Genomic DNA, 51,745 nt, shown 5'->3' on the forward strand with positions numbered 1-51,745 from the left:
CGGGCGGTGTTGCCATTTCATCAGATCCGGCGCGATTTGCAAAATCGGCCCTTACCGATGCCATCACCGCACGGCTGACACGGCGAAGCCGCGTCGGCTGCTGAGTGGTGGTTTCCCCATCGGGCCGGCCGCCTTCCGGCGTCCCGCTCCCCTGTGGGGCGAAGTGAACAGTATGCCCACCGACCGACGACGTCAAACCGGCTCGCGGCAACCGGCGGGGACGGTTCGGACGTCTCAGGCGCGGGCGCCCCCGACCCCACCCCTCTGACCTTGAGGTTTGTCATGGAACGCCCGCGCCGAAAGGGGCATTCCAGTCGTTCCGTCCGGCAGAAAAATTCTTTGCCGACGCCCCGCGAGAAGGCCCGGCCGGGCCACGGTGTGCCGTCGGCCCGGCCGGCTCCGTCCGCTGGCGACGGTCACCTGAGCAGGCCACGACGCGTCCGCGTGCACGTCCGCGTGCACATCCGTGCGAGCGGGAGTTGCGTGTGGACGCCGGTCAGGTCAGGTGATGTCCTTCGACTCGTGCAGGTTCAGGTCCATGACGATCGCCGTCATCACCGCCATCGTGCGCAGCGGCTCCCGGACCGGGTCGAAGATCTCGACGTCGTACTTGTCCGCCGTGGTCAGCAGGTGCGTGGCGAGGCCCGCCCACTTCTTACGGACGTGCGCCACCTTCCCGCCGTCGGTGTCCATCACCTCGAAGTTGTTGCGCGGCAGGTCCACCGAGATCGTGCCGAGCCTGCCGCCCTCCGCGTCCCGCAGGACGTACCGGCGGCCGACGCGCTCGGTGATGAACGAGCCGACGAGTTCTCCCTCGGAGCCGTGGACCTCCGTCAGCTCGCGCCCCCGCCGCTTGTCCACCACGAAGAGCGGCTCGCCGCTCGGGGTGGTCAGCAGCACCACGTGGGCGTCGAGGTCGGACTTGCCGGGGAAGAGCGTCCGCAGCGTCTCCGCGCGCCCCTTCTCGCCCGTCTCGCCGGCGACGGCCAGGACCGTGCCGTCGCCGTCGAGGACCCGGTATCGCGATTTGGCGAACGGGCCCCTGCGCGGCTGTTCCACCTTGAGCACCGGGGAGCTGAACACTTCGCTCACGCGTTCTCCTGCCTCATCGGCCGCTCGCGCGGGCCGTCCGCCGAGTCCGTCGGGCGGCGCATGCGGGACGCGCCGTCCAAGCGGCGATACTGCCAACACCGGCCCCTCAGGGGAAGCCGTCCGGGACGGTCCGCACGGGCGGGCGCCGGGACGAGGCCGCTCACCTGCACACCCGCCCTCCGTCCGGTTCCGCGCGGAAAGCATCTCCTGTCGGCCGGGAGACCGCACCCGCTGTTGGAACGGCCGGCGGCGGCCCCCGCGTTCCCGACGTTCCCGAACCGGCCGCGTCCTTGAGACCGCCTTCGAAGTCCATGAGGTCGCGTTCGAAGACGCCGAAAGGGGCGGTTCCCGAAGGAACCGCCCCTTGGGTCACCACACGATCGTGAGGCCGCCGGTACGGTCAGCCGGTCCCGATCGTCCGGGTCATGGGCTCGATCAGAAGTCCATGCCGCCGGCGTCGGGCATGCCGCCCGCCGGGGCCGGGTTCTTCTCGGGCTTCTCGGCGATGACGGCCTCGGTGGTCAGGAACAGCGCGGCGATCGACGAGGCGTTCTGCAGCGCGGACCGGGTCACCTTGGCCGGGTCGAGGATCCCGGAGTCGAACATGTTGACGTACTCGCCGGACGCGGCGTTCAGGCCCTCACCCGGGGTCAGGTTGCGGACCTTCTCCACCACGACGCCGCCCTCGAGGCCGGCGTTCACGGCGATCTGCTTCAGCGGCTCCTCCAGAGCGCGCTTGACGATGTTGGCACCGGTGGCCTCGTCGCCCGCGAGCTCCAGCTTGTCGAACGCCTTGGTGCCGGCCTGCAGCAGCGCGACGCCACCGCCGGGGACGATGCCCTCCTCGACCGCGGCCTTCGCGTTGCGGACGGCGTCCTCGATGCGGTGCTTGCGCTCCTTGAGCTCGACCTCCGTCGCGGCGCCGGCCTTGATGACCGCGACACCGCCCGCGAGCTTGGCCAGGCGCTCCTGGAGCTTCTCGCGGTCGTAGTCGGAGTCGGTGTTGTCGATCTCGGTGCGGATCTGGTTGACCCGGCCCGCGATCTCGTTGGCGTCACCGGCGCCGTCCACGATGGTGGTCTCGTCCTTGGTGATGACGACCTTGCGGGCGCGGCCCAGCATGTCGGTCGTGGTGTTCTCCAGCTTGAGACCCACGTCCTCGCTGATGACCTGGCCGCCGGTCAGCGTGGCGATGTCGCCGAGCATGGCCTTGCGGCGGTCGCCGAAGCCCGGGGCCTTCACGGCCACGGACTTGAAGATGCCGCGGATCTTGTTGACGACCAGGGTCGCCAGGGCCTCGCCCTCGACGTCCTCCGCGATGATCAGCAGCGGCTTGCCGGACTGCATGACGCCCTCGAGGACGGGCAGCAGGTCCTTGTTGGCCGACGCCTTGCCCTGAACGATCAGGATGTACGGGTCCTCGAGGACCGCCTCCATCCGCTCGGGGTCGGTCACGAAGTAGTGCGAGATGTAGCCCTTGTCGAAGCGCATGCCCTCGGTCAGCTCGAGCTCCAGACCGAAGGTCTGGCTCTCCTCGACCGTGATGACGCCTTCCTTGCCGACCTTGTCCATCGCCTCGGCGATCATCTCGCCGATCTGCGGGTCGCCCGCGGAGATGGACGCCGTGGAGGCGATCTGCTCCTTGGTCTCCACGTCCTTGGCCAGCTTGGACAGCTCCTCGCTGACCCGCTCGACCGCGGCCTCGATGCCGCGCTTCAGCGACATCGGGTTGGCGCCGGCGGCCACGTTGCGCAGGCCCTCGCGGACCAGCGCCTGGGCCAGCACGGTCGCCGTCGTCGTGCCGTCACCGGCTACGTCGTCGGTCTTCTTCGCCACTTCCTTGACGAGCTCGGCGCCGATCTTCTCCCAGGCGTCCTCGAGCTCGATCTCCTTGGCGATCGACACACCGTCGTTGGTGATCGTGGGGGCGCCCCACTTCTTCTCCAGCACGACGTTGCGGCCCTTGGGACCGAGGGTCACCTTCACGGCGTCGGCGAGCTGGTTCATGCCGCGCTCGAGGCCGCGCCGGGCCTCCTCGTCGAACGCGATCATCTTTGCAGCCATAGGCTCCTAGTCCTCCCGGAACAAGGTGGCTTAAAGGATCGAGCCGACGCCCGCGACGGACGGCCCCGTGCCCGGCGGCTGCCATTCCGCCACCGGACTGGGGCCTCGTCGCCCCGACCCAGACTGTGAAGCTGTCACTCTCCACAGTAGAGTGCCAACCGTTTTTTAGCACTCTACCCTGCCGAGTGCAAGCGCCGCACAGCCTCGCCGCACTCGTCTTCGCCGGGCCGCCCGGAAGGGCTCTGACCTGCGCCGCGGTACTCCAGCGATTCGCCGGACATGTCATGTTGCGCCCTGCTGTGCCGGTCCGTGCCCCACTGTTCACGAAAAGCTCGGCCTTGGGTGGAGGGGGCAAGGCCGTCATGTTGTGGGCGGGAGGGCGGGTCACTTCCGTCGCAGGTAGAGCAGACCGTTGAGGACGGCGAAGGCCAGCAGGGCGAAGACGAGCATGGTCCAGGAGTAGTCCGGCAGCAGGATCGGCTTCAGGAGCACGATGCAGAGGAGCCCGGCCGAGAGGAGGACTCCGCGCAAGGCGAGCCGGCGTCTCGCCGAGCCGGCCGGGGCGACGCGCCGGCGAGCGGCGCGGATCTCCTGGAAGGCGTTGCGCGGTGCGGGCGAGACCGGGAAGCCCGCGGCCTGCAGCGCGGGAAGGACGGCGGAGGCCTCGGAGGTCCAGAAGACCAGTACCCGGCCGTCGCGGGTTTCGATGCCGATCCCTTTGCTGAGCGGCGAGCTCGAGCAGGGAAAGGCCGCCACCACGTCGGCCGCGGTCAGGTGAAACCGCTTGCGAACGGCGGTCAGGACGATTCCGGAATGGCTCAGCCTCAGCGAGGCCAATGGCCAGGTGGCGTTCAACCGCCCGAACGTCATGGACGGGACGTTGGCCCCGCCGCGCCAGGTCGTGGACGGAACATCGGGTCCGCCCTGCCACGCCATCGACCGTTCCATGAGCCTCACCCCTGCGTCATGGATCACTGGGGCGGGACAGCGGTCCGGGTACCGAAAGCCGACCTTGATCGTATCCCCATGTCTCCGGCACGAACAGGCCGGGCGGGTCAGTGGGGGCGGACGGCGTCGGCTTGAGGGCCGCGGTCGCTCTGGGTGATCTCGAACTCGACGCGCCGGCCCTGTTCGAGGGTGCGGTAGCCGTCCATCCGGATCGCCGAATGGTGGACGAAGACGTCGCGGCCTCCGCGGCGCCGCGCCGCGGGTGGGGTCGACCCCGGCATGATCGGAGTCGACCCCGCCCGGCGGCCGCGACGGCGCTCGGGGACGGCGGCCGGATGGCCGGTGGCGGTCAGCCGCCCGCGACCGCGGGGATGATCGAGATCTGGCTGCCCGCGGGGGTCGCGGTGTCGAGGCCGTCGGCGAACCGGACGTCCTCGTCGCCGACGTAGACGTTGACGAACCGGCGGATCTTGCCGGCGTCGTCCAGGATGCGGGCCGCGATCCCGGTGTAGCTGGCCTCCAGGTCGGCGACCACGGCGCGCAGGGTCGCGCCCTCCGCCTTCACTTCCGCCTCGCCGCCGGTGTAGGTCCGCAGGATCGTCGGGATGCGGACGGACACGCTGCTCATGTGCTGGCTCCTTCTCGTTCTCAGGCGAGGCCGGCGGCGCGGAACGCCTCCAGCGTCGGGGCGATGTTGGCGCTGGGCTTGGCGACGGGCGCGACGGCGTCCAGCGTCTTCAGCCCGTCCCCGGAGTTGATGATCACGGTCTCGGCGGCCGGGTCGAGGGTGCCGGCGTCGACGAGCTTGCGCAGGCAGCCGACGGTGACGCCGCCGGCGGTCTCGCCGAAGATGCCCTCGGTGCGGGCGAGCAGCCGGATGCCCTCGACGACCTGCTCGTCGGTGACGTCCTCGACGGCGCCGCCGGTGCGGCGCGCCACGTCCAGCACGTAGGGACCGTCGGCCGGGTTGCCGATGGCCAGCGACTTGGCGATGGTGTCGGGCTTGACCGGGCGGACGACGTCGTGGCCCGCCTTGAACGCGGCGGACACCGGGTCGCAGCCGGCGGCCTGGGCGCCGAACACGCGGTACGGCTTGTCCTCGACCAGGCCCAGCTTGATCAGCTCCTGGAACGCCTTGTCGATCTTGGTGAGCTGGGAGCCGGACGCGACCGGCACCACGATCTGGTCGGGCAGCCGCCAGCCGAGCTGCTCGGCGATCTCGTAGCCGAGCGTCTTGGAGCCCTCGGCGTAGTACGGGCGGACGTTGACGTTGACGAACGCCCAGTCGTCCTGCTCACCGGCGATCTCGGACGCGAGCCGGTTCACGTCGTCGTAGTTGCCGTCGACGGTGACGAACGTCCCGCCGTACACGGCCGTCGTGATGATCTTCTGGGACTCGAGGTTCGACGGGACGAACACGGCGCTGCGGATCCCGGCGCGGGCCGCGGCGGCGGCGACCGCGTTGGCGAGGTTGCCGGTGGACGGGCACGCCAGCACCTTGAAGCCGAGCTCGCGGGCGGCGGCGAGCGCCACCGCGACGACGCGGTCCTTGAAGGAGTGGGTCGGGTTGCCGCTGTCGTCCTTCACCCACAGGCGCTGCAGGCCGATGCTCTCGGCGAGGTTGTCGGCGCGGACGAGCCGGGTCAGGCCGGGCTCGGTGTTCGGGGTGTCGGCGACGGTCGACGGGACGGGCAGCAGCCCGCGGTAGCGCCAGATGTTGCGCGGACCGGACTCGATGTCGGCCCGGGTGATCCCGCCGAAGTCGTAGGCGATCTCCAGCGGGCCGAAACACTCCTCGCACGCGTAGAAGGGGCCGAGATCGCGCTTCGAGCCGCATTCGCGGCAGACGAGGGCGGTAGCGGGTCCGAGGTCAGTGGCAGGCGTAAGTGCCATGAGGGCGAGGCCTTTCTCCCCATCTTCCCTGCGCCACCTTGGTCGCAGGCCGGAGTTGGCACCATCTCCCGGCCGGCCTCGCAGGATCGCGAGTGCGCCTCAGCCGGGTGGTTGCCGGGGCTTCACAGGGCCGGTCCCTCCACCCCTCTGGATGAGCGGTATTCAGTTGTCAGGGGGGCTGAGCTGGAAGACCGGCCCGTCGGCCACTGCGCTTCCTGCACCCCTCTGGATGAGCGGTATTCAGTTATCGAAGTCAAGCGCTAGTAGAGAACGAGCGCTTTGAGCTCGTATGCGAACTTTACATGACGTGACCGGAGGGCGGACAGGTGGGTCCGCCCAGTGAGACGTTACCCCGGGGGTGGTCTTGATCACGCGGGCTCGTCGGCGACGGGCCGGGCGGGCGCGCGCTGGGTGGGGTCGAGGAAGACGTGCCGGACGATCGGGACGCGCTCCTTCAGCCGGCGGTCGATCTCGCCGGCGACGTCCTCGGCCTGGTCGGCGCTGATGGCGTCGGAGAAGTTGACCCGGGCGGCGACGAGCAGCTCGTCCGGGCCGAAGTGCATGGTGAGCAGCTCGTCGACGCCGGTGACGCCGGGCGCCGCGGCGATCTCGGCGCGGATCTCGCGCTGCGCGGCCGGGTCGGCGGCCTGGCCGATGATCAGGCCCATGCTGTCGCGGCCGAGCACGAACGCGACGGCGACGAGCAGCAGGCCGATCAGGACGGACGCGAGGCCGTCCCAGAACTCCGAGCCGGTGAGCTGCCGCAGGACGAGCCCGGCGGCGGCGAACGCGAGGCCGATCATGGCGGCGGTGTCCTCGAACAGCGCGGCCTTGAAGGTGACGTCGGGCGACCGGCGGACGTGGTCGACGATGTCGCGGCCGTTCTCGCGGGTCTCGCGGCGCGCCTGCGTGAACGCGCGGACCCAGGACGTCCCCTCCAGCACCGCGCCGAGGGCGAGGACGCCGTAGGCGAGCCACACGTCGCCTTCGGAGCCGCCGTGGCCGCTCATCGTGAGGACGCCCTCGAAGATGGAGAAGCCGCCGCCGGCGACGAAGATGCCGAACGCGGCGAGCAGCGACCAGAAGTAGCGCTCGTTGCCGTAGCCGAACGGGTGGCGGCGGTCGGGCGGGCGGGCGCTGCGCCTCAGCGAGGTGAACAGGAACCCCTGGTTGAGGGTGTCGGCTACGGAGTGCGCGCCTTCGGCGAGCATCGCGCTCGATCCGGCGAGCATCCCGGCGATCAGCTTGGCGATGGCGAGGATGAGGTTCGCCGCCCCTGCGACGAGGACGGTCTTGGTCGTCTCGGCCCGACTCATTCCGTCCGGGTACCCGGGGCAAATCCCCCTAACCGCAGTGCTTTCGGTACAGATGCCTGCCTGTCGAACGGCCCCGAAGTGTTCCCCCCGGGCCACTTTGAAGCACCCCCGTCACAACTGAGACCCTTCCCGTATGAGCCAAGTGGTGGTGGCGTCGAACCGCGGGCCCGTTTCGTTCTCGCTGTCCGACGACGGCGCGCTGGAGATGCGGCGGGGAGGCGGCGGGCTCGTGTCCGGCCTCGCCGGCGTCGCGTCCGGGCAGGACGTGCTGTGGGTGTGCGCGAGCCTCGGTGAGGCGGACCGGACGGCGGCGCGGCGCGCTCCGGACGGGCGGATCGACCTCGCGGGGCACGACACGGGCGGCGCGGCCGTCCGGATGCTCGACATCCCGGCGGCGACGTTCCACCGGGCGTACAACGCGGTCGCGAACTCGACGCTGTGGTTCGTCCACCACCTGCTGTACGACACCCCGCGCAGTCCGCACTTCGATGCGCGCGCGCGGCGCGACTGGCAGTCCTACGAGGCGTACAACGCGGCGTTCGCCGACGCGCTGGCGCGGGACGCGGCGCCGGGCGCGAAGGCGGCGATCCAGGACTACCACCTGTCGCTGGCGCCGCGGATGCTGCGAGACCGGCGTCCCGACCTGAGGATCGTGCACTTCTCGCACACGCCGTGGGCTCCGCCGGAGTACTTCCGGCTGCTTTCGGACGACATCGGCGCGCAGGTCCTCCAGGGCATCCTCGGCGCGGACCACGCCGGGTTCCTCACCGAGCGCTGGGCCTCGGCGTTCCTCGACTGCTGCGAGGTGGTGCTCGGCGCGCGCGTCGACCGCGCCGCCCGCACCGTCACATGCGCGGGGCACACGACGCGCGTGGGCGTCCACGGTCTCGGCGTGGACGGAGCGGCGCTGCGGGAGCGGGCGGCCCAGCAGGACGTGGCGGAGCGGGCGCGCGCGCTGCGCGAACAGGTGGGCGACCGGCAGCTCATCGTCCGGGTCGACCGGACCGAGCTGTCGAAGAACATCGTGCGGGGGCTGGCCGCGTACCGGGAGATGCTCACCAACCATCCGGAGTGGCGCGGACGCGTGGTGCACCTCGCGTTCGCCTACCCGTCGCGTTACGACCTGCCCGAGTACCGGGAGTACACGGCGGCCGTGCAGCGGATGGCGAAGCAGATCACCGAGGAGTTCGGCACCGCGACGTGGGAGCCGCTGATCCTTCAGGTCAACGACGACTACCCGAGGTCGCTCGCCGCGTACGGGCTCGCGGACGTGCTGCTGGTGAACCCGATCCGGGACGGGATGAACCTCGTCGCGAAGGAGGGGCCCGTCCTGTCCGAGCGGGGCTGCGCGCTGGTGCTGTCGCGCGAGGCGGGCGCCGCGGCGGAGCTGTCGGAGGACGCGCTCGTGGTGAACCCGTTCGATGTGTCCCAGACCGCGGAGGCGCTGCACCAGGGCTTGCTGATGCCCCGCGACCAGCGGGCCGAGCGCTGCGCCCGGCTCGTGTCCGCGGCGACCGCGCTCCCGCCCCAGCGCTGGTTCGCCGACCAGCTCTCGGCCCTCGACTGACCCGTTCGCGGCCCTCGACCGACCGTCGCGGCCTTCGACTGACCGTTCGTGGCCTTGGGCTGACCGGCGTCCGCGGCGGAACGCGCGTCCGTGCCCGGCGGAGAACTTGAGGGCCGCCCTTCGAGGACGCTAGTTCGGGAGCTTCTCCTGCGGTGCCTCCACCGGGAGCTCGACGGGGGCCAGGCGACAGTCGACGGGGCTCGGTTCGTGGCGGCGCTGCCAGCGTTCGCGGAGTTCGGCCTTGCTGTGCGCCATGCGGCGGTGGGCCGCCGTGCGCGCGAAGCGGGCGAGCCGGGCGGCGGGCGGCTTGGGCAGGCCGCTGGGCTCGTAGCCGTACTCGGCGAGCCGCTCGCCGAACGCGGCCTCGGCGAGGCTGATCTCCCAGGCGTCCAGCCGCTGCGCCCACGACCCGACGCGGGTGCAGGTGACCGCGTCGCGGGTGAGGTCGTGCCACGTCTTCTGCGGCGGGACGATGCGCTGCGCGAGGGACTGCGGAGCCGTCATCGCCGGGTGGTAGTCCTCGCCGAGGAACTCGCACAGCCGGGGCAGTTCGTCGGCGGGGTCGGCGACGAGCCGCTCGTACTGCAGCTCGTAGAAGGCGTCCGGGCCGAGGCGTGCGGCGAGCCGCCGGCCGGTGTCGATCGCCTCCCGCCAGACGGAGACGGCGTGGTTGAGGTCCTGGTCGTACCAGGGCATCTCCTTGAGGGACGCGACGCAGTCCCGGCCGTCGCGGACCAGGTGGACGAACTGGGCGTCCGGGAACATCCGCAGCAGCGCGCCGGCGTGCCGGATGTAGCTCGGGCGCTTGTCGCCCCAGCGGACCTTGCCGTGCAGCCGCGCGTAGGCGCGGAAGACGACGGCGAGGGCGGACCCGAGGGTCGGCGGCGCCGCGACGATCTCCTCGGTGATCGCGCGGGGGTCCAGGCCGAGATCGCGGAACCGGGTGGCCGGCCGGGTGGTCAGCCAGTCGGCGAGCGCGCGCCTGTTCCTGCTGTCCGCGAGGTCACCGAACTGTGCCCGCGCCGCGTAGGCGGGGAGCACGAACCGCGTCTCGATCGGGAGCGCGATGCGGGGATGCGAGTGCAGCATGAGCCGCAGCAGCGTCGTCCCGGAACGCGGGCAGCCGATCACGAAGATCGGGCGTTCGGACGGGGTCGCGAGGCCGGATGACATGCACCGCATGGTGGCGGAGCACGGCCCGCGGGACCCGGCGACTGAACGCACGGTTGCCGCCCGATTACCGATGCTTGACGGCCCCGACCTGCGGAAGCGGAAGCGACCGGGCGGTCAGGTGTAGGACTCGCCGAGCGTCTGCCGGACCTGCTTGCGGGCCTCGTGGATGCGCGACTTCACCGTGCCGAGCGGCAGCTTCAGCTGCTCGGCGATCTCCGCGTACTCCAGCTGCGACACGTCGCGGAGCACGAGCGCCTGGATGAGGTCCGGCTTGCGGGCCTCCAGGTCCTCCATGGCGTCGAGGATGTCGACGCGGGAGCCGGCGATGACGCTGGTGCGGCGCGGGTCGGGGCGCTGTTGCGGCAGCTCGCCGGCCTGCTCGACCGACCGGCGCTTCAGCGAGCGGTAGGTGGAGCGGGCCGAGTTCGCGACCACGACGTGCAGCCAGGTGCTGAACCTGGACCGCCCCTCGAACCGGTGGATGTTCCGCGCGACCTGCAGCAACGCGTCCTGGCACGCCTCCTCGGCGTCCTGCCGGCAGGGCAGGAACCGGGCGGCGTGCCGCAGCACGTCCGGTTCTATCTTGCGCAGCAGCTCGTTGAGGGCAGCCTGGTCACCCTGGGCGGCCTTCACTGCCAGCTCTTCGGTCCGCTCATCGAATGCCATGCCGTGCCTCAATGCTCGTTCGCACACTCACCCCGTTTGTTGGGCATGATACGGGAGTGTCCTTCCCACCTACTGTCGGCCGTTACCGAATCGATCGCGTCCTGGGATCCGGGGCGTTCGCCTCTGTGTGGCTGGGGCATGACGACGCGCTGGCTTCACAAGTCGCCATAAAAGTCCTGTCCGGGAGCCTCCTGGACGACCTCGACGTGCGCAATCGCTTCCTCGAGGAGGCGCGCATCCTGCGCCGCGCCGACTCCGAGCGGCTCGTGCGGGTGCACGACATCGGAGAGCTGCCGGACGGGCGGCCGTACTTCGTGATGTCGTACGCCGACCGCGGAACGCTCGCCGACCGGATGCGCGAACGGCCACTTCCGGTCAGCGACGCGGTCGCGATGGCCGAGGAGATCGCCTACGGCGTCGAGGTGATCAACACGCTGGGCGTGATCCACCGCGACCTGAAGCCGTCGAACGTGCTCTTCCAGTCGACGCCGGACGGCGGCGAGAAGCTGCTGATCGCCGACCTCGGGCTGGCGAAGGCGCTGGCGCACGCGTCGGGCGCGTTCACGCTGCCGGTCGGCACCCCCGGGTACATGTCGCCGGAGCAGGCGCGGTTCGGCGGCGGCCTGGACGTGCGGGCCGACGTGTACGGGCTCGGCGCGCTGACCTACCACATGCTGACCGGGAGGGCCCCGGGCCCTGCGCCGGTGAAGTCGCCGCCGAGCGAGCTGCGCGAGGGGCTGTCGCCGGCGTTCGACCAGGTCGTGCTGCGGGCGCTGGAGGTGGAGCGGGAGAAGCGGTGGCCGACGGCGGAGGCGTTCGCCGAGGCGCTGTCGACGCTGCGGCCGACGACCGCGCCGAGCACCGGCGCTCCCGGTTCGTCCGCCGCCGGCGGTCCGGCGGGCGGTCCGCTGGCGTCGTACGCGCCGCCCGCGCCGCGCATCGAGCCGGACGCGACGATCCAGGACTTCTACCACGACGGGGCGCGGCAGGCGCGCACGCCGGAGCCGGTCCAGCAGCCCGGGCCCGGCCAGACCGTGGCCGCGGGCCAGGAGCCGTCGCCGCAGAACCCGCCGCAGGAGCTGCGCACGCGGCTCGACCAGCCGCAGGACGACGACGACCGCACGTCGGAGATGCACCTGCCGGCGGGCGCGGGGCCGGTGCAGGGCGCCGGCGACCAGACGATCATGGACGAGCCGGCCGGGCGCGGCGGCCCCCATGGCGGTCCCGAGCCGGTGACCGCTCCCGACGACGACCGGACGAGGTCGTTCGGGCCGGCCCCCTCCCCCTACCCGTCGGCGCAGCCGCCGGGTCCGGCGGGGCCGCAGGGCGGCGATGACAAGACGGCCGTCTTCCCGACGCAGGGACCGCCCCAGGGCTCCCCGCAGGGGCCGCCCCAAGGACCGTCTCAGGGCGCGCCGATGGGTCCGCCGCCGGGGCCGGGCGGACCTGGCGGTCCTGGCGGGCAGTTCGGCCCGCCGCCCACCGGCTTCCAGCCGCCTCCCGGCCCGGGCGGGCAGGGGCAGAAGCAGAGCAAGGCCGGCGGCCTGCTCGGCAAGCTCAAGGGCGCCGGCGGTGGCGCGGGCCGTCCGGGCGGCCCGGGCGGCACCGGAGGAGGCGGTGGCGCGCCCCGCAAGTTCGTCACGCCGCTGATCATCACCGCGGCGGTGCTGGCGCTCGCGCTGGTCGTCGGGCTGACCCTCGGCGTGCTCTCCGGCGGCGGAGGCGGCGGGAAGAAGGACGGGGACAAGACGCCGAAGGTCCCGAAGGACTTCGCCGCGGTCGCGGACGCGTCCGGCAAGATCAAGACGGCGGTGCCGAAGACCTGGCCGCGGCAGCAGGAGCAGACGTGGGTGCCGTCGACCGTGCACCTGACCGACGCCGGGCCGCGCCCGGTGCTGCGCGCGACGCCGAACCTGCAGCAGTTCCTCGGGAACGGCGCGGGGCCGGGCGTCTTCATCGGCCTGACCACCGACGTGCGGGCGGGCCAGCTGCCGCCGCCGACCGCGTCCGTGCACCCGCAGTGCACCAAGGGCGCGCCGGAGAACTACACCAGCCCGGACGGGGCGCTGACCGGGACCATCACGCGGTTCACCGCCTGCAAGAGCGGGACGCCGTCGGTGACCGAGGTCGGCCTCAAGGACAAGGCGGGCAAGTTCGGGCTGTGGATCCGGGTCAAGGAGACCGACAACCGCAACGCGACGAAGGACATCCTCGACAACCTGAAGGTCACCGGCCCCTGACCCCGGCGGTCGCATCAGCGCCGGGCGGGTCGGTGACGGGCGGACGGGCGGCGGCGCGCTTCGCCAGGAGCGCGGCGGTCGCCTCGTCCACCGGCAGGAACGCCTCCAGCCGCAGCTCGGCGACGGTGACGTCGGTGGCGGTCGCGAACGTCGTCATCGTCGTCATGAGCCGCATCTCGCCGTCCGCGGTCCGCAGCTGCAGCGGGACGGCGAAGCCGAGCACGCCGGGCGGGTCGGTGCGCGGGCCGACGTAGCCGCTCAGTTCGGCGTGGAGGGCGGCGAGGCGCTCGTCGGGGTCGCGGTCGAGGGAGTTGCGCAGGCCGTCCAGAACGTGCCGCGCCCAGTCCGCGAAGTTGGCGACGCGCGGGGCGAGGCCGTCCGGGTGCAGGGCGATCCGGTACGCGTTGACCGGCGGTTCGAGCAGCTCGGGCGCCATGCCCTCGGTGAGGACGCCGAACGCGTCGTTCGCCGTGACCAGGTCGCCGTGCCGGTCGACCACGAGCGCCGGGTACGGCATGTGCGCGGCGAGGACGTGCTCGATCGCGGTGCGGACGGCGGCGAGCGCGGGGTCGTCGAGGGACGTCCGCGGGTAGACGGGCGCGTAGCCGGCGGACGTGAGCAGGTCGTTGCGCTCGCGCAGCGGGAGTTCGAGCGATTCCGCGAGCCGGACGACCATGGCCCGTCCCGGTTCGGAGCGGCCGCTCTCCAGGAAGCTGACGTGCCGCTGCGTCGTCCCGGCGCGGATGGCGAGTTCGAGCTGGCTGAGACGGCGGTGGCGGCGGCGCTCGCGTAGCGCCTGAGGGAAGCTCACAGGAGCAGTTGTAGCCGCAGCATCGCCGTCTCTGCCATTCCCTGCGGGGAATTGCCGCTGCTCGCAGGGCTTCGCAGGATGCGACCCATGAACAACGACGACATCCGTATCGGCGTCCTCATCCCCATAGGCAAGGCCCAGTGGGACGGGGCGGATCCGCGCGACCTCATCGGTTTCGCCGCGCGCGCGGAACGCCTCGGGTTCGACTCCCTATGGGTCAACGACGGCATCACCGAGTCGCGTATAGAGGCACTGACGATGCTGGCCGCCGCCGCGTCCGTGACCGAGCGCGTCACGCTCGGGACTGCGGCGCTGATGCCCGTCCTCCGCCGCCCCGTGCAGGCGGCCCAGACGCTCGCGTCGATCGACCTGCTTTCACAAGGCCGCCTTACGCTGACGGTCGGTGCCGGTTTCCCGGGCCGGTTCGGCAAGCCGATGTACGCCGCGTCCGAGGTCCCCTGGGAGAAGCGCTTCGCACGGTTGGACGAGACCGTCGCGCTATGGCGACAGCTATGGCACAAGCCGGAGAACAAGGCGTTCCACGGCGAGCTGCTCCACTTCGAGGATCTGCCCACCATGACGGCGCCGTTCCGCAAGGACGGTCCGCCGATCTGGTTGGCCGGCATAACGCCGACGGCTCTGTCCCGTACCGGGCGCATGTACGACGGGTGGCTCCCCTATCCGCCCGACCCAGCCGACTACAAGGCGGCTCTAGCGGACCTCCAGCGCGCCGCAGAGGCGCATGGGCGCGCGCACGATGCCGTGACGCCGGCTCTCTTCGCGTCCGTCCTGATCGAGGACGACCCCGCCGCGAGGCGCCGGACGCTGGAGCGATTCGCGGTCTCGAACTACGGGCTGCCGCTGGACGAGGTCCGGAAGATCCAGGCCGTGGCCGCGGGCGGCGCCGACGAGGTCGTGGCACGGCTGGCGGAGTACACGGCAGGGGGCGCCCGGCATCTCGTGCTGCGGCTCGGCACGACGGGTCTCAAGGAGATCAACGAGCAGCTCGACAGGGTCGCCGACCTCCTGCCCCGCCTGCGCTGAGGGCCGCCTCCGAGGTCGGGTGTTGCATCGCGAGCGGTTCCGATATATCGTTAATGTATCGCAACCGGTCACGACCGAGTGATCGGACGACACGAAGGAGTACCGCGATGCATGGACACACGATGAGAAGGCGCGGCCCCGGCGGACCCGGACCCGAAGGGCGCGCGCGGCGCGGCGATCCGTTCGGCCCGTGGGGTCCCGGCGGCCCGGGATTCGGTCCGGGCGGACCCGGCTTCGGCCCCGGCCACCACGGACGCGGCCGCGGCCGGCGCACCCGCCGCGGGAACGTGCGGGCCGCGCTGCTCGCCCTGCTCGACGAGCGGGCGATGCACGGCTACGAGATGATCCAGGAACTCGACGAGCGCACCGGCGGCGTCTGGCGGCCGAGCCCCGGCTCGGTCTACCCGACCCTGCAGATGCTGGAGGACGAGGGCCTGGTCACCAGCCGGGAGGAGGGCGGCAAGCGGCTGTTCTCCCTCACCGACACCGGCCGCGAGCAGGCGGCGGCGCAGACCACCGCCCCGTGGGACGAGGTCACCGAGGCCGCGGGCGCGAACGCCGTGCGCGAGCGCGAGGCGTTCGGCCAGCTCCTCGGCGCCATGAAACAGGTCATGGCAGTCGGCAGCGATGCCCAGAAGGCGCGCGCGCTGGACGTCATCAACGACGCCCGCCGCCGCATCTACGGGATCCTCGCCGATGACCCCGAGGCCGAGTAACCACCCGCGCGGGTCCGCGCCCGAGGTTGCTCTGAGCAGCCCGCGGCCGCGCGCCCCCAGGCAGGCCATCGGCCGACGACGCCGTGGCCGTCCGGATAGCCCGGACGGTCACGGCGTACGCGTGTCCGCCCGCACTGCCGTCCGCGGCCCCCTCGTCGCGCCCGCCTACTTGCCGCCGCTGGGGAACGGCACCTGCTTGGCGAGCTGGTCGGCCATGTACAGCTGCTTCCACACGTACAGGCCCATGTCCGACCGCGTCAGCCGCCGCGCGACCGGCACGTCCACCATCGCGCGGACCAGGTAGGAAGCGCCCGGCGACATGTACTTGTCGCCGCCGTCCCCGGGAATGAGGTCGCCGCCCGCGAGCCGCCGCACGACCTGGCTCTGCGTCGGCGGCGTGCACATGTCCTCCGGGACGCCGGCCTGCGGCATGCACCGCCCCTGCGCCGCCTTCGTGACGAGGGCGCGCTTGAGGAAGACGTCGCCCGGGAAGTCCAGCAGGACCTTGTGGCCGGTCGGGTTCGTCAGCACGTACTCGATGTAGGCGAACGACGTCCCGGACGGCGGCGACGACTGGAAGGTGGTCACCACGCCGTCGTCGCTGACACCGCCGCCGACCGCCGCGAGCCGGTACTTCGACCCGTCGGCCGTGCCGACCTCGATGGGCGTCCCGGTGTGCGGCATCCGCGCCTTGCCGCCGGTCGGCCGCTGCTCGGCCGTGGCGGGCGCCGGTCCCTCACCGCCGCCGTCCTTGTCGTCGCCGGAGCGCGGCATCAGCACGAGCCCCGCCGCGACCAGCCCCGCCAGCACGAGCACGCCGCCCGCGATGAGGCCGCCGCGGCGTCCGCCGCGCCTGCGGTTCCGCTCCTGCCGGTCGAGGGCCCGCGACCCGAGCCGCACCTGGACGCCGCTGGTCTCCCGGGTGCCCATCGGGCCGGCGCCGGACGCGTCCTCGGCCGGCTCGCCGCGCCTCGGGACGTCGCGCGCCGCGAAGTCGTCCTGCGCCGCCGGAACACCGGACCAGGCCATGTCGCCCTGCGCGACGGTCTGCCGCACGGGCCGCTGCGGCCCGGTCTGCGAGCCGGGCACGGCGGCCTGGGGACCGGTCTGCGCGCGAGGCACGGCCGCCTGCGGACCCGTCTGGGAGCGAGGGACGGCGGCCTGCGGGCCTGTGTGCGCGCGAGGCACCGACGCTTGGGGACCGGTCTGCGCGCTGGGCGCCGCGGGCTGCGGGCCGGTCTGGCGGCGGGGCACCGCGGACTGCGGACCCGTCTGCGAGCCGGAGACCGCGGCTTGGGGGCCGGTCTGGGTGCGAGGCACGGCGGCCTGCGGACCCGTCTGCGCACGAGGCACAGCGGCTTGAGGTCCGGTCTGCGTGCGAGGCGCAATGGGCTGCGGGCCCGTCTGCGCGCCAGACACGGCGGCTTGCGGCGTTCCGCCACCCGGCGCATGGGTGGCGGACGCGTGACCGCCCGGCGCCCGGCCGGAGCCTGCGTAGGGCTGCCCGGGGGGCGGGGCGTGCACGATCGGCCGCACCGGAGCACCGGGTGGGACGGGCGCGCCGCCGCCCCCGGCCGGAGCCGCCGCCGGAGCGGCCGCCGGATGGACCGGCGTGCCCTGGACAGGGGTCGCCGACGGTGAGGGGAAACCGCGCGGGGGCGTGTGCCGGATGTCGCCCGGACGGCGCGGGATTCCCGGATCCGTGTCCACCGTCCCAACCTCCCGTGTCACTCGCGTGGCCGCCCGATGACCACACATACCGCAATCCACCATATTTTGGCGCAATTGGACGTCTGGTCTACGGGTGCCACAAGAGTCACGCGAGATGCGACAAATCTGGTTACCGCACTTGTCACTCCGACGTGGAATCAGCGGTCGAGCAGCGTCCCGAGCAGCTCGACGATCCCCGCGGGACCGTCGACGACCAGGTCGGCGCGCTCGGCGAGCTCGGTGACCTCGTTGGAACCGCTGCACACCGTCACGCCCGGCACGCCCTCGGCGCGCAGCGCGTCCACCGCGTCGAACGCCGCCAGATCGCCGAGATCGTCACCGGCGAACAGCACCGCGGACGGAGGGGCGCCCCGCTTCTCCGCGAACGCGTCGGCCAGCGAGCGCAGCGCTCGGCCCTTGTCCACACCCGGTGGACGCAGCTCCAGCACGTACCGGCCGGGCTCGACGGCGAGCCCGGTGCGCTCGGCGAGCGCCGCGATGATGCTGCGCAGCCGGTCGAGCGCGACCTGCGGCTCGGCGCAGCGCCGCGTGTGCACGACGAGCGCGTGCGCCTTGTCCTCGACGAACGTCCCGGGCGGGGCGCCCGCCGCCTCCAGCACGCCGGGCAGCTTCGCGCGCGCCTCGGCGATCCCGGGCGGCGGGTCCGGCTCGGTGAGCACGCCGGACTCCCAGCGTTCCAGCCCGTACTGGCCGAGCACCACCAGGCCGTCGACGCCCTCGAAGCCGCCGTACTCCACGGCCACGCGCGCGGGCCGGCCGGTGATGATCGCGAGCGCGCCCACCCGCGGGGCGAGCCGGGCCAGCGCCGGCGCGGCCCCGGGGTGGGCCCGGGCCGCGGCGGGGTCGTCCACGATCGGCGCGAGGGTGCCGTCGAAGTCGAAGCCGAGCACGGCCCGGGAAGGGTCGGTACGGATCGCGTCCAGGCCGTCGGCGCCGACGGCCGTCACAGAGCGGGGAGAGTTCACGCCGACCTATGGTGGTCGACTCAGGGCCGGATGCCGAGCCGCCGCGCGGCGCGCTGCCGCTGCCGCTGCGACCGCAGCCGGCGCAGCCGCTTGACCAGCATCGGGTCGCACTCCAGCGCCTCGGGCCGGTCGATGAGGATGTTCAGGAGCTGGTAGTACCGCGTCGCCGACATGTCGAAGTGCTCGCGGATGGCCTGCTCCTTGGCTCCGGCGTGCTTCCACCACTGCCGCTCGAAGGACAGGATCCGGCGGTCGCGCTCGGAGAGGAGGTCGGCCGGGAAGGCGGCGGCGTCCTCGACGCCGTCCTCGCCGGGGAGGGATGGGTCGGTGGATGGGTCGTCGGTCACGCGTTTCAGGGCTGAGCCGTCGTCCGTGCCGCCGTCCTGGGGAGGGACGTCGCCGGGGACGTCGCCGGGGGCGTTCGCCGCTCGCATCAGGTCCCCTCTGTGGTTACTGATCCCGGGTCGTCCGGGTTCGGCCGGTGCCATGCTACGCGTCCGGGCCGACATCGTCCGGCGGTTCCGGCGGAACGCGGGCCGGTCGTTCAGTGCACCACATCCCCGTTCACCTGCGGCTCTCCATTGTCCCGTGTCCCATCGCCAACGGCGGGCACATCGGCCGCCGCAGTCCCGGAATCGACCCGAACGAGCCGGATAAAGAACGCATAAAGAACATATGCACCGTACAGCCGTTAGAGTTGGAGACGCACCGCCGGCTGTCCCGCGGTGGCCGGAATCTGAACGGGAGACCCTTGCATGGCGACGGACACGCCCCGCCACGAGACCGCAGGCTGGACCACGGTCCGAGGCGCCCGGTGAGCGGCGACCGGGGCGACCGGCCCGACCCCGTCCTCGCCGCCATCGGCGCCGCGCTGTTCCACCTGCGCCGGGTCTGGATCAAGCCCGACATGATGAAGCGGATCCGCGCCCGGACCGCCGGCGGCCCCGGCGGACGGCCGCTGCAGATCTCCAACCTGATGGTGGTGAACGCCGTCGCCGCGCTCACCGACGAGCCGCCCGCCGACACCGGTGCCGCCGCCGGCGCGGCCGGCGAGGCCGGCGAGGCCGGCGAGGCCGGCGAGGCGGAGGTGAGCTGCGAGATCACCGTCGGCGCCGTCGCGGACCGGCTGGAGATCGACCCGTCCACCGCGAGCCGGCTGGTCGGGCACGCCATCGACGCGGGCCTGGTGTCCCGGCGCCCCTCCCCCGTCGACGCGCGCCGCGCCAACCTCGGGCTGACCGACGCCGGCCGCCGCGTCAAGCAGGTCGCCGACCGGTACCGCCGCGCCTACTTCGACGGGCTGATGAACGACTGGACGGACGCCGAGCGCGCCGAGTTCGCCCGGCTGCTCACCCGGTTCGCCGACGCCGCCGCCCGGGACCCGATGGACCCGGACGGCATCGACAAGATCTTCGAAGAGGCGGGCCTGGACTGACGGTCAGCCGCCGTTGCGGAGCGCCGACCGGCGCATCAGGTACTCGTCCTCGTCGATCTCGCCGCGGGCGAACCGTTCGGCGAGCAGCTCCTGCGCCTTCGCCATCGGGTCGGGCGCGGCCACGGTGGCCGCGGCGGGCCCCGTCATCCGGCGCCGGACCAGGTAGAAGCCGGTGCCGAGCACGGCCAGCCAGAACAGCCCGAACATGATCGGGAAAACGGGCCAGTAGCCGGGGGCGCCGCCGCCGTCGTGCCACGGGCCGGGGTGCGCCGCGAGCGTCGTCAACATGGTCATCGACCTTCCTGTGAGCGGATGGTTCGATGCTGCGCGACGGGTTCGGGGGCGCGAATCGGACGGCGGGAGGCTCCTGCGCTACGCCCGCCGGAGTACAGCCCTGGCGGAGGCGGCTCCAGCGCCCACAACCATGCGGGCGGTGCTCACCACCAGGGCGGACGGTAGTCGTCGTCCTCGTTGGAGGAGTAGGGGCGGCGGGCCTGCCGGTTGCGGGTGTCGTCGTCCGCCGGGCCGGTGGGCGGGACCGGTGGCGGGGCGGGGAGGCCCCCGGCGTCGTCCACAGGAGGTACGCCGGACGGCGGCGTGGGGGACGGCGGCGGCGCGACCGGAGGCTGCGCGGCGGGCGGCGGGGCAACGGGAGGCTGCGCGGCAGGGGGCGGCTGAGCGGCGGGCGGGGCGGGCGGCGGGTCCTGCGGCGCGGCGGGGAACTCGGGTTCGGGCATGCCGCCCCCTCCGAGGGCGCTGCGCCTGAACCGCTCCCAGTCCTCGTCGTCCAGCGCGGGGGCGTCGTCATCGGGTGCGCCGCTCGACGCGGTGCCACCCGCGCCGTTCGCTCCGCCCGCGCCGTTCGCACCGCCCGCGCCGTTCGCACCGTTCGCACCGCCCGCGCCGTTCACCGCCGGACCGCCGCCGGCGCCGTTCATCGCGTCCCGGCCGTTCGTGAAGTCGTGCCCGTTGCGCGGGTCATACCCGTTGTGGCCGTTGGCGAGGTGGCGTCCGCCGGCGTGGTCGTGGCCGTTGGCGGGACGGTCGTCGCGGAGGTGCCGCCCGTTCGGGGAGAACCCCTCCACCGGGCCGGGGAGCGTCCCGTTCATCCCGCCGACGGGGAACTCCCCGACCGGGAAGTCGCCCGGGTCGAACGGGCGCAGCTCGCTCGCCATGACGGGAGGCCGTCCCGGCGGGCCGGGCGGCGTGCCGTGCTCCGGCGGCGCGCCGTCGTCCCAGGACGGCTCGTCCCACTGGTCGTGCGGCAGCGCGTGCTCGGGGACGTACCCTTCGGCCTCGGCGACCGGTTCCGGGAGCGGCGGCGTGCCCTGGTCGGGCCATCCCGCCGGAGCGTCCGGGTATCCGGCCGGAGGCGGCATGCCAGGGCCGGTGTAGGGATGCGAGCTCTGGAACGGCGCGGTGTTGACCGGCGCGATGGGCGGCGCGGACGAGGCCGCCGGAGGGACTCCGCCAGGCGACCGCATCGCGGCGGGCTCCGGCGGGGCGCCGGGCAGGTGGTAGCCGGGCGTCGGGTCGTCGTCCGGCCCGTCGTCGCCGAAGGGCTCCTCGCCGGTCGGCAGGGCGCCGTCCTCGTCGCCGGGGCGGCGACGCTGCCGCCAGCCGAGGACCAGCCCGACGATCACCAGCACGCCGCCGCCGCCGAGCACCAGCGGGAGCAGGACGCCCGAGTCCCCGGCCGACGAGTCGGCGGCCGGCGCCGGCGTGGCGGACGGGGTCGGCGCCGCCGCGACCGGCCCCTTCGACGTCTTGTTCAGCGTGTTCGCGGCGACGAGGGCGCGGACGGCGTCGACCGATCCCGCGCAGGTCGCCGAGCCGGTCGGGTGGCCGCGGCGCGCGGGCGAGCCCTTGATCAGCGCCTGCCGGACCTCGTCGGGGCTGAGCTTGGGGTAGCGGGAGCGGATCAGCGCGGCGACCCCGGCGACCATCGCGGACGAGGCGCTGGTGCCCGTCCCGACGACGTAGCCGTTGCTGGCGTCGGCGCTGACGATGTCGACGCCGGGCGCGCACACGCCGGCGTGCGAGTTGCGGTTGCTGTCCTTCCACAGGTGCAGCTTGCGGTCGAGCGCGCCGACGGCGATCACGCCGGGGTAGGCGGCGGGGAAGTTCTTGCGGTCGGCGCCGGAGCCGTCGTTGCCCGCCGACGCGATCAGCACGACGCCCTTGCTCAGCGCGTACTTGATCGCGCTCTCCTGGGCGGGGTTGCCGTTGTAGGACTGGCGGCCGCCGCCGAGGGACATGTTGATGATGCCGGCGCCGTGGTCGACCGCGTACCGGATGCCCTGCGCGACGGCGTCGCGGGCGCCGGTGGTGGCCGAGGTGTCGGTCTTGCGCAGCGGGTCGTTGTTCTCCAGCGTCACCCGGACGGACAGGATCCTGCTCGCCGGCGCGATCCCGAGCATGCCCTGCGCGAGGCCGGGACCGTGGCCGTGACCGGCGATGATGCTGGCCATGGACGTCCCGTGCAGGCCCCAGTAGCGGCTGCCGGGACGGCGCGCGCCGCTCGTCAGGTCGGGGCCGGTGACGACCCGGCCGGTGAGGTCGGGGTGGTTCTTGTCGACGCCGGTGTCGAGGACGGCGACCGTCACGCCGGAGCCCTTGGAGTAGTGCCAGGCCTTCTGCGCGCGGAGGACGGTCAGGTGCCACTCGCGGGCGCGGATCTGGTCGGTCGCGGTCCGCATCGCCGCGCCGGCCGCCGCGCCGCGGACGGAGCGGGGCACGGTGCCGGCCTCGTCGGGGACGAGCGCCGCGGGCACCGCCACCGCGGCGGCCAGGGTGAGCACGGTGAGCGTCGCGGTGGTGCGGGCGCCGAACCGCGCCGCCGGACGCGCGCGCGGGGCACGGCGCCGACCGGCATGGGACACGCCGCCGCACCTCCCCTCGGCCGTCCGCCGTGGTCCACGGCGCGATCTGACATTCTGCCACGCGATGGGCCGGGCGCCCGGGCGCCCGGCACATTCGGAGACGGTCCCGGAGGGCGCGTCACCGCGCGTCCCGGAGCCGCCACCGGCCGTCCCTTACCGGCGGGTAACCGGGGGTCCGGAACGGAATGGTAGCCGGGTCCCGGGCGGCCCGTCGCTCAGTGCGGGCCGGCGGTCCCCGGCTCAGTGCGAGCCGGCGCCCGTCAGCGCCCGCACCGACATGTCGTCGTACAGGGCCCGGTCGGCCTTCTCCCGTCCGAGGAACGTCCCCGCGATCGCGCACAGGAACCCGATCGGGATCGAGACGATGCCGGGGTTCTCCAGCGGGAACAGGTGGAAGTCGACGCTCTTGGGGAACAGCGCCAGGTTCTCGCCGGTGACCGGGTCGACCTTCCCGGACACGACCGGCGAGAAGAACACCAGCACCAGCGAGCTGATCAGCCCGCCGTAGATGCCGGCGGTCACCCCGGCCGAGTTGAACCGCCGCCAGAACAGCGTCAGCACGATCGCCGGGAGGTTCGACGCCGCCGCGATCGCGAACGCCAGCGCCACCAGGAACGCCACATTCAGGTTCCGCGCGACGACGGCCAGCACGATGGCCAGCGAGCCGACCAGGAACGAGGCGAACCGCGCGACCGCGACCTCCTGCGACTCGCGCGGCCGGCCGAGCATCAGCACCTGCCCGAAGTAGTCGTGCGCCAGCGACGTCGACGAGGCCAGCACCAGCCCCGCCACCACCGCGAGGATCGTCGCGAACGCGACCGCGCCGATGAACGCGAGCAGGATGTCGCCGCCGACCTGCCCGCCGAGGTGCCGGCCGAGCTCCTGCGCGAGCTGCGGCGCGGCGGTGTTGCCGGACGGGTCCTGCGCGACGATCGCCTTCCGCCCGACGAGCGCCGCCGCGCCGAACCCGAGCGCCAGCGTCATCAGGTAGAACAGGCCGACGAGGCCGATCGCCCAGGACACCGACGTGCGCGCGGCCCGCGCGTCCGGGACCGTGAAGAAGCGGGTGACGATGTGCGGCAGGCCCGCCGTGCCGAGCAGCAGCGCGACCGCCAGGCTGATGAAGTCGAGCTTGTTGAGGATCGTCCGGTACGCGTCGCCGGGCACGTCCTCGCCGTACCGCAGGCCGGGACGCAGGAACGCCTCGCCCTTCCCGCTGGCGTGCGCGGCGGACCCGAGCATCGCGCCGAGGTCGAAGCCGAACCGGGCGAGCACCAGCCCGGTCAGCACCAGCGCCCCGGCGGTCAGCAGCACCGCCTTGATGATCTGCACCCAGGTGGTGGCCTTCATCCCGCCGAACATCACGTAGCAGATCATCAGCGCGCCGACCACGACGATCGTGGCGGTCCGGGCGGTGCCGGCGGACATGCCGAGGAACTCCCGGCCGCGGTGGATGCCGAGCAGCAGCGAGACCAGAGCGCCCGCGCCGACCATCTGCGCGAGCAGGTAGAACACCGAGACGGTCACGGTCGACACGACCGCCGCGCGGCGCACCGGCGGCTGCCGGCGCACCCGGTGCGCGAGCACGTCCGCCATGGTGAACCGCCCGGCGTTGCGCATCAGCTCGACCAGCAGCAGCGTCAGCAGCCACGCCACCAGGAACCCGATGGAGTACAGGAACCCGTCGTATCCGGACAGGGCGATGAGGCCGGCGATGCCGAGGAAGGACGCCGCCGACATGTAGTCGCCGGCGAGCGCGATGCCGTTCTGCGCGCCGTTGAACGTCCGCCCGCCGGCGTAGAAGTCGTCGGCGCCGTTGGTGTTGGCGCGCGCCCACACCGTGATGCCGAGCGTGATGAGCACGAACACCACGAACAGCGTGCAGGTCAGCGCCCGCCCGTCGAGCGCCGGCATCAGCGGGTCACCTCGTCGCCGGGCGCGGACAGGCGCCGGGAGCGCAGGTCCTCGGCGAGCGGGTCCAGGCGCCGCCGCGCGTAGGCGACGTAGGCCCAGGCCAGCAGGAACGTCGACGCGAACTGCAGCAGCCCGAGCAGCAGCGCCACGTTGACGTGCCCGGCGACCCGCCGCGCCATGAACCCGCGCGCGAACGCCGACAGCGCGACGTACACCGCGTACCACCCGAAGAAGGCGGCCGTGAGGCTCGCGGCCGCCACCAGGAACCTCTTCCTGAGCAGCAGGAATCCGGGGTCGTGGGCGAGCGGCGCGTAGCGGCCGGGAGGGACGGTTCTCGCCCGCCTTCCCGCCCCGTCCCACGAGACTTTCGAGTCCCCGACCATAATGCCCCCAGACCGCGCCGTAACTCTATGTACTGATATCGCTGCTCTATGAGATCAAAGATTGGCGGGCGAGGGTGTCCACTTAGGCAGAAACATGTACTGGCCCACTTCGGCCAAGGAAGAGCGCCGGGACGAAGGCGAGGGCGGTGAAGGCGAGCGACCACCAGAAGGCGTGCGCGTACGCGGTGGACGGCGCGGCCCCGCCGGACGTCTGGTGCTCCAGGACGACCGCGAGGACGGCGGCGCCGAAGGAGCCGCCGACCTGCACGATGACGCGGGTGGCGCTGCTGGCGTGCGGGATCTCGTCCTGCCCGAGGCCCTGGTAGGCCGCGGTCATGACGGCGAGGGTGACGCCGCCGAGGCCCGCGCCGCGGACGGCGAGGGACGCGCCGAGCAGCCATTCGCTGGTGCGCGGTCCGGCCTCGGCGTAGGCGAGCGTGCCGAGGACGGTCAGGACGAGCCCGGTGAGGACGATGGGCCGCGGGCCGAGCCGGTCGGTGAGGGCTCCGAGGCGGGTGCGGACGAGCAGGCTGCCGAGCCCTTGCGGCGCGAGCAGGAGGCCGGCGACGACCACGCTGTGCCCGCGGACCTGCTGGTAATAGAGCGGTAGCAGCAGCATCGCGCCGAACAGGGAGAGCCCAGAGAGGAAGAGGAGGCTCGCGGACGCGGCGAACGTGCGCTTGCGGAACAGCCGCAGGTCGATCGCGGGTTCGGACGGCGTGCGCAGCGCGTGGACGACGAACGCCGCGAGAAGCACAGCGCCGGCGGCCAAGGCGGCGATCACGCCGGGACGACCGAAACCGGCGTTCGCCTGCGAGAACCCGTAGACGAGGGCGGCGAGCGCCGGGGACAGCAGGAGGATGCCGGTGAGGTCGGGGCGGGCGGCGCCGCGCGGCGCGGTGCTCGGGAGGCCGCGCCAGGCGAGGACGAACGCGACGAGGCAGACCGGCACGTTGACGTAGAAGATCCACCGCCAGCCGGCATGCCCGGCGACGAGGCCGCCGACGACGGGCCCGAGGATGGGTCCGACCAGCGCGGGCATGCTGATCGCGGCCATCAGCCGGCCGATCTGGCGGCCGCCGGCCGCGCGCATCAGCAGCGTCTGCATGACCGGCGTCATCAGCCCGCCGCCCGCCCCTTGCAGGACGCGGAAGGCGATCAGGGAGCCGACGTTCCAGGCCAGCCCGCACAGCACGGAGCCGAGCAGGAACAGGCCGAGGGCGGACAGCCACACGCGGCGGGCGCCGAAGCGGCCTTCGGCCCAGCCGGTGAGGGGGATCGCCATGGCGAGGGCCAGCAGGTAGGCGGTGACCACCCACTGGATCTCGGCCACCGGCGCGTGCAGGTCGCGGCCGAGCCGTCCGATGGCGACGTTGACGATCGTGCTGTCGAGCAGCGGGGCGATGGCGCCGGTGATGAGGATTCCGGCGAGGCGGAGCAGAGCGGGGTCGAGCCGTTCGGGCGCGGTGCGGGTGCCGGCGGTCATGGGGGCCTCCTAAGAGACGGCACGTCTCTAACGGCCCGGAGTGTAGGCTGCCCATAACAAGAGACGCAAGGTCTCTTAAAGGAGGGGCGGCGTGACCGGCGAGGCGAAGGCGCGGCGGCGCGGGGCCGCCCTGGAAGCGGCGATCCTGGACGCGACCTGGGACGAGCTGGACGCGTCCGGTTACGCGGGCCTGACCATCGAGAACGTCGCGGCGCGCGCGCGGACCGGCAAGCAGGTCATCTACCGCCGCTGGCCCAGCCGGGCCGACCTCGTCCTGGCGGCGCTGCGGTACCGGTACTCCTCGATCGCGGACGACGTGCCCGACACCGGGAGCCTGCGCGGCGACGTCCTGGCGGTCCTGCGGTACATGGCGCGGCGGTTCGGCGAGTTCGGACCCGACCTGGTCCACGGCCTGATGGCGGAGGCGCACGAACTCGATCCGGGCACGTTCGAGGTGATCCCGGACGCGATGTCGGTCATCCTGCGCCGCGCCGCCGACCGGGGCGAGCTCGCGCCCGGCGCGGTGAGCCCGCGGATCGCGCGGATGCCGGCCGACCTCGTCCGGCACGAGATGCTCCTCACGGACCGGCCGGTGCCGGACGAGGTGCTGGCCGAGATCGTGGACGAGCTGTTCCTCCCGCTGGTCCGGGTGCGGGGCGAGGACCAGCGGGACTGAACGGCACTGCGACGGGGACGCCCGCAAGCACGTCCTGTTGACGGCGCCGCGACAGGGACGACTACAAGCGCGTCCCGTTGACGACGATCGCGACGTCGACGTTGCCGCGGATCGCGCTGGAGTACGGGCACAGCCGGTGCGCGGCGCGTCCCAGGTCGACCGCCTCGGCATCGGCGAGCGACGGCAGGGTCACGTCGAGCTCGACGCCCAGCGTGAAGGGTCCGCCCTCGGTGGGGATGAGCATCGCCCTCGCGTCGATCTCGGCGTCGTCCGCCGCGAGTCCCTTGCGCTGCCCGAGCACGCTCATCGTCGAGCCGAAGCAGGCCGCGTACCCGATGGCGAAGAGCTGCTCGGGGTTGACGCCCTCGCCGTCACCGCCCATCTCCTTGGGCAGCCGCAGGGCCAGGTCGAGGCGGCCGTCGGCCGTCCGCCCGCGCCCGTTCCTGCCCCCGGTCACGCGTGCCTCGGCCGTGTAGGTCGGTGCCGTCATCCACTCTTCCTTCCCAGATCGAACTTCCTGAAAATGAACCTTAGACTTCAAAATCAGGAAGTCAATGTCTAGGATCGGGCCGGAATCGACCACCGGAGGTGATCCATGCCGGAGACACGGTTCGGCTACCTGCTGCCGACGCGCGACCAGGCGGTGACGGGCGAGCACGCGCCGCACCGGCTCGTCGGGTACGCCGCGCGGGCCGAGGCGCTCGGCTACGACTCGGTCTGGGCCGGCGACAGCCCCATCACGCGGCAGCGGGCGGACCCGCTGCTGCTCATGGCCGCCGTGGCGCAGGCGACGGAGCGGGTGGCGCTCGGCACCGCGGTGCTGCTGCCCGCGCTGCGGCACCCGATCCTGCTCGCCCACCAGCTCGGCACCCTCGACCGGCTCAGCGACGGACGGGTCATCGCGGGCATGGGCGCGGGCTTCCCGACCGACGCCACCAAGGCGCAGTTCACCGCGCTCGGCGTCGACTTCGCGACCCGGGGCCGCCGGCTGGAGGAGTCGATCGAGGCGATGCGGCTGCTCTGGACCGGCGAGTCCGTCTCGTTCGCGGGCGAGCACTTCGCGTTCGAGGACGTGAGCGTCGCGCCGCCGCCGGCCCGGCCCGGCGGTCCGCCGATCTGGCTCGCCGGCGGCGGACCCGCGCTGCGCCGGGTCGCCCGCATAGCGGACGGCTGGCTGCCATACCCGCCCGAGCACGGCGTCTACGCGAAGGAGGCCGAGACGATCCGGAAGGCGGCACGCCGCCCGGTCACCCCGGCCCTGTACGCGACGTTCTGCCTGGACGACGACCCCGAGCGCGCGCGGGAGAGGCTCCGGGCGAGCATCGAGCGCTACTACAACGCGCCGCTGGAGTTCATCGCCTCCATCCAGGCGATGTTCGCCGGCACGCCGGAGGACGCGGCCGCCTGGCTGACCCGCTACATCGAGGCGGGCGCCCGCCACATCGTGGTCCGTTTCGCGACCGACGACCATGAGGCCGCCCTGGAGGAGTTCGCCGGTCGCGTCCGTCCCCTCGTTTCCGCGGAGGTCCGCTCATGACCACGTTCGTCCTCGTCGCCGGGGCCTGGCACGGCCCCTGGGCCTGGGACCGGGTGACCCCGGTTCTACACGACGCCGGTGCCCGCACCGTCGCTCCCGCGCTCGGCGAGGGAGACGTCGGCCTCCACGACCACGCGGACGACGTCGTCGCGGCGCTCGACGGCATCGACGGCGACGGCGTTGTGCTGGTCGGGCACAGCTATGCGGGCCTGGTCGTGCGGGAGGCCGCCGACCAGCGACCGGACCGCGTCCGCCACCTGGTCCTGGTGGACGGCTGGGCCGGACCCGACGGGGCGAGCCTGTACCACCTCGCGCCCGCCCCGTTCGTCCAGGCGCTGCGGGGCCGCACGTCCGGCGGGCGGATCGCCGTCCCGCCGCCCGCCGCCGTCGGCATCGACGACCCGGACGACGCGGCCTGGCTCGCCGAGCGGATGCGCCCGCAGCCCGCCCGGACGTTCGAGGAGCCGACCCGCCTCACCGGCGCCGCCGACCGGATCCCCGGCACCGCGATCCTGTGCAGGCCGAGCGTGTACCCGTTCGAGCAGTGCGCCAAGACGATCGGATACCGGACGGTCCCGATCGACGGCCCGCACGACGTCATGCTCACCCGGCCCGGCGCCCTGGCCCGGCTGATCCTCGAGGTGTGCGCTTAGAGTGATGCGGTGGAGCAGCGGACCTACAACCAGTACTGCGCGACGGCGCGGACCCTCGACCTCGTCGGTGAGCGCTGGACGCTGCTGCTGATCCGCGAGCTGCTGACCGGCCCGAAACGGTTCGGCGACCTGCAGGCGAGCCTGCGCGGCCTCGGCACCGGGCTGCTCGCGGCGCGGCTGAAGCACCTCGAACGGGAGGGGCTCGCGCGGAAGGTCACGCTGCCGCCGCCCGCCCGCACCTCCGCGTACGCGCTGACGGAGGCGGGCGAGGAGCTGGGCCCGGCGGTGCTGGCACTGGCGCGCTGGGGCATGCGGTGGGCGCTCGGCGAGCGGCGCGAGGGCGAGACGTTCCATCCGGGGTGGGCGGTGCTCGGCATGGAGGCGTGCTTCGTGCCGGAGGCGTCGGCCGGGCTGCACCTGGTGTACGAGTTCCGCGTGGACGACGAGGTGTTCCACGCCGAGGTCGACGACGGGGCGGTCCATCTGGTGCACGGCCCGGCGCAGCGGCCCGACGCGTCGATCGCGATGAGCGAGGACGTGCTGATCGCGATGGCGTCGGGCCGCTCGTCGATGGGCGCGGCGATCGAGGACGGCAGCGCCGCGGTGTCCGGGGACCCCGCGGCGGTCCGCCGGCTCGCCGACCTGTTCCACATCCCGGTGCCGAGATCCCGAAGGCCCGAGCAGCCGGCCCAACAGGCGGAACAAGCCGAGCAAGCGGAGGGGTGAGCGGTTACAGCGGCAGGCCGTAGCCCTCGCACGCCGGCTTGAAGCCGGGGGTGTTCGCTCCGAGCTGGTCAAGGACGTCCTGCATGACCGGGCTGTCGTTGAACATCCCGACATGGCCGACGGTATCGTCCGGGCACTGGTCCTGGACGAGGATGTTGGTGACGCCGTCGCCCTTCAGCCACGCGTTCGTGTACGGGGTGACGACGATGTCGTTCTTGGTCTCGATGACGACGTACCGGGGCCCCGGGACGGTGTCGCCGTCGCCGAACAGCGCGTTCTGGAAGTCCGAGCCCTGCTCCTGCTGGACGAGCCCGGGCGCGCCGGCGTCGTTGAGGGCCTGGTTGGCGAAGCCGAGCAGGTTGAGCGTCCGGCCGAGGTCGAGGACGCCGTCGATGGTCGTCCCGTGGTTGCTGGGCGCCAGCGCGACGAACGTGCGGACCTTGGACGCGCCGCCGAGCCGCTTGAGGTAGTAGTTCGGCATCATCCCGCCCTGGGAGTGCCCGACGAGGTCGACCTGCCGCGCGCCGGTCGCGGCGAGCACCTTGTCGACGAACGCGTCCAGGGTCCTGGCCGATTCGGCGATGTCGCCGAGCCCGCCGATCCGGTCGAACGACAGTTGCGTCATGCCGTAGTTGAAGCCGAAGACGCAGTAGCCCTCGTTCGCCAGCATCGGCGACAGCACGCTCCAGTTGGTGCCCAGGTTCACGAACGTGGCGTGGACGAGGACGACCGGCGTCGGGTGCTCGGCGCTCGGCCTGCAGTTCCAGTCGTTCGCGCCGGCGACCGCGCCGGGGCTGTTGAAGAAGTTCACCAGGGACGTCCCGATGTCGCCGGGCGGGTACTTGTCCGCCGCCCGTGCGGGGGCGGCCACCGCGGCGGTGCCGAGCAGGGACGCGAGCGCCGCCGCGGCCAGGCCGCGCAGGGCCGCCCGCGCGGGACGGCGGGTGAACGAGCTCTTCACTGGGGGCCTCCCGGGGTGGGTGCGGCAAGCGATCACTTACCGCCGCTCCCGGGAATGTAGAGGTGGCCGCGCCTTTTGCCAAGACCCCTTTTCGATTCGATGTCCAGTTGGTGCGCCGCGCCCCTCCGGCGGCCACCTCCGCGTGACCACGCCCCTCCGGGCGGCTACCTCCGCGTGACCCGCATCGGCACCGGACGCGCCGGCCGCAGCGTCACCTCCGCCCGCGACGGGACCGCGACGCCCGGCGCCAGGTCGAGGCGCGCCGACCGGCTGATCAGGGCGAGCACCAGCACCGCCTCCATCATCGCGAAGCCCGCCCCCACGCAGATCCGCCGCCCGCCGCCGAACGGCAGGTACGCGTGGCGAGGACGGTCCTGCTCGCCGAGGAACCGCTCGGGCCGGAACCCCTCCGGATCCGGCCACAGGTCCGGATTGCGGTGCAGGAGGTAGGGGGAGATCGCCACGGTCGAACCCGCCGTCACCACCGCGCCCGCCACGTCGTCGTCGGCGACCGCGTCCCGCTCGATCGTCCACGCGGGCGGGTAGAGCCGCATCGACTCCGACAGGACCGCCCGCGTCCACGGCAGCCGGTCGACGTCGCCGGCGTCCGGATCCCGGCCGCCGAGAACCTCGTCGACCTCCGCCTCCAGCCGGTCGCGCGCCGCCGGGTACCGCGACAGCAGGATCAGCGTCCAGGTCAGCGCCGCCGCGGTCGTCTCGTGCCCGGCCAGCAGCAGCGTCAGCACCTCGTCGCGCAGCTCCGCGTCCGACAGCGGCGGATCGCCGTCGCGCATCAGCAGGTCCAGCAGGTCCGGCTCCGCCCCGGGACCCGCCGCGCGGCGCTCGTCGATCACCCGCCCGACCATCCCGCCGAGCTGCGCGGCCGCCCGCTGCGCGCCCGGCACCAGCCGGAACGCCCGCCGCAGCCCCGCGTCGCCCAGGAACGTCGCGCCGAGGCCGATCACGGCGCCGCGCTGCAGATCCGCGAGCGCCCGCCCGGTCGCGTCGGACTCCGCCGCGAGATCGCTGCCGAACAGCACCCGCCCGACGATGTCCAGCGTCACCCGGCGCATGTGCGCGGCGGCGTCGAGCGTCACGCCGTCCGGCCACCGCCCGACCGACCGCGCCGCGACCCCGGCCATCCCGGGCGCGAACGCGGCGAGGTGCCGCTGCGCGAAGACCGGCTGCACGAGCCGCCGGTGCCACCGCCACGTCTCGCCCTCGCTCGTCAGCAGCCCGTCGCCGAGGAACACCCGCAACGGCCGGTACGTGAACGCCTTGACGTAGTTGTCCTGCTTCGCGACGAGGACGTGCTCGGCGTGCTCCGGCCGCGACAGCAGGTACAGCGCCCGCCTCCGGTCGCGCGGAAGCCGCACCGCGTCCCCGTACCGGCGGAACAGCGCGCCGTAGGCGTCCATCGGATCGCGCATCATCCGCGCCCACCAGCGCGCCGCCTCCAGGCCCGAAGGCCCCGCCACCCTGCCCTTCGCGTCCGTCATCCGCGCCTCCTCGTTCCAGCTCACCGCAGCGTTCGGCGCCTGGCAAGGGGCGTCACAGCCATCTGCCGAAGACCCGCTGATAGACGTACCGGGCGGCGATCGTCGCGAGGACGTACCCGGTCATCACGGCCGCAAGGATCGGGACCGCCTCGAACGGCAGCGGCTGGAGCCGCAGCACCCCGCCGAGCGGCGTGAACGGCAGCAGCGGCCCCGCCAGCCCGAGCGCGACGGCGGTCACGACGATCGTCCGGCCCGCCCTCGGCCCGGTCCGCCCCCGCCTGCGCAGCAGCAGCATCGCCAGGCCCTGCGCGATCAGGTTCTCCGCGAACCACCCGGACCGGAGCAGCTCCCGCCCCGCCGCGCCGCCGTGCGCGTCCAGCAGCCACCAGAACAGCCCCAGCGCCGCCAGGTCGAACAGCGCCCCGACCGGCCCGAGGCACGCGACGAACCGCGCCAGGTCCCGGACGTCGAACGTGCGCGGGCTCCTGATCTGCGCCTCGTCGACCCGGTCGCGCACCAGCGCCAGCTGCGACAGGTCGAAGCAGACGTTCTGCACCAGAACCTGCAGCGGCAGCATCGGCAGGAACGGCAGCATCGCGCTCGCCGCCAGCAGCGACACCACGTTCCCCACGTTCGACGTCAGCGCGATCTTGACGTACTTCACCGTGTTCGCGAACGTCCGGCGGCCCGCCACGATCGCCTGCTCCAGCGCCCCGAGGTCCGGGCGGACCAGCACCACGTCCGCCGACTCCCGGGCCAGGTCCGCCGCGCCCCGCACGGTGATCCCGACGTCCGCCGCCCGCAGCGCCGGCGCGTCGTTCACCCCGTCGCCGAGATACCCGACCGTCCGCCCCGCCTGCTGCAGCGCCCGGACGATCCGCGCCTTCTGCGGCGGCCCCACCCGCGCGAACAGCGTCCCCGCCCCCGCCAGCCGCGCCAGCTCCGCGTCGTCGAGGTCGACCACCTCGCGGCCGAGCACCACCCCGGACACCTCGATGCCCGCGTCCCGGCAGATCCGTCGCGCCACCAGCGGATGGTCGCCCGTGACCATCACCAGCCCGACCCCGCGCCGGCGCAGCCCCCGCACCGCCGCCGGCGCCGCCGGATCCAGCCGGTCCCGGAACCCGACGAACCCGACCAGCGCCAGGTCCTGCTCGTCCGCCGGGGTCAGCGGGCCGCCGCGCGTTCGCTTCCCCACCGCCACCGCGAGCAGCCGCACGCCGTCCGCCGCCCACCGGTCGTCCAGCCGCAGCAGGCGCGCGCGCTCTTCGGCGTCCAGCACCGTGTCACCGGCGACCGTGCACAGGTTCAGGACGTCCTCGACCGCGCCCTTCACCACCAGCCGCCCGTCCCCCAGCAGGACGGTCGCACGCCGCCGCGCGTAGTCGAACGGGATCGCGTCCACACCGGACGCGCTGTCCAGGTTCCCCGCGTCCTGCAGCAGCGCCTCGTCGATCGCGTCCCCGACGAGCCGTCCCGCCAGCTCCACCGACCACAGCGCGTTGACCCGCGCCCACCACAGCACCTCCGGATCGGTGCGGCCGAGCGGATCGAGATGGCACGCCGTCGCCACGTGCTCCTCGGTCAGCGTGCCCGTCTTGTCCACGCACAGCGTGTCCATCGCGCCGAGGTCGTGCACCGCCGGCAGCCGCTTGACGATCACCTGCCGGCCCGCCAGCCCCTTCGCGCCGCGCACCAGCAGAGCCGTCACCACCAGCGGCATCATCTCCGGCGTCGCCGCCACCGCCACCGCGATCGCCAGCAGCAGCGCCTGGTACCAGTCGTCCCGCAGCACCCCCGCGACCGCCACCACCGCGGGCAGCGCCGCCAGCATCGCCGCGACCAGCGTCCACGACACCACCCGCACGCCCCGGTCGAACGCCGTCTCCGTCCGGCGCCCCGGCCGCTCCCGGTCCGCCCCCCCGAAGTACGTCCGGCCGCCCGTCGCGACCGCCACCGCCGTCCCGGTCCCGCTCACCACGGTCGTCCCCATGAAGCACAGCCGCGGATGGTCGAACAGGTCGCCCGGACGGCCCTCCGGCGGGTCCGTCCACGCCGCGTGCTTGCCCGCCGGGAGCGACTCCCCGGTCAGCATCGCCTGGTTGATCTCCAGGTCCACCGAGTTCAGCAGCCGCAGGTCCGCCGGCACCACGTCGCCCGGCCCCAGCAGCACCACGTCCCCCGGCACGACCTGGTCGACCGGCACCTCCCTGGCCACGGGCTCCGCCCCCGGCCGCGCTCGCCGCAGCACCGTCGCCGTCGTCGTCACCATCGTCCGCAGCGCCGCCGCCGCACGCCCCGACCGCGCCTCCTGCCGGTACCGCATCGCCCCGCTGAACACCGCCAGCGCGCAGATCAGCACCGCGCCCCGCACGTCCCCCGTCAGCGCCGACACGACCCCGAGGAAGACCAGCACCACCACGAACGGCGCCGCGACCGCCCCGCCGAGCCGCCGCGCCCGGCGCCGCCGCGGCCCGTCCTCGAACCGCAGCAGCCGCTCCTGCGCCTCCGCCTCGTCCAGGCCCTTCGGCGACGTCTCCCACCGCCGCAGCACCGCCAGCGGCGGCTGCACCGCGCACTCGCGCAGGCCCTCCGTCCGCGCGGGCTCGCCCGTCCCGGACGGCGCCGCGACCGGCGGGTCAGGCGCCCAGACCACGGGCGCGCCCCGAATCACCCCGCAGATGCGCGACCATCTGCCGGACGATCGCCGCCACGTGCGGATCGTCGACCACGTAGAACTGGTGCCGGCCCTCCCGGCGCGCCCGCACCAGCCCCGCCAGCTTCAGCTTCGCCAGATGCTGGCTGACCGCCGCGACCGTCCCGTCCACCTCGTCGGCCAGCGAGCTGACGTCCCGCTCCCCGTGCGTCAGCACCCACACGATGTGCAGCCGCGTCGTGGCGGCCAGCATCCCGAAACGGCCCGCCGCCTCCTGGAGCAGCGCCGGAGACAGCGCCAGGTCGTCGCTCATGATCCCCCGCTCCCGTGCACCGCACCAGTCTCGCACGCCCCAACAATTGCGCAATTGCGCGAATGTTTGACAGTATGTCGGCATGACGGTCGAGCGGCGCATCCGCGTGGGCGCCTGGGAGGTCACCCTCCGCTGGCCGGCCCCCGCGACCGGCGGCCCCACCGAGATGACGATCCGCCCGCACCCCGACGCGGACCCGCGGCTCGTCTCCCGCGGCCTCACCACCGGCACCCTGCGGGCCGTCCCCCTCCCCGAACTGACCAGCGACGTCCTGCACTCCACCAGCACCAGGACGCCGCCTGTCGCCGAGGCCCGCGAAATCCGCCGGATGGTCGAGGCGGCCCCCCGTCCGGGCCGCAAGGGCCGTCCGGACGAGTTCTTCGCCCTCGTCGCGGCCGTCTACTCCGCCTACGTCGACCTCGGCCACTCCAACCCCGTCCACATGCTCGCCGAGGCCTGCGGCGCGCCCTGGCGCGCCGCCGCGAACTGGGTCCACCTGGCCCGCAAGAAGGGCTTCCTCAGCCCCACCCCGGAACGCCGTCCCGGCGGCGCCCCCACCCCCAAGACCACCAGGGCCCTGGGCTCCCGCTAGCTCATCTCGCATGCCCCCGGTTCCGCCGCCACGCCGCGACGGCCGCGACCCCGAGCACGGCCAGCCCGACCTGGAAGACCAGCTCGATCCAGTCGAACCCCCTGGTCGAGGCGACGCCCGTCTTCTGCGCGATCGCGGTCCCGACCAGCGCCGCGACGATCCCGATCAGCACGGTCAGCACGATCCCGATCGGCTGCCGCCCGGGCAGCAGCAGCCGCCCCAGCCCGCCGATGATCGCTCCGACGATGATCGCGGAGATGATTCCGCTGATGCTCACGTGGGCCCCCTCCCCCGAGTGCTGCACCTCCTTGTGCCCGCTCACCACCGCAAATCACCACCCCCCGCACCGCCGCCCGCCCCGGAAACCCCCGCGCGAACCCCCCGCGCGGTCGACTACGATGCGGGACGAGCCCGCCGGCGTAGCTCAATTGGCAGAGCATCTGTCTTGTAAACAGAAGGTTAGGGGTTCAAGTCCCCTCGCCGGCTCCCAGCTCAGAGGCCCCTCGCGATCTTCGCAAGGGGCCTCTCGCACCATTATGGGAGCCATTGCGGTCTCGGCGGCCGGGAGTTTAGTGCGGCCCAGTGCCGGGGCGCGCTGCCGCCCGTATCGAAGCGGTGCCTAGGTCGGGTCGTTCAGGGTGTCGACTACGACCGTCCGGTGGCTGACCGTCTTGTCGTAAGTCAGGAGCACGGCTCGTGCCTCCGGCTCCACCACGGCCGTCGTCATGTCGGTTCCAGCAAAGGCCCGTATGGCCTCGGCGGACTCCCACAGGGTCATGACCTCCAGCTCCACCAGGTCATCCCCGTCCAGGCGGAACAGGTACGCGCCTCGATGTCCGTCGAGGCGACGGAGCGTCGGCAGCACCGAGGTGGTGAAGTGCTCGCGGTAGGCGTCCGCCCCCTCGGCGGTGGCGGTTGCGCGCCAGACTCTGGCGATCATCATGGCTCCGGTTGTCGCGGGTACCTGTGCGCGGGCGTTGCGTGCTGATCAGGCGGTTTTGACCTCGGCGATCGCGCCGCGCAGGGTGTCGAGGAAGGCCTTGCCGTCCGTGTCGTCGCCCAGGCCGATGTGGAAGGAGGCGGGTTCCGTCGTCCCCGACCAGAGGCCGGTAGCGCTGACGCCGGTGTCGATGTTGGAGGCCAGGCCGCGGCCGACGCTCACGTCCTCCAGGCGGATCGACCGGACGTGGATGCCCCGCTGCTCTCCGGCCACGGCCACGACCAGGTAGCGGGGCAGGATCAGGGCGGCCGTGGTGTGTTCTTTGTCGGGATCGCCGGACTTCGTCAGCCGCATGAGCAGGCCCGGACGCTTGAGCCGCACGCTGCGCGTCTCGCAGCACCACCGCGCCGCGCCCAGCACGTCGCCGAGCTGGTGCGCCTCGGCGTGCGCGGCGATCGCGTCCCGCACCGCCGGATCGAGCGACCCGGCCTCGCACCGCCTGCTGGAACGTTCGTACAGCCGATCCATCCACGACCTCCCGAGATCAGCGCAAGCGTATGGTCCGGGGACGCGGAAACCACTCCTCCACCTGCGGCGTCCTGCGTCCACAAGTGGACGCCCGCGGGAGGACGCCGAGCCCCCGGATCAGTCGGTGTACTTCTTGCTGTACAAGGTGATCGTGGTATTCGGCGAGACCACGGTTCCGGGTGCGGGCTTCTGCCGGACGACGACCCAGTTCCGGTCCCACAGCAGCATCCGTCCCTGACCGGTCGCGTCTTCTTCGGCGAGCATGAACAGGCCGTGGGCCTGCATCTCGTCCTGCGCCTTCTGGTGGTTGTGGCCGACGACGTCGGGAACGCGGATCAGCTTCGGCTTCGCGGCGTGCGTCTTCGTCGGTGCGGCGGCCTTCGGGGCCGCGGTCACGGTGTGCGTCGGCGTCGGCGTCGGGGTGACGGTGACGGTCTTGGCGGGCGCGGCCGTGGGGGCGGCGGGCTCGCAGGCGGCAAGGGCAAGGACGGCGACGCCCGCGGCGGCAGAGATGATCATGCGCATAAGAGGATTCCTGTTCTCGTTGTGGCGGGGAAGCGTCCCTGTGGCGGGCGTTTCTGGGACGTGCCGTCTTCACTGGACGTTCACGCTGGTGAGAGGGGTGTCACGAGCGGGCCAGGCGGGCGGCGGTGGTTTCCCGGAGCCTTTGGGAACAGGAGGCGGAGGGTTCAAGTCCCACGCACGATGCCCCCTTCCGCTTGGGGAAGGGGGCATCGTGCGTGCGGGTCAGGTGGCGGTCGGGTCTACGCCCAGGGTGATGGTGGCGAGCAGGCCGCGTTCGATCCGGCCCTTGTGGAGCGGACGGATCGTCAGCAGGCCGGAGTCGGCCTGCTGGTAGATGAAGTCGTCGTCCAGCTTCACGCGCTCGACGGTGTTGTCCTTGTAGGGGGACAGCGCGGCGATCTTCTCCGCCAGGTCCTCGGAGAAGAAGAGCTGGCCGGTGTGGCTGACGTGCCCGCCGGTGTAGGTCTTCTTCTGCCGATCGACCTTGCCTCCGATGTGCACCTTCACGTGAATGTGCAGGGCCCGCCCCTGGTACCAGCCGGGGTAGACGGTCGCGAACTCGGCGGCGCCGTGGCCGTCGGCGAGCTGGACGCCGCGCAGGAAGGTCAGGTCGTTGACCGGCTCCTGGTGCATGTCGCCGCCCCCGGGAGGCGGGCCGGTCGGCGCGTCGGTGGGGGTGCCGGTGGGGGGCGTCCCGCCGCCGGGCAGGGTGTTGCCCTCGTAGCCGGAGTAGACGCCGCCCGCGTCGCAGTGCCAGATGTCCACGGCCGTCCTGGGGATCGGACGGCACGTCCGGGAGTCGACGACGGTCGTCCGCAGGATCAGCGGGACGCCCGGCCGGTCCTCGGTGATGGTGCGCCGGACCATCTCGTAGTCGAGGTAGTACGGGCCCTCGATCGTCTCCGGCGTGAGGACGCATGACGGCCGCTTCGCGCCGGACGTGGCGGACACGGGCGTGGCGGTCCCGCCCTCGGCGCCGCCGGAGAGCACCACGCCGCCGGCGACCGCTCCGACCGTCAGGCCGACGCCGCCCATCGCGGTCAGCGCGGCGCGGCGGCTCAGCCTTGTGCGTGGCGCCGGTCCATCTTGCTCGTTCTCGTCCATCGGGAGCCTCCTCGTTGGGGGGAAACGGGGACGCGGCAAGCCAAACGAGACGTCCTGAGAGCCCCATGGGCGGAAGATGAAAGTCCCATGAGCGCCTGATGCGCCCAGTGGGGAAGGGCGTGCGGAAGTTTCTCGGGATCGGTGTCGATCCGGGGAGACCGTCTTCGTATAGGGGGCGAGGGGTCGGCGGTGGGCCGGCCGTAGGTGAGGAGATCGGCTCGTGGGGAACCTGACTGTGGTGGAGCACGTGACGCTCGACGGCGTGATGCAGGCGCCGGCGCGGGCGGACGAGGACGAACGGGACGGGTTCCCGCACGGTGGTTGGGCGATTCCCGGGAATGACGAGGTCATGGCCTCCGAGATGGGCAAGCGGATGGGCGGCGGCGGGGCGATCCTGCTCGGCCGGCGGACGTACGAGGACTTCCGCGCGGTGTGGCCCGCCCGGAAGGACAACCCGTACACCGAGGTCCTGAACCGGACGCGGAAGTACGTCGTGTCGCGGACGTTGCGGGAGCCGCTGCCGTGGGAGAACTCGGTGCTCGTGGACGACGTGGAGGCGGTCGCGGGGATCAAGGAGCGGGAGGAGCGGCTCACGGTGCACGGCAGCGGGGAGCTCGTCCGGTCGCTCGCGCGGCTGGGGCTCGTGGACGTGTTCCTGCTGCTGATCCATCCGGTGGTGCTGGGGACGGGACGGCGGTTGTTCGCGGGATTCTCGGAGAATCTGCGGCTGGTGGGCACCGTCACGACGACGACTGGGGTCGTCATCGCGACCTATCGGAAACTGGAGGACGCATGAAGCGGTACGTGTTCAACATCATCCAGCCCGTGGGCGAGAAGCCGCCGCCGGAGGAGCTGGAGAAGGTGATGGCGAAGCTCGGCGAGATCCGCCGGGAGCTGGAGCTCTCGGAGGCGTGGGTGTTCGGGTGCCCGCTGCACGAGCCCGGCGACAGCGCGGTGGTGCGGGTCGAGGGCGATGACGTGATCGCGACCGACGGGCCGTACACCGAGAGCAAGGAGCACATCGGCGGGTTGACCATCGTCAAGATGGAGAGCCAGGACGAGGCGCTGTGGTGGGCCGGGCGGTACTCGCGGGTGACGGGGCTGCCGGTGGAGGTGCGACCCTTCCAGGGTGAGTGCTGACGACGTCGAGCGGACGTTCCGGGAGGAGCACGGCCGCGCGGTGGCGGTGCTGGTCCGGGCGTTCGGGGATCTGGACGTCGCGGAGGAGGCCGTGCAGGACGCGTTCGCCGAGGCCGTGCGGCGCTGGCCGGTGGACGGTCCGCCGCCGAGCCCGGCGGGGTGGATCATCACGACGGCGCGGAACCGGGCGATCGACCGGCTGCGGCGGGAGGGCGCGCGGCCGGGGAAGCACGCGCAGGCGGCGCTGCTGAGCGGTCCGGCGGAGGCGGAGGCGGGCGCGGAGCCCGCGATCGGGGACGACCGGTTGCGGCTGCTGTTCACGTGCTGCCATCCGGCGCTGGGGATGGCGGCGCGGGTGGCGCTGACGTTGCGGATGGTGGGCGGGTTGTCGACGGCGGAGGTCGCGCGGGCGTTCCTGGTGCCGGAGAAGACGATGGCGCAGCGGCTGGTGCGGGCCAAGGCGAGGATCCGGGAGGCGCGGATCCCGTACCGGGTGCCTGCGGCGGAGGACCTTCCGCAACGTCTGGCGGGGGTCCTCGCGGTGGTCTACCTGGTGTTCAACGAGGGGTACCGGCGGGAGGGGACGGCGGCGGAGGCGATCCGGCTGGGCCGGGTGCTGCTGGAGCTGATGCCGGACGAGCCGGAGGTGCGGGGGCTGCTGGCGTTGATGCTGCTGGTGGAGTCGCGGCGGGCGGCGCGGGTGCGGGACGGCGAGCTGGTGCTGCTGGCCGACCAGGATCCGGGCTCGTGGGACGGGGCGATGGCGGAGGAGGGCCGGGAGCTGGTGCGGTGGTGCCTGCGGCGGAATCGTCCGGGGCCGTACCAGATCCAGGCGGCGATCAACGCGGTGCACAGCCGTCCGCCGACGGACTGGCGGCAGGTGCTCGCGCTGTACGACCAGCTGATGGCAGTGGCGCCGAGCCCGGTGGTGGCGCTGAACCGGGCGGTCGCGGTCGCGGAGGTCGAGGGGGTGGACGCGGCGCTCTCGCTGGTCGAGGAGCTGGATCTGAGCCGCTATTACCTGTTCCATGCGATCCGCGCGGATCTGCTGCGGAGGTCGGGACGGGACGGGGAGGCCGCTGTGGCCTACGGTGAGGCGCTCGCGCGCACACAGGACGAGGTCGAGATCGCGTTCCTGGAGCGGCGGCGCCTCGGTGTGCGGCAGGGCGTCCGGGACGGGTCATGATCGGCGGTTGAACGCCTGTCCGGCGACGAGGGCGCCGAGGGCGACGGTGAACCCGACGACCTGCCAGCCGGTGAGGGTCTGGCCGAGGATCGTCAGGCCGGCGAGGGTCGCGACCATCGGGTTGGTGAGGCCGAGCAGGGAGACCGAGGTGGGCGGCAGCCGGTCGATGCCGCGGAACCACAGCGCGTACGCGATCGCGGTCCCGACGATGCCGAGGTAGAGGAAGCCGAGGACGTTCTGGCCGGTCAGCGACGTGGGGACGCCTTCGAACGCGAGCGTGAAGGGGGCGAGGACGAGCCCGCCGACGGTGAGCTGCCAGCCCGTCATGACGATCGGGGACTCGGGCCGTCCCCACTTCTTGGCCAGCACGATCGCCGTGGCCATCAGCGAGGTGGCGGTGAGCATGGCGCCGATGCCGAGCGGGTCGAGGCGGGCGTCGCCGGTCAGGGTCAGCAGCGCGACGCCGCCGGTGCCGGCGATCGCCGAGTACAGCACGGCGCGGGCGGGGCGGGCGTGCAGGACGAGCACCGACAGCACCGCGACGACCAGCGGCTGGACGGAGCCGATGGTGGCGGCGACGCCGCCGGGCAGCCGGTACGCGGCGAAGAAGATCAGCGGGAAGAACGCACCGAAGTTGAGGACGCCGAGGACGGCGGACTTCCACCACCAGGAGCCCTGGGGGAGGCGGCGGTTGGCGGCGAGGAGCACCAGCCCGGCGGGCAGGGCGCGCATCGTGGCGGCCAGCAGGGGGCGGCCGTCGGGCAGCAGCGTGGTGGTGACGACGTAGGTGGTGCCCCAGCTCGCGGGCGCGAGCGCCGCGAGGCCGAGGTCGGCGGCGTAGCGGTTGCGCAGGGACCGGGGTGCCGCGATGGCGGTCATCTGGATCACCCTTCATTGATTATCTCAACGTTGAGATAACAGCACGAGGCTTACCTGACCGTCAATCCTCTGAACGTTGAGATTATTTACGGAAAGAGAGTGATCCCGGCCACCATGCCGCTCGCGTGACCACACGCTGTCGGGCGAGTACGGAACGTGTCCCTTGCGGGCCCTCGGCACCCGGCCGACGCTGGCCTCGGCAACCGATCGAGAGGAGCTCCCCTTGCTTCAGGTCATCGGCGTCGGATTCGGCCGGACCGGCACGCTCTCCCTGCGGACCGCCCTGGAACGGCTCGAATTCGGGCCGTGCCACCATATGGCGGCCCTGTTCGAGGACCCCGCACAGATCGGTCTATGGCGCGAGGTCGCCGAGACGGGAACCCCCGACTGGGACCGCGTCTACGACGGCTACCGCGCGACGGTCGACTGGCCCGGCGCCGCGTACTGGCGGGGCCTCACCCGCCACTATCCCGACGCGAAGGTCATCCTCACCGTCCGCGACCCCGAATGCTGGTACCAGAGCGCGCGCGCCACCATCTTCCAGTCGCACAACGCGGACTTCGACGGCGCGCCGCCGGAACTCGCCGCGATGCGCGACGTCGCCCGCCGCATCGTCTGGGAGGGCGTCCTCGGCGGCCGGATCGACGAGGACCACGCGATCAGGACGTTCAACGAGCACAACGAGGCGGTGCGCCGCGAGATCCCGGCGGAGCGGCTCCTGGAGTTCGAGGCCGCCCACGGGTGGGAGCCGCTCTGCGCGTTCCTCGACGTCCCCGTCCCGGACGAGCCGTACCCGCGCAGCAACGATCGCGCCACGTTCGCCGCCACGCTCAAGGAACGCCTCGGGAACACCGCCCCCTCCTGACCGCTTCCCCGCCCCCGACCGCCGTCGAGGCGATCGGGGCGGCGAGACGTCTGCGAGCAGCGAGACGTCAAGGACGGTGGGGCGTCAGGAGCGCAGGCGGCTGACCTCGTACAGCGCGATCCCGGCCGCCACCCCGGCGTTCAGCGACTCCGCCTTGCCCGGCATCGGGATCGTCACGAGCATGTCGCAGGTGTCGGCGACGAGCCGGCCGAGGCCCTTGCCCTCCGAGCCCACGACCAGCACGAACGGGCCCGTCGCGATCTCCATGTCGCCGATGGTCACGCCGCCGCGCGCGTCCAGGCCGGCGACGAAGCAGCCTGCCTTCTGGTACGCCTTCAGCTGCCGCGCCAGGTTCGTCGCCTGCGCCACCGGGACCGTCGCGAGCGTCCCCGCGGACGACTTCCACGCGCCCGCGTTCACCCCCGCGGCGCGCCGCTCCGGCACCACCACGCCGGTGGCGCCGAACGCCGCCGCGGACCGGACGATCGCGCCGAGGTTGCGCGGGTCGGTGATCCCGTCGACCGCGACGATCAGCGGGGACGTCCCGGTGAGCAGGTCGTCCGGATGCGCGTACCGATACGGCTTGACCTGCAGCGCGATGCCCTGGTGGACGGCACCGTCGGTGAGCCGGTCCAGCTCGTTCTTGCCGGTCTCCAGCAGCGGGATGCCGCGGTCGGCGGCGATCTGGATCGACTCGCGGACGCGCTCGTCCGTGCTCGACGTCACGTACAGGGTGCTGCCGGGCACCCCCGCGCGCAGCGCCTCCACGACCGGGTTGCGCCCGGTGACCAGCTCGGGGACCTCACCGTTCGCGCGGCGCGCTCCGGCGGGACGGCCCGTCGTGGGGCGGCCGTCGGTGGTCCGCGCCGCGCGCGCGCCCGGGCCCAGCGTCTGGGTGCCGGTCCGCTTGGCGCTCTTGACGGCGCGCGCCTTCTGGCGCTTGCCGTGCCAGTGCCGGTCCTCGGCCTTGGGGGTGGGACCCTTGCCCTTGCGCTTGGCCATTGTTCGGTACGCCCCTCGCGACGATTGCGTGCTCGCCCTCGCGGCTGTCGGGCGGCTGGAAACTCCGGGGCGCGCACATGCAGGCGCCCGCGAACATGCCATTTTATCCGCCGCGGCCAGTGCGCGACGCCCGCCGGACCGAACCGCCCGCCGGGGAGGGCGGGCGGCCTGGGCCGCGGCCCCGGCCCGGCGAGGCCAGGGCCCCGGGTTCGGCCAGGTCAGGGCCAAAGGGCGGCGAGATCAAGGCCGGGGGGCGGCCAGGTCAATCGCGCTTCAGTTCCCAGCGGGCGCCGTGCGGGGTGTCCTCGACGACGATCCCGGCGTCGGCGAGGCCGTCGCGGATGGCGTCGGCCGACGCGTAGTCCTTGCGGGCCCGCGCCGCCTGCCGCTGCTCCAGGGCCACCGCGACCAGGGCGTCCACGACGGGACGCAGATCGTCGCCGCCGCCCTGGCTCCACTGCTCCGACAGCGGGTCGAGGCCCAGCACCCCGGCCATCGCCCGGACGGACGCCAGATGCCCGCGGACCGCGTCCTCGTCCCCGGCCGCCAGGGCGCTGTTGCCCTCCCGGACGGTCTCGTGCAGCGTCGCGAGCGCCTGCGGGACACCCAGGTCGTCGTTCATCGCGGCCGCGAAGGCCTCGGGCACCGAACCCGCCGGCTCTCCCGCGCCGACGACCTCGCTCGCCCGCGTGACGAACCCCTCGATGCGCTGGTAGGCCGACACCGCCTCGGCAAGCGCCGCGTCGGTGTAGTCCATCAGCGACCGGTAGTGCGCCGAGGCCAGGTAGTAGCGGATCTCCGCCGGACGGGCCTTCCCGAGCAGGTCGGGCAGCAGCACCACGTTCCCGACGGACTTGCTCATCTTCTCGCCGTCGACGGTCAGCAGCCCGTTGTGCAGCCAGTACCGCGCGAACCCGTCGCCCGCCGCGCGCGACTGGGCGATCTCGTTCTCGTGGTGCGGGAAGATCAGGTCGACGCCGCCGCCGTGGATGTCGAAGACCGGCCCGAGGTACTTGGTCGCCATCGCCGAGCACTCCAGGTGCCAGCCGGGCCGCCCGTCGCCCCACGGCGTCTCCCAGGACGGCTCGCCGGGCTTGGCGCCCTTCCACAGCGCGAAGTCGCGCGGGTCGCGCTTGGCGTCCTCGTTCGGGGTGTCGCCGGTCGGCCGCATGTTCTCCAGCCGCTGGTTCGACAGCTCGCCGTAGTGGTCGGCCCAGGACTTCACGTCGAAGTACACGTCGCCGGCCGCGGTGTAGGCGTGCCCGTTCTCGATCAGCCGCCGGATCAGCACGATCATCTCCGGGACGTGCCCGGTGGCGCGCGGCTCGATCGTCGGCGGCAGGCAGCCGAGCAGGTCGTAGCCCTGCGTGAAGACCCGCTGGTTGCCCTCGGCGACCGCGAACCACGGCACGCCCAGCTCCGCCGCCACCGCGATGATCTTGTCGTCGACGTCGGTGACGTTCCGCGCGAACGTCACCTCGTAGCCGGACGCGCGCAGCCACCGCAGCAGCACGTCGTAGATGACACCGGACCGGAGGTGCCCGATGTGCGGAGAGGCCTGCGGCGTCGCACCGCACACGTACATCCCCACGCGGCCCTCTTCGAGGGGCTCGAACGTGCGGACGCTACGGGTACCGGTGTCGTAAAGGCGCAGACTCACAGCCCCAGGTTATTGGATAGGCCCCTGCCCGCGCGGACTCTCGCGCACCCGCGCCCGATCCGACGGTCCCCTCCGGACGGGCCCGGAGGGGACCGGGGGCGGTGCCTCGCATCAGGAGGAGAAGGTCTCGGCGAGGCGGGCGGCGAAGGCGGGGGCCTCGGCGCCGAAGCCGCCGTGGTCGCCCGGGTAGGTCTCGGCGGGCTTCCCGAGGCGCTCGGCCAGGGCGAGACCGGCCCGGTGGGGCGGCTCGCCGGCGGACTCCGCGCCGACGGCGACCGTGATCCGGACGGGCGACTCGCGCACCCTCCCGACGTCGAGGGAGTGGCGCCCGAAGCCGGGCACCTCGTAGCCGGCGAAAAAGTCGGTGTTCTTCTCGAAGCGCGCGAACATCTCCAGCATCTCGGGGCTCGGCGCCTCCGCGGCCTCGGAGGACCCGGCGGCCTCCCCGAGGCCCTCCGCCTCCCCCGCATTCCCGGGCTCCCCCGCATTCCCGGGCTCCCCCGCGTTGTCGGGCTCCCCCGCGTCGTCGGGTTCGCCCTCGCCCCCAGGTTCACCCTCGCTGCTGGGCTCGCCTTCGCTGCCGGGCTCGTCGCCGCCGGACATGCCCATGGCGGCGCCGAAGACGCCCATCGCGGGGCCGACGCCGCCTTCCCGATAGGCGCGCTCGACGTCCACGATGACCGACTCCCAGTGGTCGGCGTCCGGCAGCAGCCCGAGCAGCGGCGGCTCGTGTGCGACGACCGCGCGGACCTGCTCGGGATGCCGCGCCGCCAGCTCGAGCGCGATCTGCGCGCCGGAGCTGTTGCCGAACACGAAGGCGGGGCCGCCGGCCACCGCGCCGAGCAGCCGGGACGCGTCGTCGGCGTGGACGGCGATCTCCTGGCGCTCGGGCGGGCCGGTGAGCGGGCTGCGGGAGTTGCCGCGCCGGTCGTAGGTCACGACCGTGTAGCGGTCGGCGAGCAGCCCGGCGAGCCCGGCGTAGCCCGCCGCGTCGTAGATCCCGCCGCAGATCAGCAGCAGGACGGGCCCGGACCCGCGCACCTCGTAGTGCAGGGAGACGCCGGGGACGTCAAGGGTTCGCGTGGTCGTTTCCATCGTGGTCTTCTCCGTCGAGTCGTGCGATGCGGGCTTCGAGGTAGCGCTGTTCCGGGAGGCTCGTGGTGCCGCGGGCGGCCTCCCGGTAGGCGCGGCGGGCGGCGGCCGGGTCGCCCGCCTGCTCCAGCAGGTGGGCCCGGACGGCCGCGAGCCGGTGGTGCTCGGACAGGCGCTCGTCGCCGTCCAGGGTCGCCAGCAGGTCGAGGCCGGCGCGCGGGCCGTGCACCATCGCGAGCGCGACGGCCTCGTTCAGCGTGACCATCGGGTTCGGCGCCAGGTGCGACAGCAGCCGGTACAGGGCGAGGATCTGCGGCCAGTCGGTGTCCTCGGGGCGCGGGGCCTCCGCGTGGACGGCGGCGATGGCGGCCTGCACCTGGTACGGGCCGGGCGCCGACCAGGTGAGGGCGTCGGTGATCAGCCGGGTGCCCTCGCCGATCGCCCCGGCGTCCCAGCGCGTCCTGTCCTGCTCGGGCAGCGGGACGAGCAGCCCGTCCGCGCCGGTGCGGGCGGGCCGGCGGGCGTCGGTCAGCAGCATCAGGGCGAGCAGCCCGGTGACCTCCCCGTCCCCGGGCAGCAGCCCGTGCACGGCCCTGGCCAGCCGGATCGCCTCCGCCGTGAGGTCGGCGCGCTGCAGGTCCGGGCCGCTGGACGCGGTGTACCCCTCGTTGAAGATCAGGTACAGGACGTGCAGGACGGCGCGGAGCCGCTCGTCGCGCTCGGCCGGGGGCGGCGGGGCGAACCGGGCGCCGGTCGCCTTGATCCGCTGCTTGGCCCGGCTGATCCGCTGCGCCATCGTCGCCTCCGGCACCAGGAACGCCCGCGCGATCTGCGCGGTCGTCAGCCCGCCGACCGCGCGGAGGGTCAGCGCGACCTGCGAGGACGGCGTCAGCGCCGGATGGCAGCAGAGGAACAGCAGGGTCAGCGTGTCGTCGCGGTCGCCGGGACGGTCCTCGCCCGGAGCCTCCTCGCCGGCGGGCACCTCGCGCAGCGCGACGGCGGCCTCCCGGTCGCGGCGCGCGCGCTCGCTGCGCCACTGGTCGGTGAGGCGGCGCGTCGCGACGGTCAGCAGCCAGCCGCGCGGGTTCTCCGGGACGCCCTCCTCCGGCCACTGGACGGCGGCGGCGAGCAGCGCCTCCTGGACGGCGTCCTCGCACGCGTCGAACGCGCCGTGCCGCCGCACGAGGGTCCCGAGGACCTGCGGCGCCAGCTCGCGCAGCAGGTCCTCGACCGCGACGGGCACGGTCACATCTCGCTTCCGGCGTGGTGCATCACGGGGCGGACCTCCATGCGCCCGCCGAACCGGACGTCCGGCCACCGCGAGGCGATCTCGACGGCCCGCTCCAGGCTGTCGCAGTCGACGGTGAGGTAGCCGGCGAGGTGCTCCTTCGCCTCGACGAACGGGCCGTCGGTCACGGCGGGCAGCCCGTCCTTCTGCCGGACGACGCGGGTGGTGGACGGGTCGGCGAGCGCCTCGGTCACCACGAGTTCGCCGCGCTCGGTGATCTCCTTCATGATCTCGTCGACCTCGCCGAACAGCTCCTGGCGCTCCTGCTCGGTCAGCTCCTCGACGAACCCCGGCCGGTTGAAGATCAGCAGCATGTACTTCACGGTGTCTCCTCGTTCTGGTGGCGCGGCCTCTCGCGGCCGCCCCGGTCCCGGTGGCGGCCCTCGTCGGCCGCCCGTCACCCACTGATCGGAGCCGCGGCCGGTTCCTCGACATCCTTCCCGAAGAAATCTTCGGATCCCCGGAAAACCTCCGGAGGGCGTCCCGTGCCCGGTGCCGGCCGCGCGGGCTCGCACCTGCCGGGACGTGGGTCAGGCCACCGGGTCCGTGGGGGCGTGGGGAGCCGCCCGCGCGTCAGTGGGTGCCTAGTAGTTCTTTGATCTGGTCGCAGAGGAGGGTGAAGGGCAGGGCGTCGGGCATGTGGCCGGCGACCGCGGCCAGGTCGGGACGGCCGCCGTACGAGCGCACGGTCACCAGCCCGTCCTCGATCCCGACCTCGCGGACCGCCCGCCATGGGACTCGCTGGCCGTCCTTCTCAACGCCTTCCAGGTCGACGGTGAAGGGCCCCAGCCGCACGGCCTCGCCCGCCTTGACCGCCGCGAGGTGCCGGGGCACCGCGCGGCGCGTCACCTCGGCGGCGATCGTCTCGCCGAGCAGCCGGACGCCCGGGAGCTCGTCGCCGAAGCGCAGGACGTGTCCGTCCGAGCTCACGACCGTGAAGCGCCACCGCGTCCCGCCGGCCGGCCCGGAGCCACCCGCGCCCAGGGTCGAGCCGCTGGACGATGCCGGAGCCCGGCCCCCAAGGTGGACGCCGGAGACCGTCACCGAGACCAGGTCGTCCCACACGAACACAGCGGCGTCGCCGCCCGGTCCGCGGGTCGCGAGCGTCCCCTGCGGGGTGTGCCCTCCCCACGTGTCGCCCTCCCCGCGTGCGTCCCCATGCGCGCGATGGGCGGACGTCGAAGTGGCGCCGCCGGCGGGAGGTGGGGACACCAGGAGGCCACCGGTGTACAGGTGCACGACGGGGGCGCGTTTCCACACGATGCCCCAGCCCGCGATCCACCCGGCGGCCGCGGCGCAGCCCATGGCGATCACGGTGAGCGGCGCGCCGAGCCAGGCGCGGCCGGACAGGAAGGCGGCGACGGCGAGCGGGACCAGCACGGCCACGGCCGCGGCGAGCGCGGCCAGCCAGGTGAGCGCGCGGCGCCGGGCCGGCCGTGCGTCGAAGGCCCGGACCGGCTCGCCGAGACCGGGCGGCTCAGCCATCGCCCTCCCGCTGGCCGGAGGTGCGGGCCCACGTCCACGCGTACTCGGGGTCCTCGCAGCGGCGCGCCGCGGCGCCCAGCCGCAGCGGACGGAACGTGTCGATCATGACGGCCATCTCCGTGGTGCGGTCGTGCCCCTGCCGCACCGCCTCCACGACCGCCTCGACGGCGCCCGGCTGCGGCCCGTGCGTGAACCCCGACGGATGCAGCGAGATGGAGCCGATGCCGATCCCCGAGCCCTTGCGGGCCGAGTAGTCCCCGGCGACATAGAACATCATCTCGTCGCTGTCGACGTTGTGGTGGTTGTACGGGATCGGCACGGCCCGGTCGTCGAAGTCGAGGGGACGCGGGCAGAACGAGCAGATCACGAACCCCGGGCCCTCGAACGTCTGGTGGACGGGCGGCGGCGCGTGCGTCCGCTTCACGATGGGCTCGAAGTCGTTGATGTTGAAGACGTAGGGGTACAGGTAGCCGTCCCAGCCGACGACGTCGAACGGGTGCCGCAGGTACGTCAGGCGCGACAGCCCGTTCCGGTTGCGGACGAGGACCGGCACCTCGCCGCCGTCCACCAGGAGGGGTTCGGACGGTCCGCGCAGGTCGCGCTCGCTGTAGGGGGCGTGCTCCAGGAACTGCCCGTACTGCGACAGGTACCGCTTCGGCGGCCTGATGTGCCCCCTCGCCTCGATGACGAGCGCGTGGAGAGAGGCCCCGCCGCCCCGTTCCGGCAGCACCCACCGGTGGATGGTCCCGGTCGGGATGACCACGTAGTCGCCCTCGCCGGCGTCGAGCGCCCCGTAGGTCGTCTCGACCCTCGCCCGCCCGGACTGGACGTACACGACCTCGGCGCCGGCCGAGTTCCGGTACAGCTCGCTGGTGGCGTCCGCCGCGACGAACGAGAGCGTCACGTCGTCGTTGCCGAACAGGATCTGCCGGCCGAGCACCATGTCACCGCCCTCGGGCAGGTCCTGGGTGCGGTAGGCGCGCGGCTGCAGCGGATGGTTCGGGGCGAGCCCGGCGCCGTCGGCGGCCCCGTCCCGCACGCCCTCGCTCTTGGTGATCGCCGTCGGGGCGTGCCGGTGGTACAGCAGGCTGGAGTCGGAGGTGAAGCCCTCCTCGCCCATCAGCTCCTCGGCGTACAGGCCGCCGTCCGGCCGCCGGAACTGCACGTGACGCTTCCGCGGGATCTCCCCCACGGCCCTGTAGTACGGCATCGCCGCCTCCCATCGGGGACGCCTTCGTCCCCTTACGGTACGTCTTCACCCGTGTCGCGGCGGGACCCTCCGACCCCGACGCCTCCATGTTCGAGGCCGCGCGCGGCGAACGGCAGCAGAACGTCGTTCTGTGGTGAACGTTCAAGGTGCCGCGATCATGGCTGCGACCAGCGGATACGCGGTCATGAGCCGCCGCCCCTGTCCTCTTGGCCCGTAGCTGGCCCGCCGTCGGAGTTTTCGCAGGTCAGCGTGTCGCCGTCCGAGAGGGCAGCGTCAACGGCAGCGTTCGCGGCTTGCTCCATGCCGTCGAACCAGTGCGCGTATGTGGTGTAGAGCATCTGTACCGAGTGCCCCAGCCGCCGGGCGACCTCGGTTGCCGGAACGCCCGAGTTGAGCAGCAGGGACGCGTTGCCGTGCCGCAGGTCATAGGGCCGCTCCGCCAGCCGCGAGGCCCGCTCAGAGCCGCTCAGAGCGTTCTTGCGCGCCTTGCCCCAGACGCGCCGGTAGGTCTGGCCGGTCACGGGCGCGAAGTCGTCGCCTTCCCAGAACAGCCGCCCATCCGGCGCCGTGCCGTAGCGGTCGATGTGCGCCCGCAGGATGCCGACGAGCACGGGAGGAATCGGCACCGGCCGCACCTCACCGGGCGCACGGTGCTTCAGCTCCCGCCGCGCCCACCGGTCCCCGTCTTCCGTCCAGGCGGCATCGATCTCGGGACGGTTGCCCGCCAGCAGCAGCGAGCCCCACCCCTGACGCGGCAGCGTGCAGTCTTGGACGCACAGCGCCCGCACCTCACCGGGCCGGGTCCCCGCGTAGTACAGGGTGGCGAAGAACGCCGCCAGGTGCCCGCGTGCCTCACCGGCCGCCGCCAGCAGCGCGCGAGCCTGCCGCAGCGACGGCACCCG

General features: G+C 73.0%; 51 protein-coding genes, 1 tRNA gene and 1 riboswitch. Of the genes, 15 read left to right on the plus strand and 37 right to left on the minus strand.

Going from position 1 to position 51,745, the window contains the following annotated elements:
* Positions 1-501: 501 nt before the first annotated feature.
* The 7 genes from ABT299_RS39125 to ABT299_RS39155 all read right to left on the minus strand — a co-directional run bounded on the left by ABT299_RS39125 (position 502) and on the right by ABT299_RS39155 (position 7,313).
* Positions 502-1,092: a phospholipid scramblase-related protein gene (locus tag ABT299_RS39125; protein WP_190860694.1), complete on the minus strand. Its 591-nt coding sequence runs from the start codon at positions 1,090-1,092 to the stop codon at positions 502-504.
* A 435-nt stretch (positions 1,093-1,527) separates the two neighbouring features.
* Positions 1,528-3,156 (minus strand): chaperonin GroEL, encoded by a 1,629-nt coding sequence (gene groL / locus ABT299_RS39130; RefSeq protein WP_190860696.1) that lies wholly within the window; start codon positions 3,154-3,156, stop codon positions 1,528-1,530.
* 384 nt (positions 3,157-3,540) lie between these two features.
* The gene (locus tag ABT299_RS39135) at positions 3,541-4,026 is read right to left on the minus strand and encodes a hypothetical protein (RefSeq protein WP_500253824.1); all 486 of its coding nucleotides are present in this window, start codon (positions 4,024-4,026) and stop codon (positions 3,541-3,543) included.
* A gap of 185 nt (positions 4,027-4,211) precedes the next feature.
* On the minus strand, positions 4,212-4,385 hold the full coding sequence (locus ABT299_RS39140; RefSeq protein WP_500253825.1) for a cold shock domain-containing protein: 174 nt from the start codon (positions 4,383-4,385) through the stop codon (positions 4,212-4,214).
* Positions 4,386-4,453: 68 nt separating this feature from the next.
* A complete protein-coding gene (locus tag ABT299_RS39145) occupies positions 4,454-4,732 on the minus strand; it encodes a MoaD/ThiS family protein (RefSeq protein ID WP_190860700.1) in 279 nt (92 codons plus the stop codon).
* 20 nt (positions 4,733-4,752) lie between these two features.
* Positions 4,753-5,997: a threonine synthase gene (thrC, locus tag ABT299_RS39150; protein WP_190860702.1), complete on the minus strand. Its 1,245-nt coding sequence runs from the start codon at positions 5,995-5,997 to the stop codon at positions 4,753-4,755.
* Between the two features lie 16 nt (positions 5,998-6,013).
* A riboswitch (SAM riboswitch) is annotated at positions 6,014-6,155 on the minus strand.
* Between the two features lie 210 nt (positions 6,156-6,365).
* Positions 6,366-7,313 (minus strand): cation diffusion facilitator family transporter, encoded by a 948-nt coding sequence (locus ABT299_RS39155; RefSeq protein ID WP_190860704.1) that lies wholly within the window; start codon positions 7,311-7,313, stop codon positions 6,366-6,368.
* 133 nt (positions 7,314-7,446) lie between these two features.
* On the opposite strand from ABT299_RS39155, the gene ABT299_RS39160 reads away from it, so the two are divergent.
* Positions 7,447-8,880 (plus strand): alpha,alpha-trehalose-phosphate synthase (UDP-forming), encoded by a 1,434-nt coding sequence (locus tag ABT299_RS39160; protein ID WP_500253826.1) that lies wholly within the window; start codon positions 7,447-7,449, stop codon positions 8,878-8,880.
* 129 nt (positions 8,881-9,009) lie between these two features.
* Here ABT299_RS39160 and ABT299_RS39165 read toward each other — a convergent pair whose 3' ends face one another.
* Positions 9,010-10,053, minus strand: coding sequence for a sulfotransferase family protein (locus ABT299_RS39165; protein ID WP_190860708.1), 1,044 nt, complete (start codon positions 10,051-10,053; stop codon positions 9,010-9,012).
* 114 nt (positions 10,054-10,167) lie between these two features.
* Positions 10,168-10,719 carry an RNA polymerase sigma factor gene (locus ABT299_RS39170; protein WP_151545333.1) on the minus strand — a complete coding sequence of 184 codons (552 nt, stop codon included), beginning with the start codon at positions 10,717-10,719 and terminating at the stop codon, positions 10,168-10,170.
* A gap of 11 nt (positions 10,720-10,730) precedes the next feature.
* Between ABT299_RS39170 and ABT299_RS39175 the strand changes: the two genes are divergently transcribed.
* Positions 10,731-12,959, plus strand: a complete 2,229-nt coding sequence (locus ABT299_RS39175) for a serine/threonine-protein kinase (protein WP_500253827.1) — start codon at positions 10,731-10,733, stop codon at positions 12,957-12,959.
* Here the strand turns inward: ABT299_RS39175 and ABT299_RS39180 are convergent.
* Positions 12,946-13,770 (minus strand): MmyB family transcriptional regulator, encoded by an 825-nt coding sequence (locus tag ABT299_RS39180; RefSeq protein ID WP_190860712.1) that lies wholly within the window; start codon positions 13,768-13,770, stop codon positions 12,946-12,948. The two genes, ABT299_RS39175 and ABT299_RS39180, sit on opposite strands and share 14 nt — an antisense overlap.
* Before the next feature lie 87 nt (positions 13,771-13,857).
* On the opposite strand from ABT299_RS39180, the gene ABT299_RS39185 reads away from it, so the two are divergent.
* Complete coding sequence (locus ABT299_RS39185) at positions 13,858-14,814, plus strand: LLM class flavin-dependent oxidoreductase (RefSeq protein ID WP_500253828.1); 957 nt, start codon at positions 13,858-13,860, stop codon at positions 14,812-14,814.
* Between the two features lie 107 nt (positions 14,815-14,921).
* Positions 14,922-15,530, plus strand: coding sequence for a PadR family transcriptional regulator (locus ABT299_RS39190; protein WP_190860715.1), 609 nt, complete (start codon positions 14,922-14,924; stop codon positions 15,528-15,530).
* Between the two features lie 165 nt (positions 15,531-15,695).
* On the opposite strand, the gene ABT299_RS39195 is transcribed toward ABT299_RS39190, so the two are convergent.
* The 3 genes from ABT299_RS39195 to ABT299_RS39205 all read right to left on the minus strand — a co-directional run bounded on the left by ABT299_RS39195 (position 15,696) and on the right by ABT299_RS39205 (position 18,660).
* A complete protein-coding gene (locus ABT299_RS39195) occupies positions 15,696-16,652 on the minus strand; it encodes a hypothetical protein (RefSeq protein WP_387029501.1) in 957 nt (318 codons plus the stop codon).
* Positions 16,653-17,398: 746 nt separating this feature from the next.
* Positions 17,399-18,226, minus strand: coding sequence for a trehalose-phosphatase (gene otsB, locus ABT299_RS39200; RefSeq protein ID WP_347256866.1), 828 nt, complete (start codon positions 18,224-18,226; stop codon positions 17,399-17,401).
* 20 nt (positions 18,227-18,246) lie between these two features.
* A complete protein-coding gene (locus tag ABT299_RS39205; protein ID WP_190860719.1) occupies positions 18,247-18,660 on the minus strand; it encodes a DUF3263 domain-containing protein in 414 nt (137 codons plus the stop codon).
* A gap of 380 nt (positions 18,661-19,040) precedes the next feature.
* Between ABT299_RS39205 and ABT299_RS39210 the strand changes: the two genes are divergently transcribed.
* The gene (locus ABT299_RS39210) at positions 19,041-19,661 is read left to right on the plus strand and encodes a MarR family winged helix-turn-helix transcriptional regulator (protein WP_500253829.1); all 621 of its coding nucleotides are present in this window, start codon (positions 19,041-19,043) and stop codon (positions 19,659-19,661) included.
* A 3-nt stretch (positions 19,662-19,664) separates the two neighbouring features.
* On the opposite strand, the gene ABT299_RS39215 is transcribed toward ABT299_RS39210, so the two are convergent.
* From ABT299_RS39215 to ABT299_RS39235, 5 genes are all read right to left on the minus strand, one after another.
* Entirely contained in the window at positions 19,665-19,955 is a 291-nt protein-coding gene (locus ABT299_RS39215) for an SHOCT domain-containing protein (RefSeq protein WP_500253830.1), read from the minus strand.
* Between the two features lie 143 nt (positions 19,956-20,098).
* Entirely contained in the window at positions 20,099-22,543 is a 2,445-nt protein-coding gene (locus tag ABT299_RS39220) for a S8 family peptidase (protein ID WP_500253831.1), read from the minus strand.
* Between the two features lie 240 nt (positions 22,544-22,783).
* On the minus strand, positions 22,784-24,457 hold the full coding sequence (locus tag ABT299_RS39225) for a monocarboxylic acid transporter (protein ID WP_190860723.1): 1,674 nt from the start codon (positions 24,455-24,457) through the stop codon (positions 22,784-22,786).
* Positions 24,457-24,840 (minus strand): DUF485 domain-containing protein, encoded by a 384-nt coding sequence (locus tag ABT299_RS39230; protein WP_500253832.1) that lies wholly within the window; start codon positions 24,838-24,840, stop codon positions 24,457-24,459. The genes ABT299_RS39225 and ABT299_RS39230 overlap by 1 nt, the downstream gene beginning before the upstream one ends.
* Positions 24,841-24,922: 82 nt before the next feature.
* On the minus strand, positions 24,923-26,326 hold the full coding sequence (locus ABT299_RS39235) for an MDR family MFS transporter (RefSeq protein WP_500253833.1): 1,404 nt from the start codon (positions 26,324-26,326) through the stop codon (positions 24,923-24,925).
* Between the two features lie 91 nt (positions 26,327-26,417).
* On the opposite strand from ABT299_RS39235, the gene ABT299_RS39240 reads away from it, so the two are divergent.
* Positions 26,418-27,002: a TetR/AcrR family transcriptional regulator gene (locus tag ABT299_RS39240; protein WP_500253834.1), complete on the plus strand. Its 585-nt coding sequence runs from the start codon at positions 26,418-26,420 to the stop codon at positions 27,000-27,002.
* A 61-nt stretch (positions 27,003-27,063) separates the two neighbouring features.
* Here ABT299_RS39240 and ABT299_RS39245 read toward each other — a convergent pair whose 3' ends face one another.
* The gene (locus ABT299_RS39245; RefSeq protein WP_387029485.1) at positions 27,064-27,492 is read right to left on the minus strand and encodes an organic hydroperoxide resistance protein; all 429 of its coding nucleotides are present in this window, start codon (positions 27,490-27,492) and stop codon (positions 27,064-27,066) included.
* Positions 27,493-27,597: 105 nt separating this feature from the next.
* Between ABT299_RS39245 and ABT299_RS39250 the strand changes: the two genes are divergently transcribed.
* The 3 genes from ABT299_RS39250 to ABT299_RS39260 are packed head-to-tail and all read left to right on the plus strand — an operon-like array spanning position 27,598 to position 29,918.
* Positions 27,598-28,539: an LLM class flavin-dependent oxidoreductase gene (locus ABT299_RS39250; protein ID WP_500253835.1), complete on the plus strand. Its 942-nt coding sequence runs from the start codon at positions 27,598-27,600 to the stop codon at positions 28,537-28,539.
* Positions 28,536-29,192: an alpha/beta fold hydrolase gene (locus ABT299_RS39255; protein WP_500253836.1), complete on the plus strand. Its 657-nt coding sequence runs from the start codon at positions 28,536-28,538 to the stop codon at positions 29,190-29,192. The genes ABT299_RS39250 and ABT299_RS39255 overlap by 4 nt, the downstream gene beginning before the upstream one ends.
* A 9-nt stretch (positions 29,193-29,201) precedes the next feature.
* Positions 29,202-29,918 carry a winged helix-turn-helix transcriptional regulator gene (locus ABT299_RS39260; RefSeq protein WP_500253837.1) on the plus strand — a complete coding sequence of 239 codons (717 nt, stop codon included), beginning with the start codon at positions 29,202-29,204 and terminating at the stop codon, positions 29,916-29,918.
* Between the two features lie 4 nt (positions 29,919-29,922).
* Here the strand turns inward: ABT299_RS39260 and ABT299_RS39265 are convergent, their stop codons facing one another.
* The 4 genes from ABT299_RS39265 to ABT299_RS39280 all read right to left on the minus strand — a co-directional run bounded on the left by ABT299_RS39265 (position 29,923) and on the right by ABT299_RS39280 (position 35,347).
* The gene (locus ABT299_RS39265; protein ID WP_500253838.1) at positions 29,923-30,879 is read right to left on the minus strand and encodes an esterase/lipase family protein; all 957 of its coding nucleotides are present in this window, start codon (positions 30,877-30,879) and stop codon (positions 29,923-29,925) included.
* 164 nt (positions 30,880-31,043) lie between these two features.
* Positions 31,044-32,378, minus strand: a complete 1,335-nt coding sequence (locus tag ABT299_RS39270) for a cytochrome P450 (protein ID WP_500253839.1) — start codon at positions 32,376-32,378, stop codon at positions 31,044-31,046.
* A gap of 52 nt (positions 32,379-32,430) precedes the next feature.
* Positions 32,431-35,034 carry a magnesium-translocating P-type ATPase gene (gene mgtA, locus ABT299_RS39275; RefSeq protein ID WP_500253840.1) on the minus strand — a complete coding sequence of 868 codons (2,604 nt, stop codon included), beginning with the start codon at positions 35,032-35,034 and terminating at the stop codon, positions 32,431-32,433.
* The gene (locus ABT299_RS39280; RefSeq protein WP_387029472.1) at positions 35,018-35,347 is read right to left on the minus strand and encodes an ArsR/SmtB family transcription factor; all 330 of its coding nucleotides are present in this window, start codon (positions 35,345-35,347) and stop codon (positions 35,018-35,020) included. Before ABT299_RS39280 ends, mgtA begins: the two co-directional genes overlap by 17 nt.
* An 82-nt stretch (positions 35,348-35,429) precedes the next feature.
* On the opposite strand from ABT299_RS39280, the gene ABT299_RS39285 reads away from it, so the two are divergent.
* Complete coding sequence (locus ABT299_RS39285) at positions 35,430-35,939, plus strand: hypothetical protein (RefSeq protein ID WP_500253841.1); 510 nt, start codon at positions 35,430-35,432, stop codon at positions 35,937-35,939.
* Between the two features lies 1 nt (position 35,940).
* On the opposite strand, the gene ABT299_RS39290 is transcribed toward ABT299_RS39285, so the two are convergent.
* Entirely contained in the window at positions 35,941-36,216 is a 276-nt protein-coding gene (locus tag ABT299_RS39290) for a GlsB/YeaQ/YmgE family stress response membrane protein (RefSeq protein WP_190860749.1), read from the minus strand.
* A 136-nt stretch (positions 36,217-36,352) separates the two neighbouring features.
* On the opposite strand from ABT299_RS39290, the gene ABT299_RS39295 reads away from it, so the two are divergent.
* Positions 36,353-36,425: transfer RNA gene (locus ABT299_RS39295), tRNA-Thr, on the plus strand.
* A gap of 133 nt (positions 36,426-36,558) precedes the next feature.
* Here ABT299_RS39295 and ABT299_RS39300 read toward each other — a convergent pair.
* The 4 genes from ABT299_RS39300 to ABT299_RS39315 all read right to left on the minus strand — a co-directional run bounded on the left by ABT299_RS39300 (position 36,559) and on the right by ABT299_RS39315 (position 39,036).
* A complete protein-coding gene (locus ABT299_RS39300; RefSeq protein WP_500253842.1) occupies positions 36,559-36,882 on the minus strand; it encodes an antibiotic biosynthesis monooxygenase family protein in 324 nt (107 codons plus the stop codon).
* 45 nt (positions 36,883-36,927) lie between these two features.
* The gene (locus ABT299_RS39305; protein WP_500253843.1) at positions 36,928-37,407 is read right to left on the minus strand and encodes a hypothetical protein; all 480 of its coding nucleotides are present in this window, start codon (positions 37,405-37,407) and stop codon (positions 36,928-36,930) included.
* Between the two features lie 117 nt (positions 37,408-37,524).
* On the minus strand, positions 37,525-37,926 hold the full coding sequence (locus tag ABT299_RS39310) for a PASTA domain-containing protein (protein ID WP_500253844.1): 402 nt from the start codon (positions 37,924-37,926) through the stop codon (positions 37,525-37,527).
* Between the two features lie 228 nt (positions 37,927-38,154).
* Positions 38,155-39,036 carry an intradiol ring-cleavage dioxygenase gene (locus tag ABT299_RS39315; RefSeq protein ID WP_500253845.1) on the minus strand — a complete coding sequence of 294 codons (882 nt, stop codon included), beginning with the start codon at positions 39,034-39,036 and terminating at the stop codon, positions 38,155-38,157.
* 220 nt (positions 39,037-39,256) lie between these two features.
* Between ABT299_RS39315 and ABT299_RS39320 the strand changes: the two genes are divergently transcribed.
* Genes ABT299_RS39320 through ABT299_RS39330 form a run of 3 tightly spaced genes read left to right on the plus strand, consistent with a single transcriptional unit; the run spans position 39,257 to position 41,362 of the window.
* Positions 39,257-39,832 (plus strand): dihydrofolate reductase family protein, encoded by a 576-nt coding sequence (locus ABT299_RS39320; protein WP_190860757.1) that lies wholly within the window; start codon positions 39,257-39,259, stop codon positions 39,830-39,832.
* Positions 39,829-40,176 (plus strand): YciI family protein, encoded by a 348-nt coding sequence (locus ABT299_RS39325; RefSeq protein ID WP_190860761.1) that lies wholly within the window; start codon positions 39,829-39,831, stop codon positions 40,174-40,176. Before ABT299_RS39320 ends, ABT299_RS39325 begins: the two co-directional genes overlap by 4 nt.
* On the plus strand, positions 40,166-41,362 hold the full coding sequence (locus ABT299_RS39330; RefSeq protein WP_500253846.1) for an RNA polymerase sigma factor: 1,197 nt from the start codon (positions 40,166-40,168) through the stop codon (positions 41,360-41,362). The genes ABT299_RS39325 and ABT299_RS39330 overlap by 11 nt, the downstream gene beginning before the upstream one ends.
* Here ABT299_RS39330 and ABT299_RS39335 read toward each other — a convergent pair.
* Positions 41,357-42,241, minus strand: a complete 885-nt coding sequence (locus ABT299_RS39335; RefSeq protein WP_387029451.1) for an EamA family transporter — start codon at positions 42,239-42,241, stop codon at positions 41,357-41,359. The genes ABT299_RS39330 and ABT299_RS39335 overlap by 6 nt on opposite strands.
* A gap of 223 nt (positions 42,242-42,464) precedes the next feature.
* Here ABT299_RS39335 and ABT299_RS39340 point away from each other — a divergent pair, with 223 nt between their 5' ends.
* Positions 42,465-43,106, plus strand: a complete 642-nt coding sequence (locus ABT299_RS39340; protein ID WP_500253847.1) for a sulfotransferase family protein — start codon at positions 42,465-42,467, stop codon at positions 43,104-43,106.
* Between the two features lie 84 nt (positions 43,107-43,190).
* Here ABT299_RS39340 and rlmB read toward each other — a convergent pair whose 3' ends face one another.
* The 8 genes from rlmB to ABT299_RS39380 all read right to left on the minus strand — a co-directional run.
* On the minus strand, positions 43,191-44,108 hold the full coding sequence (gene rlmB, locus ABT299_RS39345; protein WP_500253848.1) for a 23S rRNA (guanosine(2251)-2'-O)-methyltransferase RlmB: 918 nt from the start codon (positions 44,106-44,108) through the stop codon (positions 43,191-43,193).
* Positions 44,109-44,370: 262 nt separating this feature from the next.
* Positions 44,371-45,768, minus strand: a complete 1,398-nt coding sequence (cysS, locus tag ABT299_RS39350; RefSeq protein ID WP_500253849.1) for a cysteine--tRNA ligase — start codon at positions 45,766-45,768, stop codon at positions 44,371-44,373.
* Positions 45,769-45,879: 111 nt separating this feature from the next.
* On the minus strand, positions 45,880-46,863 hold the full coding sequence (locus ABT299_RS39355) for an alpha/beta fold hydrolase (RefSeq protein ID WP_500253850.1): 984 nt from the start codon (positions 46,861-46,863) through the stop codon (positions 45,880-45,882).
* On the minus strand, positions 46,838-48,109 hold the full coding sequence (locus ABT299_RS39360) for an RNA polymerase sigma factor (protein WP_500253851.1): 1,272 nt from the start codon (positions 48,107-48,109) through the stop codon (positions 46,838-46,840). Before ABT299_RS39360 ends, ABT299_RS39355 begins: the two co-directional genes overlap by 26 nt.
* Positions 48,106-48,462, minus strand: coding sequence for a YciI family protein (locus tag ABT299_RS39365; RefSeq protein WP_194737203.1), 357 nt, complete (start codon positions 48,460-48,462; stop codon positions 48,106-48,108). Before ABT299_RS39365 ends, ABT299_RS39360 begins: the two co-directional genes overlap by 4 nt.
* 259 nt (positions 48,463-48,721) lie before the next feature.
* On the minus strand, positions 48,722-49,633 hold the full coding sequence (locus ABT299_RS39370; RefSeq protein WP_500253852.1) for a DUF6585 family protein: 912 nt from the start codon (positions 49,631-49,633) through the stop codon (positions 48,722-48,724).
* Complete coding sequence (locus tag ABT299_RS39375; protein ID WP_190860795.1) at positions 49,626-50,843, minus strand: homogentisate 1,2-dioxygenase; 1,218 nt, start codon at positions 50,841-50,843, stop codon at positions 49,626-49,628. Before ABT299_RS39375 ends, ABT299_RS39370 begins: the two co-directional genes overlap by 8 nt.
* A 182-nt stretch (positions 50,844-51,025) precedes the next feature.
* A partial coding sequence (locus ABT299_RS39380) for a tyrosine-type recombinase/integrase (protein WP_500253853.1) occupies positions 51,026-51,745 on the minus strand: 720 nt, incomplete at its 5' end.

The organism is Spirillospora sp. NPDC000708, assembly GCF_040299565.1.
Classification (GTDB): domain Bacteria; phylum Actinomycetota; class Actinomycetes; order Streptosporangiales; family Streptosporangiaceae; genus Spirillospora.

Excerpts from the sequence above, each read along its gene's own strand:
- groL (WP_190860696.1), bottom strand. The coding sequence starts at position 3,156 with ATGGCTGCAAAGATGATCGCGTTCGACGAGGAGGCCCGGCGCGGCCTC.
- ABT299_RS39135 (WP_500253824.1), bottom strand. The coding sequence starts at position 4,026 with ATGACGTTCGGGCGGTTGAACGCCACCTGGCCATTGGCCTCGCTGAGG.
- ABT299_RS39140 (WP_500253825.1), bottom strand. The coding sequence starts at position 4,385 with ATGCCGGGGTCGACCCCACCCGCGGCGCGGCGCCGCGGAGGCCGCGAC.
- ABT299_RS39145 (WP_190860700.1), bottom strand. The coding sequence starts at position 4,732 with ATGAGCAGCGTGTCCGTCCGCATCCCGACGATCCTGCGGACCTACACC.
- thrC (WP_190860702.1), bottom strand. The coding sequence starts at position 5,997 with ATGGCACTTACGCCTGCCACTGACCTCGGACCCGCTACCGCCCTCGTC.
- ABT299_RS39155 (WP_190860704.1), bottom strand. The coding sequence starts at position 7,313 with ATGAGTCGGGCCGAGACGACCAAGACCGTCCTCGTCGCAGGGGCGGCG.
- ABT299_RS39160 (WP_500253826.1), top strand. The coding sequence starts at position 7,447 with ATGAGCCAAGTGGTGGTGGCGTCGAACCGCGGGCCCGTTTCGTTCTCG.
- ABT299_RS39165 (WP_190860708.1), bottom strand. The coding sequence starts at position 10,053 with ATGTCATCCGGCCTCGCGACCCCGTCCGAACGCCCGATCTTCGTGATC.
- ABT299_RS39170 (WP_151545333.1), bottom strand. The coding sequence starts at position 10,719 with ATGGCATTCGATGAGCGGACCGAAGAGCTGGCAGTGAAGGCCGCCCAG.
- ABT299_RS39175 (WP_500253827.1), top strand. The coding sequence starts at position 10,731 with ATGCTCGTTCGCACACTCACCCCGTTTGTTGGGCATGATACGGGAGTG.
- ABT299_RS39185 (WP_500253828.1), top strand. The coding sequence starts at position 13,858 with ATGAACAACGACGACATCCGTATCGGCGTCCTCATCCCCATAGGCAAG.
- ABT299_RS39190 (WP_190860715.1), top strand. The coding sequence starts at position 14,922 with ATGCATGGACACACGATGAGAAGGCGCGGCCCCGGCGGACCCGGACCC.
- ABT299_RS39205 (WP_190860719.1), bottom strand. The coding sequence starts at position 18,660 with ATGCGAGCGGCGAACGCCCCCGGCGACGTCCCCGGCGACGTCCCTCCC.
- ABT299_RS39215 (WP_500253830.1), bottom strand. The coding sequence starts at position 19,955 with ATGACCATGTTGACGACGCTCGCGGCGCACCCCGGCCCGTGGCACGAC.
- ABT299_RS39225 (WP_190860723.1), bottom strand. The coding sequence starts at position 24,457 with ATGCCGGCGCTCGACGGGCGGGCGCTGACCTGCACGCTGTTCGTGGTG.
- ABT299_RS39230 (WP_500253832.1), bottom strand. The coding sequence starts at position 24,840 with ATGGTCGGGGACTCGAAAGTCTCGTGGGACGGGGCGGGAAGGCGGGCG.
- ABT299_RS39235 (WP_500253833.1), bottom strand. The coding sequence starts at position 26,326 with ATGACCGCCGGCACCCGCACCGCGCCCGAACGGCTCGACCCCGCTCTG.
- ABT299_RS39245 (WP_387029485.1), bottom strand. The coding sequence starts at position 27,492 with ATGACGGCACCGACCTACACGGCCGAGGCACGCGTGACCGGGGGCAGG.
- ABT299_RS39250 (WP_500253835.1), top strand. The coding sequence starts at position 27,598 with ATGCCGGAGACACGGTTCGGCTACCTGCTGCCGACGCGCGACCAGGCG.
- ABT299_RS39255 (WP_500253836.1), top strand. The coding sequence starts at position 28,536 with ATGACCACGTTCGTCCTCGTCGCCGGGGCCTGGCACGGCCCCTGGGCC.
- ABT299_RS39270 (WP_500253839.1), bottom strand. The coding sequence starts at position 32,378 with ATGACGGACGCGAAGGGCAGGGTGGCGGGGCCTTCGGGCCTGGAGGCG.
- ABT299_RS39280 (WP_387029472.1), bottom strand. The coding sequence starts at position 35,347 with ATGAGCGACGACCTGGCGCTGTCTCCGGCGCTGCTCCAGGAGGCGGCG.
- ABT299_RS39285 (WP_500253841.1), top strand. The coding sequence starts at position 35,430 with ATGACGGTCGAGCGGCGCATCCGCGTGGGCGCCTGGGAGGTCACCCTC.
- ABT299_RS39300 (WP_500253842.1), bottom strand. The coding sequence starts at position 36,882 with ATGATGATCGCCAGAGTCTGGCGCGCAACCGCCACCGCCGAGGGGGCG.
- ABT299_RS39305 (WP_500253843.1), bottom strand. The coding sequence starts at position 37,407 with ATGGATCGGCTGTACGAACGTTCCAGCAGGCGGTGCGAGGCCGGGTCG.
- ABT299_RS39310 (WP_500253844.1), bottom strand. The coding sequence starts at position 37,926 with ATGATCATCTCTGCCGCCGCGGGCGTCGCCGTCCTTGCCCTTGCCGCC.
- ABT299_RS39315 (WP_500253845.1), bottom strand. The coding sequence starts at position 39,036 with ATGGACGAGAACGAGCAAGATGGACCGGCGCCACGCACAAGGCTGAGC.
- ABT299_RS39325 (WP_190860761.1), top strand. The coding sequence starts at position 39,829 with ATGAAGCGGTACGTGTTCAACATCATCCAGCCCGTGGGCGAGAAGCCG.
- ABT299_RS39335 (WP_387029451.1), bottom strand. The coding sequence starts at position 42,241 with ATGACCGCCATCGCGGCACCCCGGTCCCTGCGCAACCGCTACGCCGCC.
- rlmB (WP_500253848.1), bottom strand. The coding sequence starts at position 44,108 with ATGGCCAAGCGCAAGGGCAAGGGTCCCACCCCCAAGGCCGAGGACCGG.
- ABT299_RS39355 (WP_500253850.1), bottom strand. The coding sequence starts at position 46,863 with ATGGAAACGACCACGCGAACCCTTGACGTCCCCGGCGTCTCCCTGCAC.
- ABT299_RS39365 (WP_194737203.1), bottom strand. The coding sequence starts at position 48,462 with ATGCTGCTGATCTTCAACCGGCCGGGGTTCGTCGAGGAGCTGACCGAG.
- ABT299_RS39370 (WP_500253852.1), bottom strand. The coding sequence starts at position 49,633 with ATGGCTGAGCCGCCCGGTCTCGGCGAGCCGGTCCGGGCCTTCGACGCA.
- ABT299_RS39375 (WP_190860795.1), bottom strand. The coding sequence starts at position 50,843 with ATGCCGTACTACAGGGCCGTGGGGGAGATCCCGCGGAAGCGTCACGTG.